We start from the raw sequence: 57,671 nt of genomic DNA, 5'->3' as shown, positions 1-57,671 counted from the left end.
GGTTGACCATTTCGCTCTTCGGCGAGTTCTCTTCCACACCCTTGGTGAAGAGCTTGCCCAGTTCGTTGGCGTCGATGTCGCGCAGCATCGTGATCGCCACGCGCTTGGGGCCGGGGGCGGCCAGCGCCTCTTCGGGAGTGGACACCTTCTTGCCGACATACAGGCCGGCCGTGTAGACCTTGAAGATCGCCTTGAAGCGAACGCCCGCGCCGTTGAGCTGCAGCGGGGTGCCGCGCAGGTCGAGGTGGTCTTCCAGCTTGACGCCGGCGACATCCACTTGCGCAGCCGAGGCGCCGAGCGCCGACGCCAGGCAGGCCAGCAGGGCGAGACGCGAGAACACCTTGGGGATCGAGAGTGCGGGCAAGTGGAGCCTCCTTGAATTTGCGAACGGTCGTGCGAATGTATCTTTTCGTGTTAACGCCAAGGCTTCGGGGGAACCCTGAAACCGGCTTTATTGCTCAATCGGCCGTTTTCGTGGGCTAAACTCCCGCTTCCATGTTCGTTCATCACATCAATCAAACAGGTGAAGGCAGCCGGGGAGCCTGGCCCTGGCGTAGCCATACTTCGCTGACTGTTTGATTGCACGGCGCACGCCGTGCGCCCGCGGCGCCGGATCGATCCCCTCGACTCCGGGCCACCAGTGAATGACCTTGCCACCGACCGAAGAAGCGTCGGCCGGCAATTGGAGAACGAATCCGTGATCACCGAACTTGAATTCAAGAGCCTCAGCGCCCAGGGCTACAACCGTATCCCGCTGATGGCCGAGGCCTTTGCCGACCTCGAAACGCCTCTTTCCCTTTACCTCAAGCTCGCCCACTCGCAGGGCGGCGGCAAGCACAGCTTCCTGCTCGAATCGGTCGTGGGCGGCGAGCGCTTCGGGCGCTACAGCTTCATCGGCCTGCCCGCACGTACCTTGCTGCGCGCCAGCGGTTTCGGCGCCGATGCCGTGACCGAAGTGGTGACCGACGGGCAGGTGGTCGAAACCGCCGCCGGCAATCCACTCGACTTCATCGCCGACTACCAGAAGCGCTTCAAGGTGGCGCTCAGGCCGGGCCTGCCGCGCTTCTGCGGCGGCCTCGCCGGCTACTTCGGCTACGACACGGTGCGCCACATCGAGCGCAAGCTCGAGAAGAGCTGCCCGCCCGACACGCTCGGCTGCCCCGACATCCTGCTGCTGCAGTGCGAAGAGCTCGCCGTCATCGACAACCTCTCGGGCAAGCTCTATCTCATCGTCTACGCCGACCCGAAGCAGCCCGAGGCCTATGCCAATGGCAAGCGGCGCCTGCGCGAACTCAAGGAGAAGCTCAAGTACTCGGTCAGCGCGCCCATCGTGAAGCCCACGCAGGCGCATCCGCCCGAGCGCAGCTTCGCCAAGGCCGACTATCTCGCGGCCGTGGAGCGCGCCAAGGAAATGATCGCCGCCGGCGACTTCATGCAGGTGCAGGTCGGCCAGCGCATCAGCAAGCGCTACACCGAGTCGCCGCTGTCGCTGTACCGCGCGCTGCGGTCGCTGAACCCGTCGCCCTACATGTACTACTACCACCTGGGTGACTTCCATGTGGTGGGGGCGTCGCCAGAGATCCTGGTGCGCCAGGAGAACACGGGCGATGGCGAGCAGAAGATCACCATTCGCCCGCTGGCCGGCACGCGCCCGCGCGGCGCCTCGCTCGAACTCGACAAGGCGGCCGAGGAAGAACTGATCAACGACCCGAAGGAGCGCGCCGAGCATGTGATGCTGATCGATCTCGCGCGCAACGACATCGGCCGCATCGCCAAGACCGGCACCGTGAAGGTGACCGAGGCCTTCGCGGTGGAGCGCTACAGCCATGTGATGCACATCGTGAGCAACGTCGAAGGCACGCTGAAGGACGGCATGACCGCCATCGACGTGCTCAAGGCCACCTTCCCGGCCGGCACGCTGACCGGCGCGCCCAAAGGTGCATGCGATGGAACTCATCGACCAGCTCGAGCCCACCAAGCGCGGCCTCTACGGCGGCGCCTGCGGCTACATCAGCTATGCGGGCGACATGGACGTGGCGATCGCGATCCGTACCGGCATCGTGAAGGACCAGATGCTGCACGTGCAGGCCGCGGCCGGCGTGGTCGCCGACTCGGTGCCCGAGCTGGAATGGAAAGAAACAGAGGCCAAGGCGCGCGCACTCCTGCGTGCCGCCGAACTGGTCGAGGAAGGTTTGGAATGAGCGCAGCGCCGGGCCGCCCCAAGCAAGCTCGCACCGCAGTGCGCAGCACGGAGGTAATACGATGAATTCCGCACCCGATATTCAGAACGACTTCTCGCACGAGATCATTGGTGCGGCCGTCGAAGTACAGCGCGTGCTCGGTACGGGGCTCGATGAAGGCGCCTACGCCGCGGCGCTGGCCATCGAACTGGCCGAACGCGAGATTGGCTTCACGCGCGACGTGGCGCTGTCGGCCGCTTACAAGGGCCGCTCGCTCGGCGAGGTGTACCGCGCGGGTTTCGTGATCGAGCAGTCGGTCATCGTCGAGCTCAAGGCGGTCGATGTGCTGACCGACCTGCACCGCGCCCAAGTGCTCGCGGCACTGCGTCTCTCGGGCCTCAAGCTGGGCCTTCTCATCAACTTCAACGTGTTCCCCGTCGTCAAGGGCGTGCACCGGATTGTGAGCAAGCCATGAAACTGCTGATGATCGACAACTACGACAGCTTCACCTACAACATCGTCCAGTACTTCGGCGAGCTGGGTGCGGATGTGCAGGTGCATCGCAACGACGAGATCACCGTCGCGCAGATCGGCGAACTGATCGCCTCCGGCGTGACGCGGCTCGTGGTGTCGCCGGGGCCGTGTTCTCCGGCGGAAGCGGGCGTCTCGGTGGCGGCCATCGAAGCCTTCGCGGGCAAGCTGCCGATTCTTGGCGTGTGCCTCGGCCACCAGGCCATCGGCGCGGCGTTCGGCGGCAAGATCATTCGGGCGCAGCAACTGATGCATGGCAAGACCAGCGAGATCACGACGACGCAAGAGGGCGTGTTCGCGGGGCTGCCCGAGAAGTTCATCGTCAACCGCTACCACTCGCTCTCGATCGAGCGCGAAAGCTGCCCGAAGGAATTGGCTGTCACCGCGTGGACCGAAGACGGCGAGATCATGGGCGTGCGGCACACCGGATTTGCGCATGACGTGCGCATCGAAGGCGTGCAGTTCCACCCCGAATCGATCCTCACCGAGCACGGCCACGCCATGCTCAAGAACTTCCTGGACTGACCCACCATGACCGAACGCACTTCCGTCGTCGACCTGCGCAGCGACACCGTCACCCAACCCACCGCTGTCATGCGCGAAGCCATGATGGCCGCGCCGCTCGGCGATGACGTCTTCGGCACCGACCCGACTGTCAACGCGCTGCAGGAAAAGATCGCCGCGCTGCTGGGTTTCGAGGCGGCGCTGTTCGTGCCGACCGGCACGCAGAGCAATCTCTGCGCGATCCTGTCGCACTGCGGCCGCGGCGATGAGTACATCGTCGGCCAGCAGGCGCACTGCTATCGCTGGGAAGGCGGCGGCGCCGCGGTGTTCGGCAGCGTGCAGCCGCAGCCTCTCGACCACGCACCCGACGGCACGCTGCCGCTCGCGCAGATCGAGGCGGCGATCAAGCCTGACGACGCGCACTTTGCGCGCACGAAGCTGCTGGCGCTGGAGAACACGCTGGGCGGCAAGTTGCTGCCGTTCGAGTATGTGCAGGCCGCAACGGATCTCGCCAAGAGCAAGGGCCTGCAGCGGCACCTCGACGGCGCACGCCTCTTCAACGCGGCGACAGCGCAGGCCGCGCTGAACAAGCGCAGCGACATCCGCGCCGAAGCCCGGCGCATCGCGCAGTGCTTCGACAGCGTGTCGGTCTGCTTCAGCAAGGGACTGGGCGCGCCCGTCGGCTCGGCGCTGGTCGGTTCGCGCGAGTTCATCGCGCGGGCGCACCGCATCCGCAAGATGGCGGGCGGCGGCATGCGTCAGGCGGGGCTGCTGGCTGCGGCTGCGTCGCATGCGCTCGATCATCATGTCGATCGGCTCGCTGACGACCACGCGCTGGCCCAGCGCCTCGCGCAGGGGCTCGAAGGCATTGAAGGCCTGACTGTCGAAGCGCCGCACACGAACATCGTGTTCGTCGATCTCACGGGCGCCGCGCAGGCGCGTTCGTCGGAACTGCTCGCGAGCCTCAACGGCCAGGGCATCCTCGCGACGGGCCTCTATCGCCTGCGCTTCGTGACGCACCTGGATGTCGACGCGGCGGGTGTGGACCGGGCGGTTGCCGCGATCCGCGCGTTCTTCAAGTCCTGAAGCCTGCGAGGACGCGATGCCTGATCTTCCCCATCTGCTCGCCTTCATCGCCGCCGGCTGGCTGCTGAACCTCACGCCCGGGCCCGACGTGCTCTACGTCGTGACGAACTCGCTGCGCTCCGGCGTGCGCGCCGGCATCGTGGCGGGACTGGGCATCACCGCCGGCTGCTTCGTCCACATCTTCGCGGCGGCGGTCGGCGTCGGCACGCTGATGGCGACATCGGCGGCGGCCTTCACGGTGCTCAAGTACATCGGTGCGGCCTACCTGCTGTACCTCGGCGTGCGCATGGTGCTGTCGCGACCAGCGCCGCCTGCAGATCTCGGCAGGGCCGCAGCAGGCGGGGAACGCGGCCTCAAGGCGATCTTCCTCGGCGGCTTCTGGACGAATGTGCTCAACCCCAAGGTGGCGTTGTTCTTCCTGGCCTTCGTGCCGCAGTTCATTGCACCCGGCGCTGACGACAAGGCGCTGTACTTCGTGCTGCTGGGCGTGCTGTTCAATCTCAACGCCATCCCCGTCAACGTGGGATGGGCCGTGGCGGCCGGCTGGATGGCGCGCCGTGGCGCTGTGCAGAGGGGCATGCACTGGCTCGACCGCGCGGCCGGCGTTCTCTTCATCGGCTTCGGCCTCAAGCTCGCGTTCACCGACGCACCGGCCGTTCGTGTCGGCCACTGACCACAGACAGACACCAGGAGACTTCCCATGATCACCCCCCAGGAAGCGCTGCAGCGCACCATCGAGCACCGCGAGGTCTTCCACGACGAGATGCTGCACATCGTGCGGCTCATCATGAGCGGCGAATGCTCGCCCGTGATGATGGCCGCGCTGATCACCGGCCTGCGCGTGAAGAAGGAAACCATCGGCGAGATCACCGCCGCCGCGCAGGTGATGCGCGAAGTGTCGACCAAGGTGCCCGTGATCGACACCACGAACCTCGTGGACATCGTGGGCACCGGCGGCGACGGCTCGCACACCTTCAACATCTCGACCTGCTCGATGTTCGTCGCGGCCGCGGGCGGCGCGAAGGTGAGCAAGCACGGCGGGCGCAGCGTGTCGAGCAAGTCGGGCAGTGCCGACGTGCTGGAGTCGCTGGGCATCAACATCAACCTGAAGCCCGAGCAGATCGCGCGCTCCATCGAGCAGTGCGGCATCGGTTTCATGTTCGCGCCCAACCACCATCCGGCGATGAAGAACGTCGCTCCGGTGCGCAAGGAATTGGGCATCAAGACCATCTTCAACATCCTCGGGCCGCTGACCAATCCCGCGGGCGCGCCGAACATCCTGATGGGCGTGTTCCACCCCGACCTCGTGGGCATCCAGGTGCGCGCGCTGCAGCGCCTGGGCACCGAGCACGCGCTCGTGGTCTACGGGCGCGACGGCATGGACGAAATTTCGCTGGGCGCCGCCACGCTGGTGGGTGAGCTCAAGAACGGCGAGATCCGCGAGTACGAGCTGCACCCCGAGGACTTCGGCTTCGCGATGTCGAGCAACCGCGCGCTGCGTGTGGAAACGCCCGAGCAGTCGAAGGCGATGCTGCTGGGGGTGCTCGACAATCAGGCCGGCCCGGCGCTCGACATCGTGCTGCTGAATGCCGGCGCGGCGCTGTATGCGGCCAACGTGGTCGACTCGGTGGCCGCGGGCGTCCAACGCTCGCGCGAAGCCATCGTGTCGGGCGCGGCGAAAGCCAAGCTCGCCGAGCTGGTCAAGGCCTCCGCGACCGTCTGAGCCTCTGAAAAAAGAAAGCATCACAAGCCATGTCCGACATCCTCGACAAGATCGTTGCCGTCAAGCGCCAGGAAGTGGCGGCGGCGCTGAAGCGCGCGCCGCTCGAAGCCGTTCGCTTCGACGCCGAAAGCCGCGTACTCACGCGCGATTTCGAAGCCGCCCTGCGCGCCAAGATCGCTGCGGGCCAGGCCGCCGTGATCGCCGAAGTCAAGAAAGCCAGCCCGAGCAAGGGCGTGCTGCGCGAAGACTTCATTCCAGCGGACATCGCGCAGAGCTACGCCGAGGGCGATGGCAAGGTCAGCGCGGCGTGCCTCTCGGTGCTGACGGACAAGCAGTTCTTCCAGGGCGGCGTGGACTATCTCAAGCAGGCCCGCGCCTCGTGCGACCTGCCGGTGCTGCGCAAGGACTTCATCATCGACGCATACCAGGTGTACGAGTCGCGTGCGATGGGCGCCGATGCCATCCTGCTGATCGCCGCGTGCCTCGACGACGCGCAGATGAAGGACTACGAAGCCATCGCGCGCGGGCTCGGCATGGCGGTGCTGGTGGAGGTGCACGATGCGGCCGAACTCGATCGCGCGCTGAAGCTCAAGACGCCGCTCATCGGGGTCAATAACCGCAATCTGCGCAACTTCGAGGTGTCGATCCAGGCCACGATCGATCTGCTGCCGCGGCTTCCGACCGATCGGTTGCCGGTGACCGAATCGGGCATCGGCACGCGTGAAGACGTTGCCACGCTGCGTGCGGCGGGCGTCAACGCGTTCCTGGTCGGCGAAGCGTTCATGCGCGCCAAGGAACCCGGCGAGGCCCTCGCTGCGTTGTTCGAATGAACCGGCCGGATCAGCTGTCGAGCAGCGATCCTGCCGACTGGCCTGTGGCGCCGGGCTGGCAGCCGTTGGTCGGCGATTTTTTTGCGGGCGTCGTGGGACAGAAACTGCTCGGCTTCCTGCGTGAGCGTCTCGATGCGCATGCCGTGATCTTTCCGCCGCAACCGCTGCGGGCACTGGAATTGACGCCGCCTGAAGACGTGCGAGTCGTGATCCTGGGCCAGGACCCGTACCACGGGCGCGGACAGGCCGAAGGACTCGCGTTCTCGGTGGCGCCCGGCGTCGCGCTGCCGCCGTCACTGCGCAACATCTTCAAGGAGCTTCAGCGCGACCTTGGCACGGCGCCGCCGCAGTTTCCGAATCCAGGTGGCAGCCTGGTGAAGTGGGCGACGCATGGCGTGCTGCTGCTCAACACCTGCCTCACGGTGGAAGAAGCCCAGCCGGCGAGCCATTCAGGGCGGGGGTGGGAAGTGCTGACCGATGCTGTCATCCGACATGTATCGGACGGCGCAAAACCTGTTGTTTTTATGCTGTGGGGTTCGCATGCGCAAAGTAAGCGCGCGTTGATCGACGTTGGGCGCCACAAGGTGCTGATGTCGAATCATCCGTCGCCACTTTCTGCCTTGCGCCCGCCGGTGCCGTTCATCGGATGTGGTCATTTCGGCGAAGCGCGTGCTTGGCGGGAGGCGCATCAGGGAGGCGGCTGAATTCGCGGATAATCCGCGCAGTTCATGCCTCGGGCAGTTCTCTCGCTTCTTCTTGGTGCTGGGAGTTCTGTGTAGTCACAAAACCGTGCTATATTTCGAGGTTCGCCGGAGAGGTGGCCGAGTGGTTAATGGCAGCAGACTGTAAATCTGCCCTCTTACGAGTACGCTGGTTCGAATCCAGCCCTCTCCACCAGCGATGAATTTGGTTTCTAAGAGCGATTGGATCTAGCGCTTTGGGTGCCTTGAAGTGCCCCCGATGCGGGAGTAGTTCAATGGTAGAACCCCAGCCTTCCAAGCTGATGACGCGGGTTCGATTCCCGTCTCCCGCTCCAGAGACCCGGTTCGACGCCGGAAGCGATTGGTTAGACAAAAGCCCTTTTGGCTCAGTGGTAGAGCACTCCCTTGGTAAGGGAGAGGTCGCGGGTCCGATTCCCGCAAAGGGCACCAGTTTCTGGGGGTTGCAACGGCAGGTTTGCAACCCATCTGCATACGTTGAAATCGTTTTTTTCGGAGTCGAAAAATGGCAAAAGGTAAATTCACCCGCACCAAGCCGCACGTGAACGTGGGCACGATCGGTCACGTTGACCACGGCAAGACGACGCTGACGGCTGCGATTGCAACCGTTCTGTCGGCCAAGTTCGGTGGCGAAGCCAAGGCTTACGACCAGATCGACGCAGCGCCCGAAGAAAAGGCTCGCGGCATCACGATCAACACCGCGCACGTCGAGTACGAAACGGCCAACCGCCATTACGCACACGTCGACTGCCCCGGCCACGCCGACTATGTGAAGAACATGATCACCGGCGCCGCTCAGATGGACGGCGCCATCCTGGTGTGCTCGGCCGCTGACGGCCCGATGCCCCAGACCCGTGAACACATCCTGCTGGCTCGCCAGGTGGGCGTGGGCTACATCATCGTTTTCCTGAACAAGTGCGACATGGTCGACGACGCCGAGCTGCTCGAGCTGGTCGAAATGGAAGTGCGCGAGCTGCTGGACAAGTACGAATTCCCTGGCGACGACACCCCCATCATCCACGGCTCGGCCAAGCTCGCCCTGGAAGGCGACAAGGGCAAGCTGGGCGAAGAAGCCATCATGAAGCTGGCTGAAGCGCTGGACACGTACATCCCGACGCCCGAGCGCGCCGTGGACGGCACGTTCCTGATGCCCGTGGAAGACGTGTTCTCGATCTCGGGTCGCGGCACTGTGGTGACCGGCGCTGTCGAGCGCGGCGTGATCAAGGTCGGTGAAGAAATCGAGATCGTCGGCATCCGCCCGACCGTCAAGACCACCTGCACCGGCGTGGAAATGTTCCGCAAGCTGCTGGACCAGGGCCAAGCTGGCGACAACGTCGGCGTGCTGCTGCGCGGCACCAAGCGCGAAGAAGTCGAGCGCGGCCAAGTGCTGTGCAAGCCCGGCTCGATCAAGCCGCACGTGCACTTCACCGCCGAGGTGTATGTGCTGTCCAAGGACGAAGGTGGCCGTCACACGCCGTTCTTCAACAATTACCGCCCGCAGTTCTACTTCCGCACGACGGACGTGACCGGCGCGATCGAGTTGCCCAAGGACAAGGAAATGGTCATGCCTGGCGACAACGTCAGCATCACCGTCAAGCTGATCAACCCGATCGCGATGGAAGAAGGCCTGCGCTTCGCCATCCGTGAAGGCGGCCGTACCGTGGGTTCGGGCGTCGTGGCAAAGATCCTCGACATCTAAGCCGAGCGAAAAGAGTACCGGAGGGGTATAGCTCAATTGGCAGAGCGTCGGTCTCCAAAACCGAAGGTTGTAGGTTCGATTCCTACTGCCCCTGCCACCTAGGTGGCACTCCGAAAAAGCCCATCGTGACCCGATGGGCTTCGGCGTCTCAAGAGGCGCATTGAATTGAAGGTCGAAAGACCACAGGAAATCAGCCGAACATGGCCACTTCTCAAATCGAAACCGTGAGCACGGGCGCCGACAAGGCCAAATTGGCCGCGGCCGTGGTGCTGGCAGTGGGCGCCATCGTGGCGTTCTACCTGCTGTCGCGCCAAGGCTCGCTGGTGCAATGGGCTGCGCTGCTGGTCGGCTTGGCCGCGGCCGTGGGCGCCTTCGGCAGTTCGGAGAATGGCCGTCAGTTGTGGGCCTTCGGCCGCGACTCGTGGCGCGAGGTCAAGAAGGTCGTCTGGCCGACCCGCAAGGAAGCGATGCAGATGACGGCCTATGTGTTCGCCTTCGTGGCGATCATGTCCGTCTTCCTCTGGCTCACCGACAAGACGCTCGAATGGGTGTTTTTCGACCTCATTCTGGGCTGGAGAAAATAAATGACCGACGACGTAGTTGAAACCACGCCGAGCGCACCCGAGGAAGAAAACACCTCCGTGCTGGCTCCCGCCGCCAACCCCGATCTGCGTTGGTACGTGGTGCATGCCTATTCGGGCATGGAGAAGGCCGTCGAGCGCAACATCACCGAGCGCATCAACCGCGCCGGCATGCAAGACAAGTTCGGCCGCATCCTGGTCCCAACCGAAGAAGTGGTCGAGATCAAGAACGGCCAGAAGCGCACCACCGAGCGCCGCTTCTTCCCGGGTTACGTGCTGGTCGAAATGATCATGGACGACGAGAGCTGGCACCTGGTGAAACACACCAACAAGGTGACCGGCTTCGTGGGCGGCGCCAAGAACCGTCCCGCCCCGATCTCGCAGAAAGAGGTCGAGGACATCGTCAGCCAGATGCAGCAGGGCACCGAGAAGCCGCGCCACAAGGTCGAGTTCACCGTCGGCGAATTCGTGCGCGTCAAGGAAGGCCCATTCACCGACTTCAATGGCACGGTGGAAGACGTCAATTACGAGAAGAGCAAGGTCAGCGTGTCGGTCATGATTTTCGGCCGCTCCACGCCCGTTGAACTCGAATTCAGCCAGGTCGAGAAGACCTGAGCCTTGGGCCGAGAGGCCTGAACCATTTCCGGCTGCGCGCTATCCGACTCGGCGCGCGGCCTTGAGCAGAAGAGTCGTTAAACCCCGGGGAGCCACGGCGAAAGCCAAGGCGATATCACCCGCAAGGAGCAAAAAATGGCGAAAAAAATCGTCGGCTTCGTCAAGCTGCAAGTGCCAGCTGGCAAGGCCAACCCATCACCACCGATCGGTCCCGCACTGGGCCAGCGTGGTTTGAACATCATGGAGTTCTGCAAGGCGTTCAATGCGCAGACGCAGAGCTACGAGCCGGGTCTGGCGCTGCCGGTGGTCATCACCGCGTTCGCCGACAAGAGCTTCACCTTCATCATCAAGTCGCCGCCCGCTGGCGTGCTGATCAAGAAGGCGATCAAGCTGGACAAGGGTTCGGCCCGCCCGCACCTGGACAAGGTCGGCAAGATCACGCGCGCTCAGCTCGAAGAAATCGCCAAGACCAAGATGAAGGATCTGACGGCCGCCGACATGGACGCCGCGGTTCGCACCATCGCCGGTACTGCCCGCTCGATGGGCGTGAATGTGGAGGGCGTGTAAATGTCCAAGATCACCAAGAAGCAAAAAGCGCTCGAAGGCAAGGTCGACAGCAACAAGCTGTACCCGCTGGCTGACGCGATCGTCATCGTCAAGGACGCCGCCACCGCCAAGTTCGACGAATCGATCGACGTGGCCGTGCAACTGGGCATCGACGCGAAGAAGTCGGACCAGGTCGTTCGTGGCGCCGTCGTGCTGCCCAACGGTACCGGCAAGACCAAGCGCGTGGCTGTGTTCGCCCAAGGCGCCAAGGCTGAAGAAGCCAAGGCTGCCGGCGCCGACATCGTCGGCATGGACGACCTTGCTGCGATGGTCAAGGCTGGCGACATGCCTTTCGACGTCGTGATCGCTGCCCCCGATGCCATGCGCGTCGTCGGTACGCTCGGCCAGATCCTCGGCCCGCGCGGCCTGATGCCCAACCCCAAGGTTGGCACCGTGACCCCTGACGTCGCCACGGCAGTGAAGAACGCCAAGGCTGGCCAGGTTCAGTTCCGCGTCGACAAGGCCGGCATCGTGCACGGCACGATCGGCCGTCGCTCGTTCGACAACGACAAGCTGCAGGGCAACCTCGCCGCGCTGATCGACGCTCTGGTCAAGGCCAAGCCGGCGACCAGCAAGGGCGTGTACCTGCGCAAGGTGGCTGTGTCGTCGACCATGGGTCTGGGTGTCCGCGTGGACACGCAAACCATCTCGGCGAGCTAAAGAGATTGGCCCGGCTCCGAAAGGAGCAGGGCGAATGTGGTGGGTCGCGGCAGCTTCGGTTGCCGTGAGCCATCCAAGACCGCTGGTGTGCAGGGCGCTGCACTTAATGGCCGGATCGATCCTTCCGGTACCCAGCGCAGATGGCGATCCCGCTGCGAGGAATTTGATTTTTGTTCCGAACAGTTGGTCGCTGCATGAAGCGCGATCCGAGGCCCCGGCCGAAGGTCGCATTAAAAGGAGTAGACCTTGAGTCTGAATCGCAGTGAGAAAGAAGCGGTCATCAGTGATGTGACCAGCCTCGCCGCTAAAGCTCAAACGCTCGTGATGGCGGAATACCGTGGCATCACGGTTGCCGATATGACCAAACTGCGCAGCGAAGCTCGCAGCAAGGGTGTGACCCTCAGCGTGTTGAAGAACACGCTGGCACGCCGTGCTGTCGCTGGTAGCGCATTCGAAGTCGTCGGTGACCAGATGACCGGTCCGCTGATCTACGGCTTTTCCGAAGACGCAGTGGCCGCCGCCAAGGTGGTGGCCGACTTCGCGAAGACCAACGACAAGTTGGTGATTCGCGGTGGCGCGTTTGGCGGCAAGGCCCTGGACGTCAACGGCGTGAAGCAGCTGGCCAGCATCCCTTCCAAGGAAGTGCTGCTGTCCCAATTGCTGGGCTTGATGCAATCCCCCGTTTCCCGCACGGCACGCGTTCTCGCGGCGCTGGCTGCGAAGCGTGGCGAAGGCGAAGCTGCACCCGTCGCCGAAGCACCGGCAGAAGCGCAGGCTGCTTGAGCCTTGCGTTTGAAGTATTCAACCCAATTGTTAGGAAACAAAAATGGCATTCGATAAAGACGCATTTCTGACCGCGCTCGACAGCATGACGGTCCTGGAACTCAACGACCTGGTCAAGGCCATCGAAGAGAAGTTCGGCGTGAGCGCCGCAGCAATGGCCGCTCCGGCCGGCGCTGGTGGTGGTGCCGCTGCTGCAGCAGTGGAAGAGCAGACCGAATTCAACGTCGTGCTGGCCGATGTCGGCGCGAACAAGGTGTCGGTCATCAAGGCCGTGCGCGAAATCACCGGCCTGGGCCTCAAGGAAGCCAAGGACCTGGTGGAAGCCGCTCCCAAGGCTGTCAAGGAAGCCCTGTCCAAGGCTGACGCTGAAGCCGCCAAGAAGAAGCTGGAAGAAGCCGGCGCCAAGGTGGAACTGAAGTAATTCAGACCCCCTAGAGGGCTGGAGGCGCCTGAAAAGGCCCTCCAGCCTTTGCCGCTTTCAGAGCGCACCCAAAAGCCGGCTTGATGCCGGCTTTCCCGGAGACCATCAAGGTCGACGGAAAAGCCGGCATCAAGACGATTTTTGAGTGTCTTCTGACCCCGACTGCAGAAGACCCCTTGGTTCGGGCGATGTGCAACGCATCGCTGTCCGCCAACGGCTGGTAGTGGCCAGCCGCCAAGCAGTGGTGCCGTTCGTCCCGGCATTGCTGACAAGTCGCTGAAGATCTCAAGCTCCGGAGCTCTCATGGCCCAATCGTCCGCGTACAGTTACACCGAACGCAAGCGCATCCGAAAAAGTTTCGGTAACCGCGACAGCGTCGTCGAAATCCCCTACCTGCTGCAGATGCAGAAAGACGCGTACACCGCGTTCCTGCAAGCCGGCATCGCCCCCAAACAACGCACCGTCGAAGGCCTGCAGGCCGCGTTCGACGCCGCGTTCCCGATCGTCTCGCACAACGGTTTTGTCGAGATGAAGTTCCTCGAGTACAACCTCGCGAAGCCGGCTTTCGACGTGCGTGAGTGCCAGACCCGCGGTCTGACCTTCGCCTCGGCCGTGCGCGCCAAGGTCCAGCTCATCATCTATGACCGCGAGTCGTCGACGTCGCAGTCCAAGGTGGTCAAGGAAGTGAAGGAACAAGAGGTCTACATGGGCGAAGTGCCGCTCATGACCGAAAAGGGTTCGTTCATCATCAACGGCACCGAGCGCGTGATCGTGTCGCAGCTGCACCGTTCGCCCGGCGTGTTCTTCGAGCACGACAAGGGCAAGACGCACAGCTCGGGCAAGCTCCTGTTCTCGGCCCGCGTGATTCCTTACCGCGGCTCGTGGCTCGACTTCGAATTCGATCCGAAGGACATGCTGTACTTCCGCGTGGACCGTCGCCGCAAGATGCCGGTCACGATCCTGCTGAAGGCCATCGGCCTGAACCCGGAATCGATCCTCGCGAACTTCTTCGTGAACGACAACTTCCGCCTGATGGACAGCGGCGCGCAGATGGAGTTTGTCTCCGAGCGCCTGCGCGGCGAAGTCGCGCGCTTCGACATCACCGACAAGTCGGGCAAGGTCGTGGTCGCCAAGGACAAGCGCGTCACCGCGCGCCACACGCGCGAGCTGGAGCAGTCGGGCACCACGCACATCAGCGTGCCGGAAGACTTCCTGGTCGGCCGTGTCATCGCCCGCAACATCGTGGACGCCGACTCGGGTGAAATCCTGGCCAAGGCCAACGATGAACTGACCGAAGCACTGCTGAAAAAGCTGCGCACGGCCGGCGTGCAGGACATCCAGGTCATCTACACGAACGAACTGGACCAGGGCGCGTACATCTCGCAGACCCTGCGCATCGACGAAACCGTCGACGAGTTCGCAGCCCGCGTGGCCATCTACCGCATGATGCGCCCCGGCGAGCCGCCGACGGAAGACGCGGTGCAGGCCCTCTTCCAGCGCCTCTTCTACAACCCGGACACGTACGACCTGTCGCGCGTGGGTCGCATGAAGTTCAACGCCAAGGTCGGCCGCGACGAATCGACCGGTCCGATGGTGCTGACCAACGAAGACATCCTGGCCGTGGTCAAGATCCTCGTTGACCTGCGCAACGGCAACGGCGAAGTCGACGATATCGACCACCTGGGCAACCGCCGCGTGCGTTGCGTCGGCGAACTGGCCGAAAACCAGTACCGCACCGGCCTGGCACGTATCGAGAAGGCCGTGAAGGAACGTCTGGGTCAAGCGGAGCAAGAGCCGCTGATGCCGCACGACCTGATCAACAGCAAGCCGATCTCGGCCGCGCTGAAGGAATTCTTCGGTGCCTCGCAGCTGTCGCAGTTCATGGACCAGACGAACCCGCTGTCCGAAATCACCCACAAGCGCCGCGTGTCGGCCCTTGGCCCGGGTGGTCTGACGCGTGAGCGTGCAGGCTTCGAAGTGCGCGACGTGCACGTGACCCACTACGGCCGCGTCTGCCCGATCGAAACGCCCGAAGGCCCGAACATCGGCCTGATCAACTCGCTGGCCCTGTACGCCCGCCTGAACGAATACGGCTTCATCGAGACGCCGTACCGCCGCGTGATCGACAGCAAGGTCACCAACGAGATCGACTACCTGTCGGCCATCGAAGAAGGCAAGTACGTCATCGCCCAGGCCAATGCGGCCCTGGACAAGGACGGCGTGCTGACCGGCGACCTGGTCTCCGCGCGTGAAGCCGGCGAATCGATCCTGGTCGGTGCCGAGCGCATCCAGTACATGGACGTGTCGCCCGCGCAGATCGTGTCGGTGGCTGCCTCGCTCGTGCCGTTCCTGGAGCACGACGATGCGAACCGCGCGCTGATGGGCGCCAACATGCAGCGTCAGGCCGTGCCCGTGCTGCGCCCCGAAAAGCCGATGGTCGGTACCGGTATCGAGCGCGTTTCCGCGGTCGACTCGGGCACCGTGGTCACGGCTTCGCGCGGCGGTATCGTCGACTACGTCGATGCGACCCGCGTGGTGGTGCGCGTGAACGACGCCGAAGCGGCAGCCGGTGAAGTCGGTGTGGACATCTACAACCTGATCAAGTATCAGCGTTCGAACCAGAACACCAACATCCACCAGCGTCCGATCGTCAAGCGCGGCGACAAGATCGCCAAGGGCGACGTGATCGCCGACGGCGCATCGACCGATCTGGGTGAGCTGGCCCTCGGCCAGAACATGCTGATCGCGTTCATGCCCTGGAACGGCTACAACTTCGAAGACTCGATCCTGATCTCCGAACGCGTCGTCGCCGAAGACCGCTACACCTCGATCCACATCGAGGAACTGGTGGTGATGGCTCGCGACACGAAGCTGGGCGCGGAAGAAATCACGCGCGACATCCCGAACCTGGCCGAGCAGCAGCTCAACCGCCTCGACGAATCCGGCATCATTTATGTCGGCGCCGAAGTGCAGCCGGGCGACACGCTGGTGGGCAAGGTCACGCCGAAGGGCGAGACCACGCTGACGCCGGAAGAGAAGCTGCTTCGCGCCATCTTCGGCGAGAAGGCTTCCGACGTGAAGGACACCTCGCTGCGTGTGGATCAGGGCTCGCAAGGCACCGTGATCGACGTGCAGGTGTTCACCCGCGAAGGCATCACGCGCGACAAGCGCGCCCAGCAGATCATCGATGACGAACTCAAGCGCTTCCGCCTTGATTTGAACGACCAGCTTCGCATCGTCGAAGCCGACGCGTTCGACCGTATCGAGAAGCTCCTGACCGGCAAGGTCGCCAACGGCGGCCCGAACAAGCTGGCCAAGGGCACCAAGCTCGACAAGGCCTACCTGTCGTCGGTCGAGAAGTTCCACTGGTTCGACATCCGCCCGGCGGAAGACGAAGTGGCGACCCAGCTCGAATCGATCAAGAACTCGCTCGAGCAAACGCGCCACAGCTTCGACCTCGCGTTCGAAGAAAAGCGCAAGAAGCTCACGCAGGGCGACGAGCTGCCCGCGGGCGTGCTCAAGATGGTCAAGGTCTACCTGGCCGTCAAGCGCCGCCTGCAACCCGGCGACAAGATGGCCGGCCGCCACGGCAACAAGGGTGTGGTGTCCAAGATCGTTCCGGTCGAAGACATGCCCCACATGGCCGACGGCACGCCGTGCGACATCTGCCTGAACCCGCTGGGCGTGCCTTCGCGGATGAACGTGGGCCAGGTGCTCGAAGTGCATCTGGGCTGGGCCGGCAAGGGCATCGGCCAACGTATCGGCGACATGCTGCAGCAGGAGGCCAAGGTGGCTGAAGTGCGCAAGTTCATGGAGCAGCTGTACAACGGCTCGGGCCGTCCGGAAGACCTGAGCCAGCTCAGCGATACCGACGTGCTCGCCATGGCGGCCAACCTGCAAAGCGGCGCGACCTTCGCCACGCCGGTGTTCGACGGCGCCTCGGAAGAAGAAATCCGCGGCATGCTGAAGCTCGCCTACCCGGACGACATCGCCAAGCTCAAGGGCCTGACCGATACGCGCACGCAGGCCTACCTGTACGACGGCCGCTCCGGCGACCAGTTCGAGCGTCCCGTCACCGTGGGCTACATGCACTTCTTGAAGCTGCACCACTTGGTGGACGACAAGATGCACGCCCGCTCGACCGGCCCGTACTCGCTCGTCACGCAGCAACCGCTGGGCGGCAAGGCGCAGTTCGGCGGCCAGCGTTTCGGGGAAATGGAAGTGTGGGCGCTGGAAGCTTACGGCGCCGCCTACGTCCTGCAGGAAATGCTGACCGTGAAGTCCGACGACGTGCAAGGCCGTACCAAGGTGTACGAAAGCATCGTCAAGGGCGAGCACTCGATCGAAGCCGGCATGCCGGAATCGTTCAACGTGCTGGTCAAGGAAATTCGTTCGCTGGGGCTCGACATCGAGCTCGAGCGTTCTTAAGTTGAAAAGGGAAAGAGTCTTATGAAATCGCTACTCGACCTGTTCAAGCAATTCACGCCCGATGAGCATTTCGATGCCATCAAGATCGGCATGGCTTCGCCCGAGAAGATCCGTTCGTGGTCTTTCGGTGAAGTGAAGAAGCCAGAGACGATCAACTACCGCACGTTCAAGCCCGAGCGCGACGGTCTCTTCTGCGCCAAGATCTTCGGCCCCATCAAGGACTACGAGTGCCTGTGCGGCAAGTACAAGCGCCTGAAGCACCGCGGCGTGATCTGTGAGAAGTGCGGCGTTGAAGTCACGCAGACCAAGGTGCGTCGCGAGCGCATGGGTCACATCGACCTGGCCGCGCCCTGCGCCCACATCTGGTTCCTGAAGTCGCTGCCGTCGCGTCTGGGCCTCGTGCTCGACATGACACTGCGCGACATCGAACGCGTGCTGTACTTCGAAGCCTATGTGATCACCGATCCCGGCATGACCCCGCTGAAGAAGTTCGGCATCATGTCCGAGGACGATTACGACGCCAAGCGCAAGGAATTCGGCGATGAATTCGTTGCCAAGATGGGCGCCGAAGGCATCAGGGATCTGCTCGAAGGCATCGAACTCGACAGCGAGATCGAGCGCCTCCGCGGTGACCTGACCGGCTCCGAAGTCAAGGTCAAGAAGAACTCCAAGCGCCTGAAGGTGCTGGAAGCCTTCCGCAAGTCGGGCATCAAGCCCCAGTGGATGGTGCTCGAAGTGCTGCCCGTGCTGCCGCCGGACCTGCGTCCGCTGGTGCCGCTGGACGGCGGCCGCTTCGCGACCTCCGACCTGAACGACCTGTATCGCCGCGTCATCAACCGCAATTCGCGTCTGCGCCGCCTCTTGGAGCTCAAGGCTCCGGAAATCATCGCGCGCAACGAAAAGCGGATGCTGCAGGAGGCTGTCGACTCGCTGCTGGACAACGGCCGCCGCGGCAAGGCCATGACGGGCGCGAACAAGCGCGCACTCAAGTCGCTGGCCGACATGATCAAGGGCAAGAGCGGTCGTTTCCGCCAGAACTTGCTGGGCAAGCGCGTGGACTACTCGGGCCGTTCGGTCATCGTGGTGGGCCCGACGCTCAAGCTGCACCAGTGCGGCTTGCCCAAGCTGATGGCGCTCGAGCTGTTCAAGCCCTTCATCTTCTCGCGCCTGGAAGCCATGGGCATCGCGACGACGATCAAGGCTGCCAAGAAGGAAGTCGAATCGGGCACGCCGGTGGTCTGGGACATTCTGGAAGAAGTGATCAAGGAACACCCGGTCATGCTGAACCGTGCGCCTACGCTGCACCGTTTGGGCATCCAGGCGTTCGAGCCGATCCTGATCGAAGGCAAGGCGATCCAGCTGCACCCGCTGGTTTGCGCCGCCTTCAACGCCGACTTCGACGGCGACCAGATGGCCGTTCACGTGCCGCTGTCGGTGGAAGCGCAGATGGAAGCCCGCACGCTGATGCTGGCCTCCAACAACGTGCTGTTCCCGGCTTCGGGCGAACCGTCGATCGTTCCTTCGCAGGACGTGGTGCTGGGTCTGTACTACACGACCCGCGACCGCATCAACGGCAAGGGCGAGGGCCTGATCTTCTCCGACATCGGTGAAGTGCAGCGCGCGCTGGACGCCAACGAAGTCGAACTCACCGCCAAGGTGGCAGTGCGCATCACGGAGTACACCAAGGACAAGGAAACCGGCGTCTTCACGCCGTCGACCTCGCTCGTGGACACCACCGTGGGCCGTGCCCTGCTGTCCGAGATCCTGCCCAAGGGCCTGCCGTTCTCGAACATCAACAAGGCGCTGAAGAAGAAGGAAATCTCCAAGCTCATCAACGTCTCGTTCCGCAAGTGCGGCCTGAAAGAGACCGTCGTGTTCGCCGACAAGCTGCTGCAAAACGGCTTCCGCCTGGCGACCAAGGCCGGTATCTCGATCGCGATCGACGACATGCTGGTGCCCGCCGAGAAGCACGGCATCATCGAGCGCTCCGCCAAGGAAGTGAAGGAGATCGAACAGCAGTATGTCTCCGGTCTCGTGACCTCCGGCGAGCGCTACAACAAGGTGGTGGACATCTGGGGCAAGGCCGGCGACGAAGTGTCGAAGGTCATGATGGCCAAGCTCTCGAAGCAGAAGGTCATCGACCGCCACGGCAAGGAAGTCGAGCAGGAGTCGTTCAACTCCATCTACATGATGGCCGACTCCGGCGCCCGCGGTTCCGCAGCGCAGATTCGCCAGGTGGCCGGCATGCGTGGCCTGATGGCCAAGCCGGACGGCTCGATCATCGAGACGCCCATTACCGCGAACTTCCGCGAAGGCCTGAACGTGCTGGAGTACTTCATCTCCACCCACGGTGCCCGTAAGGGTCTGGCCGACACGGCGCTGAAGACGGCGAACTCGGGTTACCTGACCCGTCGTCTGGTCGACGTGACGCAAGACTTGGTCGTGACCGAGCAGGACTGCGGCACGCACGGCGGCTACCTGATGCGCGCGATCGTCGAAGGCGGTGAAGTGATCGAGTCGCTGCGCGACCGAATCCTCGGCCGCTCGGCTGCGGACGACGTGCTGCACCCGGAAAACCGCTCGGTGCTGCTGAAGGCCGGCGAGATGTTCGACGAAGACAACATCGAAGTCCTGGAAGCCCAGGGCGTCGACGAAGTCAAGGTCCGCACCGCGCTGACCTGCGAAACCCGCTTCGGCATCTGCGCGACCTGCTATGGCCGCGACCTGGGTCGCGGCGGCCTGATCAACATCGGCGAAGCCGTGGGTGTGATCGCGGCGCAGTCGATCGGCGAACCCGGCACGCAGCTGACGATGCGTACGTTCCACATCGGTGGTGCGGCATCGCGTGCGGCCATCGCTTCGAGCGTGGAAGCCAAGTCGAACGGTTCGATCGGCTTCAACGCCACGATGCGCTACGTGACCAACAGCAAGGGCGAGCTGGTCGTGATTTCGCGTTCGGGCGAGATCGTCATTCATGACGAGCACGGCCGTGAGCGCGAGCGCCACAAGGTGCCGTACGGCGCGACCCTGGCCGTCAAGGCCGACCAGCAGATCAAGGCCGGCCACGTGCTCGCCAACTGGGATCCGCTGACGCGCCCGATCATCACCGAGTTCGCCGGAAAGACGCAGTTCGAGAACGTCGAGGAAGGCCTCACGGTTGCCAAGCAGGTGGACGAAGTGACCGGCCTGTCGACCCTGGTCGTGATCGATCCGAAGCGCCGCGGCGCTGCCAAGGTCGTGCGCCCGCAGGTGAAGCTCATCGACGCCTCCGGCGCCGAAGTGAAGATCCCGGGCACCGACCACTCGGTGACGATCGGCTTCCCGATCGGCTCGCTGGTGCAGATCCGCGACGGCCAGGACGTGGGCCCCGGCGAAGTGCTGGCGCGTATTCCGGTCGAAGGCCAGAAGACCCGCGACATCACCGGCGGTCTGCCGCGCGTTGCCGAGCTGTTCGAAGCGCGCTCGCCGAAGGACAAGGGCATGCTGGCCGAGATGACCGGTACCGTGTCGTTCGGTAAGGAAACGAAGGGCAAGATTCGCCTGCAGATCACCGATCCCGAAGGCGGCGTCTACGAAGACCTCGTGCCGAAGGAAAAGAACATCCTGGTGCACGAAGGCCAGGTGGTGAACAAGGGCGAGTCGGTGGTCGACGGTCCGGCGGACCCGCAGGACATCCTGCGCCTCTTGGGTTCGGAAGAACTGGCGCGCTACATCGTGGACGAAGTGCAGGACGTGTACCGCTTGCAGGGTGTGAAGATCAACGACAAGCACATCGAGGTGATCGTTCGCCAGATGCTGCGCCGCGTCGTGGTCGACAACATCGGCGAGACCGGCTACATCTCCGGCGAACAGGTCGAACGCAGCGAAATGCTCAACACCAACGACGCCCTGCGCGCCGAAGGCAAGATCCCCGCGACATTCACGAACCTGCTGCTGGGTATCACGAAGGCATCGCTGTCGACCGACTCGTTCATCTCGGCTGCTTCGTTCCAGGAAACGACGCGCGTGCTGACCGAAGCCGCGATCATGGGCAAGCGCGACGAGCTGCGCGGCCTGAAGGAAAACGTCATCGTCGGCCGCCTGATTCCCGCAGGCACCGGCATGGCTTACCACCAGGCTCGCCGGGCCAAGGACGCGATGGACGACGCCGAGCGCCGCGCCATCGCCGAATCGGAAGCTGCCGAACTGGCGGGTTCCTCGAGCGATGCGACGAGCACGGCCGACGCCAGCGAAGGCGCTGCGACCGAATAAGCGGCTAGCATCACCGGCCATGACCGGTACCCCACGCCCCCCGACCGCCTCCGGTTGGGGGGCGTTTTTCTTTGTGCTTTCCTGATGATGAGGTGTCGTTTCCGATGAGCGTGTTGCCCGAATCGCTGGCCAGCTGGATCGTCATCGCGGTGCTGTTGTTCTGGTTTGTCGGCGCCTACAACCGGCTGGTGCGCCTGCGCGCGGCGGTGCTGCAGTCCTATGCGACGCTCGACGCGGCGTTGGGCAGGCAGCTCGATTTCGTCCAGGCCAGCATCAGCGCCGCCCCACAGACGGGGGAACCGTCGCAGGAGCTCCTGTCGTCGATCGCGCCGCTGCAGGCGGCCACCACCCAGCTGGCCACCTTGCTGGGAGCGACGCGGCTTCATCCGCTCGATGCCGGCGGCATGGCCGCGCTGGGCACGGCGCTGCAGGTGCTGATTTCCGCCTGGCAGCGCCAGCATCCGGATGCGGTGACGGTCTTCGATGCCGACGGGACGCTGTCGCGGCCCGTGCCGGCGCAGCCCGGCGCTGTCGCTGTCGCCGCGCCGAATACGGCCGAGCCGATCGCCTGGCCCGAACCCTCGGCCGCCGCGGAAATCGCACGCAGCCAGTTCAACCTGGCGGTGCGGAACTACAACGAGGCGATCGTCCAGTTTCCGGCGCTGCTGGTGGCATGGGCCGTGCGTCTGCGTCCGGCCGCACCCTTGCGCTGAGAGGCTGACAGGCCGTCGTTTCCTTTTTTACATTGCATGGCGTAGTGCCTTTGGCCCGCCCCTTACCATCCGCCCCAACTTGTCCGAACTACCTTCCGATTCCCCCGGCAACGCAGCGCCCTCGCTGCAGCCACCGCTCTGGCGCCAACTGCAATTGACGGCAGGGGCGCTGGCGTCGATTCGCGCCGGCACCTCGGGCTCCGTCGCGTTCGAGGCCGTCGAGCCCGCGCTGCGCCCCGGCGTGCAGGCGCTCGGCTTCCAGGTGCTGCGCTGGCTCGGCCGCGCCGAGGCACTGCGCCGCCACCTGGCCAAGCGCACGCCGCCGCCGCTGCCCGACGCCTTGCTCTGCACCGCGCTGGGCCTCGCCTGGGACCCCGAACGCGCGCCCTACGAGCCCTTCACGCTGGTCGACCAGGCCGTCGAAGCGGCCAAGCGCAACCCGGCCACCCGGGCGCAGGCCAGCTTCATCAACGCATGCCTGCGCCGGTTTCTCCGGGAGCGCGACGAACTCGTCGCCATCACCGACCAGGAACCCGTCGCGCAATGGAACCATCCGCGCTGGTGGATCGAGAAGCTCAAGCGCGATCACCCCCGCGACTGGCAGCGGATATTGAATGCGGACAATGCCCAGGCGCCGATGACTTTGCGCATCAACGCCCTGAAGTCCACGGCCGCTGCTTATTTATCAGAGCTGGGGGCCGCAGGCCTTGCGGCCACGCGCGTCGGCGCCAGCGGTCTTCAGCTGGGACGCGCGCGGCCGGTGCAGCAGCTGCCCGGTTTCGCCGACGGTGCCTGCTCGGTGCAAGACGCGGCCGCGCAGATGGCGGCGCCGCTGTTGCTCGAGGGACTGCTGCCGGCGAAGCCCGGCGTCGCGCCCCTGCGTGTGCTCGACGCCTGCGCCGCCCCGGGCGGCAAGACCGCGCACCTGCTCGAACTGGCCGGCCCGGGCGCCGCTGAAGTGATCGCCCTCGAGGTCGACCCCGTCCGCAGCCGACGGATCGACGAGACCCTGGCCCGCCTCGGCCTGCAGGCCAAGGTGGTGGTGGCCGACGCGGCGCGTCCTGCCGACTGGTGGGACGGCACGCCTTTCGACGCCATCCTGCTCGACGCCCCGTGCACCGCCTCGGGGATCGTGCGGCGTCATCCGGACGTCCGGTGGCTGCGCCGCGAGAGCGACACCGCCCAGTTGGCGGGACAGCAAGCCGCGCTCCTTGCCGCGCTTTGGCCGCTTGTAAGACCTGGCGGCCGGCTCCTTTACTGCACCTGTTCCGTCTTCCGGGAAGAGGGCTCGCAACAAATTGATGCGTTCCTTGCACACAACACTGACGCACGATTGCAACCGTCCCCGGGCCATTTGCTGCCCCAAAGCGGGGGGAATGTCCGTGGCGTCCCGGACAATCCCTCAGGTGACCACGACGGCTTCTTCTACGCCCTGCTTGAAAAACGCTGAGTCCGCTCGGCCGCGCCGAGCGGTCCTGCTGGCCGTGTTCCTGCTGGTCTGGGCGCTGATGCTGGCCTTCCTGCCGGCCCCGGCGGCCGCGCAGAACCGGCCGGGCGCGGCGATCACTCAGATGCGGCTGGAGCAGTCCGACGACGGCGTCTATCTCAGCGCTGCCGTGCAGTTCGAACTGCCCTCGCTGGTCGAGGAGGTGCTCGACAAGGGCATTGCCATCTACTTCGTGGCCGAGGCCGAGATGTACCAGGAGCGCTGGTACTGGACCGACCGCAAGGTCGCCCAGGTCACGCGCCACATGCGGCTGGCCTACCAGCCGCTCACCCGCCGCTGGCGGCTCAATGTGTCGCCGGTGCCGATCACCGGTACCGCCGGTTTCGGCATTTCGCTGAACCAGAATTTCGACAGCCTGGGAGATGCACTGGAAGCCATCAAGCGCATCGGCCGGCTGCGGATGGGCGATGCGGCCGAGATCGGCGACGACCCGCTGCACCAGGTGACGTTCCGTTTTCGCCTCGACACCTCGCAGCTGCCGCGGCCGTTCCAGATCGGCGTGGTCGGGCAGGCCGACTGGAACATTTCGGCCGAACGCACCGCGCGTCTCGCGCTGGAGAAGCAGCGGTGAGCAGCAAACCGCGCAGCGGCGCAGCGGCCACACCCGCCGCGCGCCGCTCGCGCGCGATGCGCTGGGCTGTGAGCGTCGGCGCAGCCATGGTCACGGCCATCGGCCTGGTGCTGATGTTCCTCTTGGCCCAGGCCACCAACAACCGGGAGCTGTACGAGCGCTACTACGTGCGCCTGTTCGGCATCAACGTCGTGGTGGCGGTGCTGCTGGTGCTGGTGATCGGCTGGGTCGCCTTCCGGTTGTTGCGGCGCTTGCGCCAGGGCAAGTTCGGCAGCCGGCTGCTGATCAAGCTGGCGGCGATCTTCGCGCTCGTGGGCGTGGTTCCGGGGGCGCTGGTGTACGTCGTCTCGTATCAGTTCGTCGAGCGCTCGATCGAGAGCTGGTTCGACGTCAAGGTCGAAGGCGCGCTCGATGCCGGCCTGAACCTCGGGCGCGCCACGCTCGATTCGCTCTCCGACGACCTCGCGGCCAAGACGCGCACCGCCAGCGCCCAACTCTCGCAGGTGTCCGATGCGAGCGCCGGCCTCGCGCTGGAGCGCATCCGCGACCAGCTCGAGGCGAGCGACGTGGTGCTGTGGACCGGGACCGGCCAGCTCATCGCCGGCGCGGGCACCTCGCGCTTTCAGCTCAACCCCGAGCGGCCGACCGCGCAGCAGTTTCGCCAGGTGCGCCCCGACCGCCCGCTTGCGCATATCGAGGGTCTGGACGAAGCCGCCGCGCCCGGCGCCACCCAGCCCGTCGCGAGCGTGCGTGCGCTCGCCATGGTGCAGCGGCCCGGTTTCGATTTCGACACCGCCCCGCGATACCTGCAGGTCACGCGGCCGCTGCCGCCGGCCGTGGTCAAGAACGCGCTCGACGTGCAGGAAGCCAATCGTGAATACCAGGAGCGGGCGCTCGCGCGCGGGGGCCTGCGCCGCATGTACATCGGCACGCTCACGCTGAGCCTGTTCCTCGCGGTGTTCGGCGCGGTGCTGCTGGCCGTGCTGTTCGGCAATCAGCTCGCGCGTCCGCTGCTCGTGCTGGCCGACGGCGTGCGGCAGGTGGCGGCCGGCGACCTGCGGCCCACCGCCGTGCTGCAGGGCAAGGACGAACTGGGCGGCCTCACGCGCTCGTTCGCCGTCATGACGCAGCAACTGGCCGACGCCCGCGGCGCGGTCGAAAAGACCATGGGCCAGCTCGATGCGGCCCGCGCCAACCTGCAGACCATCCTGGACAACCTGACCTCGGGCGTGATCGTGCTCGATGCCAAGGGCACCGTGCTCTCGACCAATCCCGGCGCCACCCGCGTGCTGCGTGCGCCGCTTGCGGCCTACGAAGGCCAGGCGCTGGTCGACGTGCCCGGCCTGGCCGACTTCGGCGCCAAGGTGCAGCAGCAGTTCGACGACTTCCTGGTCGAGCGCATGCAGCACGGCCTCGACCACTGGCAGCACGCCTTCGAACTGCACGCCACCGGCATGGACCTGCCGCAGCAGGACAGCGCGATCAACATCGTCGCGCGCGGCGCGGAGCTGCCCGGCGCCGCGCGGCTCTTGGTGTTCGACGACATCTCCGAGATCGTCTCGGCCCAGCGCGCGCAGGCCTGGGGCGAGGTGGCGCGGCGCCTGGCGCACGAAATCAAGAACCCACTCACGCCGATCCAGCTTTCGGCCGAGCGGCTCGAGATGAAGCTCTCGGGCAAGGTCGCGGCGCCCGAGCAGGCGATTTTGGTGAAATCGGTGAAGACCATCGTCGACCAGGTCGATGCGATGAAGCGGCTGGTGAACGAATTCCGCGATTACGCGCGACTGCCCGCGGCCGACCTGAAGCCGGTCGATCTCAATGCGCTGCTGGCCGACGTGCTGCAGCTCTATCACGCCGAGAACCTGCCGATCGTGCTGCGCTCGGAACTCGATGTGCGCTGCCCGCCGATCCGCGGCGACGAGCAGCAGATCCGCCAGGTCATTCACAACCTGCTGCAGAACGCGCAGGACGCCGCGGAGGCAGCAGCCAGCAGCACGGGGCGCGCGGGCGAGGTCGTCATTCGCACCCGGCTGGGCGATTCGGGCCAGCGCGTGCGCCTCACGGTGCAGGACAGCGGCCCGGGCTTTGCAGAAAACATCTTGAAGCGCGCCTTCGAACCCTACGTCACGACGAAAACAAAAGGTACCGGTTTGGGGCTCGCGGTGGTCAAGAAGATCGCCGACGAGCACGGCGCGCGCATCGAGCTTTCCAACCGCGTTGTCGACGGGGCTGTGGCAGGGGCGCAAGTCTCGCTATCATTCGCGCTGGCAGGCGAGCCGCGGGCAGCGGCCGCTCACACCGAAGACTCGAAGTCTTCCACCGCCTGAGCGCCAACGAATCCAGCGCGAGGGCGCTGGACAGGCCAGCGGACAAACACATACCAGCGCACACAACAAGCAGCACTCATGGCAAACATTCTCGTGGTCGATGACGAGCTGGGCATCCGGGACCTGCTCTTCGAAATTCTCAATGACGAAGGCCACAACGTGGAGCTCGCGGAGAACGCAGCCGAGGCACGCGCCGCACGTCAGCGCGCGCGGCCCGATCTCGTCCTGCTCGACATCTGGATGCCCGACACCGACGGCGTCACGCTGCTCAAGGAATGGTCCACCGCCGGCCTCCTGAGCATGCCCGTCATCATGATGAGCGGCCACGCCACCATCGACACCGCGGTCGACGCGACGCGCATCGGCGCCTTCGCCTTCCTCGAAAAACCCATCACGCTGCAGAAGCTGCTCAAGGCCGTGGAGCAGGGGCTCGCGCGCGAGAGCGCACGGCGCGCCGCGGCAGGCGTGGTGCCCGCGCCGGTCGGTGGCCATCAGGCGGCAGCGATCACGACGACGGGCGACAGCATGCTGATGGCATCGCTGGCTTCGGTGCCGGTTCCGGATGCAGGTCCGCAATCGACCCAGAGCTTCGACCTCGACCGCCCGCTGCGCGATGCGCGCGATGGATTCGAGAAGGCGTACTTCGAATTCCACTTGGCGATGGAGAACGGTTCGATGACCCGCGTCGCCGAGAAAACCGGCCTGGAACGCACCCATCTTTATCGCAAGCTCAAACAATTGGGCGTTGATCTTTCAAGAGGGCGCAGAAGCGCTGTATAATCTAGGGCTGCACACAAAGGCCCGGTAGCTCAGTTGGTAGAGCAGCGGATTGAAAATCCGCGTGTCGGTGGTTCGATTCCGCCCCAGGCCACCATTTTTCTTTCTCGGTAGATCCCAAGACAGCTCAAAAGCCCTTGTACATCAAGGACTTAGCCTCAAAAAGGCGGCTCAAGCGGCATCACCGAATCTCACAAAGTCCCGTTCTTGCGCGTACCCCACGGTGTACCCCAGACTGCTTTTCAATCGCAGTCGATTTTGGGTACACCATGGGGCAACTCAACGAGCTTCAGATCAAGGCGGCAGCGCCGCGGGACAAGGAATATTTGCTGGCGGACGGCGACGGTCTCTACCTTCGCGTGCGCCCGACCGGCAAGGCGTGGGTTTATCGCTACAAGCGGCATGGCAAGGAGGCCAAGCTAAGCATCGGGCACTACCCGGTCGTGACGCTTGCGGCTGCGCGCAGGAAGGCGCGTGCCGAGGCCGAGAAGCGCGCCGAGGGTGTCGACCCACGCGAGGCACGGCGGGTGGAGGGAGAGCGTGTTCGCGTCGCCCGCCTCAATACCTTTGAACGGACTGCCCGTGCATGGCACGCGCAGGCGTGGAAAGACCGCACATGGTCCGCCGGCTATGCCGAGAAGGTGATGCGCCATCTCGAATTGCACATCTTCCCGTGGATCGGTGCGCTGGCCATGGAGGCCATCTTGCCGACCGAGGTCGTCCGATGCCTTCACCGCATCAAGGAGCGCGGCAACCTGGAGACGGCGCAGCGCGTTCGTGAGGCGGTGCAGCACGTGTTCCAGTACGCCGTCGATGTGGGCGCGCTTGAGCCGGCAAAGAACTTCGTCAACAGCCGTACGGCTGGCTTGCCGCCACCTCGAACGCGCCACTACGCAGCCATCACGGACCCGCAGAAGCTCGGCCAGTTGCTTCGTGACATACGTGCCTACAACGGCAACGTCATCACCCGCGCGGCGCTGCAGCTCTCGCCCTTGTTGTTCCAGCGGCCAGGTCAGTTGCGGCTGGCGCACTGGGAAGATGTGGCTCTCGACCAGGCGCTGTGGCGTTGCCCGCCCGAGAAGATGAAGCTGCGGGAGTGGAAGAAGCGCGACGTACGCACGCCAGCTCACCTCGTGCCGCTGCCGAAGCAGGCGGTCGAGATCCTGCGTGATATCCATCCGCTGACCGGTCCCAGTGGGCCGATTTTCCGCAGCATGTCGAAGCGTTCCGAGAAGACGCGCTACATGAGCGACAACACCATCAACAGTGCGTTGCGCACGTTGGGCTATGACACGAAGGAACAGATCACAGGCCACGGGTTCCGCGCCACCGCCCGGACCCTGATTCGTGAACTGCTGGGATGCGATCGTGAGGTGATCGAGCGGCATCTGGCACATGGCTCCGATGAGGAACTGGGTAGCGCCTATGACCGCGCCACTTTCCTGAATCAGCGGCGCAAGATGATCCAGTTGTGGGCGGATCTGCTGGACGACCTAGCTGCGGGGAAGACGTTGGAAATGCTCTCAGATACGGAGTTCGTGACAGCAAGACGAAGCGAGATGCGCGTGGTGCAGGCGAGCTCTTTTGCCGGAACGTTGCCGATCTTGATTCCCGATTCCGGGAGCAGTGTGGGCACGTTGCAATCGCACACCCTCACCGGATATCGATCGGAGGACATCAAGTCATGAGGAAAGAAATTTCTTCCTCCAAGGCGAGCGCTGCGACCTTGCCGAGCGGGTATGCCGGTATCCGAGGTGGCATCGTCGAGTTGCTCGATGCCGCAAGGCACGTAGCTGCTCGGAGCGTCAATTCATTGATGACGGCGAGCTATTGGGAGGTCGGTCGCCGCATCGTCGAGGCCGAACAGAAAGGCAGGCGGCGAGCGGGCTATGGCGAGCAACTGATCGAGCGGCTTTCATTGGACCTGACGGAGCAATTCGGTCGAGGGTTCAGCCGCCAGAACTTGCAGCAGATGCGCTCATTCGTCCTTGCTTGGCCAATTCGCCAGACAGTGTCTGGCGAATCTCCCCAGCTGCTTACGCAAGAAGGTGTTTCGCAGGCGCGAGCATCCGATGCACCTCTGTCAGCGGGCACCGGCGCTGTCGAGCCTTTTCGATCATGGCGGCTTGAGGAGTTGGCGCCGCTTTTCACGCTACCTTGGTCGGCCTACGTCCGCTTGCTCGCAGTCAAGGACAGTAGTGCCCTCCGGTTCTACGAAGCAGAGGCGCTGCGCGGAGGCTGGAGTGTGCGCCAGCTTAATCGCCAGATCAGCCGGGCGCGCACTTGAGTACTGCTGATCGGCGCCGATTGGCTCGGGCAGTTCTCGGCGGCGAATAGCGATTCAGGGCTTCAGCAAGCTACTTTTCTAGCTGGTAAGCTTCGTCTTTGAGAGGCGACCATGACAGCAAAACCATTCGCGAACCCGGAAGTTATTGTGGAGAGAGTGGGGAGCGCTTTCATCCATCGAGGAGATTCGCTCAAGCTCTATGAGCATTGGCCTCAACCGACCTGCATCATCGCGGATGGGCCCTACGGCCTAGGAAAATTTCCTGGCGAGCCTTCAATAGTCGGTGCTCTTCCTGCTTGGTATGCGCCGCACGTGGCGGCTTGGACCAAGCATGCAGCTACCGACTGCACCTTGTGGTTCTGGGGCTCGGAGTTAAGTTGGGCGACGGTACATTCGGTGTTGGATCTCAATGGCTGGCAGTATGAAGAGACGGTCATCTGGGATAAGGGGCTGGCTCATATCGCCGGCAACGTCAACAGCAAGACGATTCGAGGGCTGCCTATCGCAACTGAAGTGGCGGTCCGCTACACGCGCAAGAATCTTCTCCCGGATGCAGATGGAAATCTGCTGACGCTCAAGGAATGGGTCCGTGCAGAATGGCAGCGCAGCGGTCTGCCCATGAACCGTTCCAACGAGGCATGCAACGTAGCGAACGCGGCTACGCGCAAGTATCTGACCCAATGTCATCTTTGGTACTTTCCACCTGCCGAAGCCATGGAGAAGATGGCTGCTTACTGTGCGAAGCATGGTGCCAAGGCATCGCGCCCTTATTTCTCCCTTGATGGCAAGTCTTCATTCGACGGTAAGCGCTGGGAGCGCATGAGGGCCAAGTGGAACCATGTCCACGGGCTGACCAACGTATGGCAGGAGCCGCCGGTACATGGTCGAGAACGAGTCAAAGATGACAAGGGCTATCTTCACGCCAACCAAAAGCCGCTCGGGCTCATGGAACGGCAGGTCCAAGCTTGCACGGACGAAGGCGACGTCGTATGGGAGCCTTTTGGCGGCCTATGCAGTGCCACCTTAGCAGCCAGTAGGCTGGGCCGTCGCGCGTTCGCTGCGGAGGTCAATCGCCCATTTTTCGACGCAGCGCTTTCTCGTCTACAGTCTGCCTATTCCGGTCAGACCAAGTTGAAGAAAGCTGCGTAGATGCCCACTCCCACCCAGATCCCGTCAGCACCTGCCAAACCGGCACCTACTGGCGGGCCCGCGGGATGGGAGCATCGTGCTCTTTATGAAGCCGTCAAGAAGACGCTGTTCGCACTTCCGGAAGAGTTCACGTCCTCGCTCGTTATCCGAGACTTCCGAGCGACTGACATCTTCACCTTGAACTCTGCGCTCGGCGCTTCCATCGAGGATTCTGTAGTTACCAGCCTCAACCGCCTTCGTGAGGTTTGGGATCCGGACGGCAAGTACTCGGTCTACAAGTTTGAACGTCAGGCTCAGGCTTTTCCTGACGTCCGCCTAGTCACCGATGCTGAGGGGCTGCCTTCTCCGCTTATGGGCATCGAGCTCAAGGGGTGGTTCGCAATGGCAAAGGAGGGTGAGCCGACGTTTCGCTACACGGTTACCGCCGATGCGTGCGCGCCGCAGGATCTTCTTGTCGTGTTCCCGTGGGTTCTGAGCGACGTGGTTGCTGGTAGCCCGAAGCTGCTGACCCCGTTTGTTGGCGAAGCGAAGTATGCGGCCCAGTTACGCAACTATCACTGGCAAACCGTTCGCTTGGCAAAAGGCGGGAACGCTGGCATTACGGTGGCAACGCACCGGACGCCCTATCCCGCCCAAAAGGCGGATCAGTCGAGCGACCGGGCTGATGGCGACGGGAGCGGGAATTTCGGTCGCATCGCACGCTACGGCCTGCTGGATACCTTTGTCGTTGCGACGGTCAAGCATCTCGTCTCGGGCATTCCAGTTAAGGCGTGGCTGAAATTCTTCACCGTATTCAGCGACAACAACCGGGAGACCGAGCAGGTGTCGATCGATGTGGAACGAGCATTCCGGATCGAATTGCTGGAGTCGCAGGAGCAGAAGGACACCATCGTGCGTGTCTTGGAAATGCTTGCTAGCAAGCTGCAAGACACACCCGTTAAGCAGTCTGCCGCCGCAGTGGCGAGCGTCGCTTCAGGAAAAGTAGCAAAGTAGCCTCCGGCGAACTGAGCTTCATTTGTTCGGAACAGAGGTGGTGAGGCCTCTATTGCGCTTTGCCGCTGAGAGGTTGTGCTCATGCTTCCGTTTCAACAAAATTTGCCAGTCCCTCATCAGATGCGCTCGCTTCTCGAGCAGGTCGCCGGGCCGGTAGGCTGCCTCGACCTTGTTCCCCACTGCGTGAGCGAGCGCCATCTCGGCGACTTCGTCCGGGTAGTCCGTCTGCTCCGCGCACCAGTCCCTGATGGTCGAGCCGAACCCGTGCGGCACTGCGTCCACCTCCATCCGGCGCAGCACGGCCGTCAAAGTCATGTCGCTGAGCATCCCACCCCTCGGAGCGGGGAACGCGAAGTCGCTATGGCTGATCTTCAGTTGGACTCGCAGCAGTTCCACCGCCCGCTCCGACAGCGGCACTCGATGCTCCTTCTTCGCCTTCATCCGTTCGGCCGGTACCACCCACAGCGCGCCATCCAGGTCGAACTCGCCCCACGTCGCCCCGCGCACTTCGCCCGAGCGCGCCGCAGTCAGGATCGCGAACTCCAGCGCTCGGGCGCCCACCCCTTCCGCCTCCCGCAGGCGGGCCATGAACTCGCCGATCTGCCGGTACGGCAGGGCGCGGTGGTGATCAGTCTTCGCGATCTTCCCAGGTGCTGGCAGCAGCTTGTCCAGGTGCCCCTTCCAGCGGGCCGGGTTGGGCCCCGTGCGGTAGCCCCTTGCCGTCGCCCAGTCCAGCACCGACTCGATCCGCCCGCGCAGCCGGGAGGCCGTCTCCGTCTTCACTCGCCAGATTGGTTCCAGCACCTTGAGCACCTGCGGCAGTTTACGTCGCGCACCAGCAGCGACCCGATCTCAGGCTTCGCGTAGGTCTCCAGAGTCTTCTCCCACTGCTGCCGGTGCTTCGCGTTATTCCACGAGGCTTCGTGCGCCTCGATGTAGAGGGTCGCAGCCTTGGAGAAGGTGATGGCCGCGGCGGGCGACGCGATGAGCGCGCTGCGCAGCTTCTTGCTCTCCTCGATGGGGTCCAGCCCCAGTCGCATCTGCGCCCGAGCCTCACGGGCAAGCTCGCGCGCCTGCGCCAGCAGTACGTCGGGGTAGCCGCCCGGCCCCCATATCCCGGCGGATGCCCCCGACCCGGGCCCGCAGGACCCAGCTGCGCGAGCCGCCGGCGTTCACGTTCATGCCGAGGCCAGCAACGCGCCCACGAAATCCATCCCGCGCCCGGTGATCCGAGACACCTCCAGCGCACCCATGTCCTTTGCCTTACCCATCTATATCCCCATCAGTGAAAACCGGATTCGATCCAGCGAGTTTCACGAGGTTTCCGGGCTGAGTACACAGGCAGTCACGCGCGTGACTTGGTATGAGGCAGGCGTGAGACTGTCCGTCGAACTTTTCTAATTCACTTGTGGCACTAGAACGACGTTGTGAAGGGGTGTTCGGGGTACTGAGCGTGGTGGCGCTAACTGAGGCATCGGGCAGAATCCGCTCCACATGGCTGAAGAATTTCACTATCCACCCCACGTCCTTGAATTGCTTGTCGAGACAATCGCCCGCCTCAATCGAGGAAAGAAGGGCGTAGTTCTGTTTCTGCAGGGCGCAGGGGTGGCTGCCGAAGATCTCGCAGAGGTTGCCGCCATTGTTCGCACCAATCCTGGATCGATCAATAAGTTTGAGATTGTGCGCAAAGTGCTCGCCAACGTGAACGCGCGGGGCGATAGTGGGCTGCGTCCGCGACGCGAAATCATCAAGCGGGTCACCGAGGTCGAGAACTTCGACACTTGCTGGGAGGAGGATCGCCTTAAGGCCAAGGGCCTTGTTGCGAGTGTGAGGGAGGCCGTGAACGCGAAAGACTCGTTCACGAAGATGAAGCAGCAGCGGGACGAAGATCGCGAGGCGGCTTTGGCGCCAGCGCGCGCCGCGAAGGCTGCTGCTGCCGAAAAGCAAGTAAAGGTTGAGGATGTTGGCCGCCGGCTCGCTGCCCTATTCGGGATGGATGACAAACCCCAGGAACGCGGAAAACTTCTGGAAGGGGTGCTCAACGACCTTTTCAGGGCGTACGGGATCTTGGTTCGAGAGGACTTTCGACGGCAGGATCCAGACACGTCGACTACAGTCGAGCAAATTGATGGGGTGATCGAGATCGACGGTATCGTTCATCTCGTAGAAATGAAGTGGCTCAAGGGGCCTGTCGGGACGGGGGATTTCTTTCCTCATCTAGGGCGCCTCTTCCTCAGAGCGAATGCCCATGGCATCTTGATTTCTTCATCCGGCTTTACCGAGCCGGTTATCAAAGAGTGCACCACCGCGCTGGCCCAGAAAACTATGACGCTGTGCTCGCTAGAGGAGATCGTGATGCTGCTGCATCGACAGGGCGATCTCGTCGACTTTCTTAAGGCCAAGCACCGGGCCGCCATCGTCGAGAAAAATCCGTACCTGCGAATCCTCGGATGAACCGTAAGGCGATGCTGTAGCTGCGGCAGACGGGTCGTTTGTCGTTGACCCATCCTGCCTGCTTCCGCCTGATGGTCACGTGGAGCGCATTAAGAAGATGGGCATCATCGAAGGGCGAGGAGTTCGCCAAGGGATGCCGCGATCACCCGCACGCGAATGTCGCCGGTGTCGAGCAGCCGAACGTAGACGCCGTCGCCCGGTTGAAGGCCCGCGGCCTCCATCCCGGATGCGGGCAGCCGCAGGCCCGTCGAATTGCCCCGCCGCGTCAGTCTTTGCATGATCTTGATCCCTTCCACCAAATGTGGGCGTCACGCTTGCTGTGCGTCATCGGTGGCTGCGCGACTTCTCCGAGAAAGCGCCGAGAACCGCCTGGTTTGAGCGTCGCAGCTCGCCGCCCTTCCACGAAGGCGCCAGCGTTTCCTTTATGCCTTCGAACAAAGTGGGGAGCGTGATTTTCAGGCAATAGCACAGCGTGGCCAGCGTCAACAGCGAAGGGTTGATGTGTCCTCGTTCTATCTTGGAGATACGCGAGCGCTCCACCTCCGCATCGAAGGCCAGTTCGACTTGCGTGAGCCCTGCCTGCTCGCGGAAATACCGCAGGTTGCGCCCGAGGGCCAGGGTCACTGCGTTGGGCAATGTGCCCCGCGCAATGCCAGATGGCGTCTCGGTTCGTGTGCCTGCAATCATGTGGACGCAGGCTCGCCGAATGTGCTTGTGGAGGAAACGTCTTAAAAGACACATAATCTAGCTGTGCATGTTTTTAAGAACACGGTGCAGCAACTATGTGGAATCAGAACTGCAATCTTCCGATTCGCCACCTCAGTCATCTCGGCGGTGGCGTCCGCATGATCGGCGGAATCGAATGACGCGAAGACACGCCGCCTCGCCCCTGCCAACGGCACGACCTCTGCGGCTGCCGGTCTCGGTGACGCGTGTCCGCCCGAGGCAATCTGCACCTGTCGTGCGCAGCCTGTCTGCGGCTCGCATCGGTGCGCAGGTCAGGGCGCTGCGCATGGCGGCAGAGGTGTCTGGCGGCGAATTGGCCAAGACCTCGGGGATTTCTGCCTCAATGCTTTCGCGCATCGAGCGCGGTTTGGTCTCGCCTTCGGTGGAGACCTTGGAGCGCCTCGCGCAGGGCCTGCATGTGCCGACATCACGCTTCTTCGGTGATCAGGCGCGGCGCACTGACTTTTGCCATGTGCGTGCAGGGCATGGTGTCTTGGTCGATCGCATCGGCGCCGTGGCGGATTACCGCTATGAGTTGCTGGGACACTTGCTGTCAGGCAATCTGTTTGTTGAGCCCTATTTGGTCACGCTGTTGCCCGGTGCCGATCCTTATGTGACCTTCCAGCATCCGGGCCTCAAGTTCCTGTACTTCCTGTCCGGCGAGATCAGCTACCGCTACTGCGGCAAGGTGGTCGAGGTGAGAGCAGGGGACTCGTTGCTGTTCGATGCGACGGCGCTCCACGGCATTGAGGCGATCCAAGTCCAGCCGGTGTCCTACCTGTCGGTGGTGTTCACACTGCGCGAGTAGGCCGCTCGCGGCGGCGGGACGCCCTCGGGGAACTTCGAAGCGTAGGCGTCTTTGCGTTTCCGATGTTCGGCATGCCGAACGTGGGAGGCGAATCCACCACTGCACCGTACCGCGGCGCACGAAGCCCTTCGGGAGGCAGTGCGGCGCGCGTCCGTCGGTCCCCACGACGTTGTTGCCCCGAACGATCCCGAATGTTCGGCATGCCGAACATTCGGGACTGCGTGGGCGCCTGCGCCGTCGGCCCTAGCGGTGGAGGAAGGTGGAAACGAAGAGAGAGCAAAGCCCTTGTACGGCTAGAAGGGCAGGATAGACTGGCGTCAGACATTGTTTACTGCAACGGCGTTGCAATGACCAAGACCTCTCAACCCAGCCGCGTGATAGGTACACGGGTGCCGCCCGAAACGAGGGCACGCTTCGCCGCGCTGGCGGCGCGGCATCATCTCAGTGCGTCGACTCTGCTCGCGAAGATGGTCGACGAAGTGCTCAAGACCAACGGCGACATCTCGCCGGACTCGGTTGGACAGCGCTCCTCACGCGAAACGGAAAGCGGCAATGGCGAGGCGGATCGCATCACGCTGCGGCTTCGCAAGGGCGATAGAGCTCTCGCGGCCGCACGAGCCCGTGCCCGCGGAATGAAGGCCGGCAGCTACCTGGCCCTGCTGATCCACAACCATGCGCGTGACGCGGCCGTGCTGCCACCGAACGAACTGGACCAGGTCAAAGTGACCGTCGCCCGACTGGCCGCGTTGCAACGGCAGCTTCGAACGTTCGGCATGCCGAACATTCAGGCCGAGCCGGGGGCATCGGACCTCAGCGAAGCGATCGCGTTGGTCCGGCGGGAAGTCGAGGCGGCACGCGAAGCCACGGCAGCCATCGTGCGCCGCAACCTCATCAGCTGGGAGACCGGCGAAGGGAACCGCCATGCCTAAGCAGATCGTGCGCGTGGACAGAAGCGGCCACGGCTCGGCCGGAGGGTCGCGCGACATGACCCTGGACATCGTGAGCTACGGTCGGCGAGGGCCGGGTGCCACGCTGCGCCTCGGCGCCGACCAGATTGCGCAAATTCAGCGCACTGTGGGGCGCACACCCGAGGTGATGGTGAAGGTCTCGGGCGGCGGACGGGACGTCGGCGGCGTCGAGGCCCATCTGCGCTACATCGGCCGGCACGGCAAGCTGCCGATCGAAACCGACGAGGAACTGACGCAGCAGGGGCGAGGTGCAGCCAAGGAGATTACGGCCGACTGGCAGCTTGAGCTTTGTAGAAGCCAGTACAAGCCGAGACCCGCGCCGGGGCAAAAAGATACGCGTGCGAAGTTGGTCCACAACATCGTCTTGTCCATGCCTGCCGGCACGCCACCGGAAAAGGTACTGGCTGCGGCGCGTGTCTTCGCACGCGAGAACTTCGCGCTGCAATATCGCTACGCCATGGTGCTGCACACTGATCAGCCGCACCCGCATGTGCATCTGGTGGTCAAGTGCGAGCACGAGTTCGAGCCCGGCAAGCGTCTCTACATCCGTAAGGACACGTTGCGCCAGTGGCGCGAGCAGTTCGCCGCGCTGATGCGTGAGCAGGGCGTGGCGGCCAATGCCACACCGCGCCAAGTGCGAGGGCAGACTCGCAAGCCGTACAGGGGTGCAATCCATCATCGTCTTCGCGCGCTGCGGGCATTTGGGCAACTGCCCCCCAGCGACCGGGCCAAGCATCGGCCGCCGAAGACCTCGACCTTCATCCGGGCCAAGCTGGACAGCGTGCTCAAGGCCTTACAGACACAGCGAGGCACCCTGGACGCCGGCAAAGAGACCATGCAGCGCACGCGGCAGGAGATGGTGGCGGGCTGGCACGCAGTTACGGATGCGCTTCGAAGTCAGGGCCAGGCTGAGTTGGCCGACCGGGTGGAACGCTTCGTCGCACGCATGCCGGCCGTGCAGACTGATGCGCAGCGATTGGCGGATCGATGGAGGGAGACAGAGAGAAGTCGAGCGCCGGAGCGCGCGGATGCCAACTCGTCTAGGCCACGTGTCCGATGATGGTGGAGTCGTCGAGCCATAGCGGGTGGCGATTCAATGGTGTGTATTCCGTAGCGAACGGGCAATCAACTTCAATGCATATCGAACGGGAATCATGCGGAACGCATGCGCGCAATGCGTTGCCCGACCTACTGAGCTCCTCCCGAGTCAAGAACGTCTTGTATCGAGGGACGCTGAACGTTCTCGAAGCATTTACGTGCACAAGATGGTGAGCTTGGTTAGGTGCTTCTCGTCCGCGTACCGCTGCGATGAGCCCGGCGGGGTGATGCAGTAAAAACTGGGATGTATGTGGTTTTAGCCGCTCGACTGAGAACGCCAACGGGTTCGTGTGCGCTATCGGCGGGCCGTAGTCGGTGTCCTTCGCGAGCACGACAAAGCGGCACTCGGGATGTTTGGCCGCCAAGTAGCCAAGATAAAAGACCAGATGAAAGTCCAGCGAGTTCGCTCCCGGGCGCGCGATCGGTACGAGCGTGGAGCGGGGGCTGTCGGCCTCGAAAGCTGCCTTCCGCTTGAGCTGGTGTGGGCCGTAGAACGCCCATGCCTCACCGGCTTCGCCTAGCCATGCCTCCACCTCCAGCGGGGACGGCTGGACGTTTTCCAGATCGATCAGCAAGTGAACGCCGGTCTCCATGTTCAGGCCGTGCCGCGGCAGCGCGGGTAGTCCGAACATCCCCAGAACTCTTGGCCGGCGTTGGTGCCCTTTCGCGCTGTGCGTCGCACCATGGATTGGGCGCACCTGGGGCAGCTCGGCGCGGTTGTCTTCGCAGCTTGGAGTGCTGCGCTGCGGGCCTCCCTCGCTTGGTTGCGATCATCAGGCTTTGCAGAAGAGCTGCCTCGGGCCTGCTTCAACAGTCGGTGCAACTGCTGGCCATCGAGCAACCGAAGGTTTCGCCCGCTGGCGAACGCTTCGGCTTCCGGCGTAAATCGACCGGACGTGACAACGAATCCACCAGCGGCTCCCTTGGCCGCCATGGCGCCGTAGAGTTCGCGCACCACGGGCACACCAACCTTGAAGGCCCGCCATTGCTTGCACTGCACCAGGTATTTCTCTCCGTCCTTGCGAAGCATGAGATCGATGCCGTCGTCCGGGCCCGGCTCGAAGTTTTCCACGACCTGATAGCCCTGCAGGCGGAAGCCTTCGCCGACGAGCACTTCGAACTCCCGCCAACTCATGCCTTGAAGAACGTCTGACGCGTCCGAGTCGGTCACGTTGTCCACGAGCACTCGACGTGCGCGGCGGCGCCAAGCGGAAATCGCTGCGCCGGCGAGGCAGAGGATCGGCACGACATACTGCCCGGCAGTCGCGAGGCCACGGCCGACGGCTCTAACCATCGCATTCCCAACCTCGCCAGGGCCCATGGTGCTGGCAAGGGGTGCTGCCGCAATACGGTGGAGCAGCAAATAGCCGGCAACGGCCAGGATGACCCCGACATACCAAGGCAAGAGTGCGATCAGGTCGATCAAGTCTTCCGCGGGGCTGGTTCTTTTTCGGCGGGCCATCGTGAACTCCTCCTTCGGGCAGATTCTGCCCAAAAGCGATCAAACTCGATACAGTCGGTTACGTGATGCTGGCGGCCTGCGGACGGGCTGCAGCCTAGAACGCTGCCGCTTGCATTTCCTACGACGCATCACAGCAACCATCGTCAAGACGCATGCCTCTTTTTCAACTCTCCGAAAACAACCTCACCGCCGTCGCGCAAGACGACTTTGTGGACGAACGAACGCTCCAGCACCTGATCGAGAGAAACCTCAAGGTGGTTTTCAACTCGCGATTCATTGCAACCGAATTTCGCACGGGCCAGGTGCACGCGGGGCGGATCGACACGCTGGCTCTTTCGGAGGACGGCAATCCCGTCATCATCGAATACAAGAACGTTCCCTCCTCGGAGCTGATCAACCAGTCGCTTTACTACCTTGCCTGGCTGAGAGACCATCATGGCGATTTCGAGATTGCCGTGCAGAAAGCTCTGGGGTCTGGTGTCGAAGTCGATTGGTCCGAGATACGGGTGATCTGCCTCGCGCCCAGCTACAAGAAGTACGACCTGCACGCCGTTCAAGTGATGGGTGCAAACATCGAGCTGTGGACCTTTCGACGTTTCGCAAACGGTGCCATTTATTTGGAAGAGGTCTTTCAACGGTCCGTGTCCGAGACCACTGCGACTCTCGAAGGCAAAGACCCGGTGATGGTGGCGGCCGGCAAGAAGGCGGCCCTGACAAGAGCACGGGGCGGTTGGACTTTCGAGCAGCACCTGGAATCCAAACCACAGCAAATCGCCGATCTGGCCGTCGAGATTCAGGAGTTCATGCTGGCACTCGATCCTACGATCGAGGAGGCGCCCAAGAAGCTCTACATCGCATACCGCTCTTCACAAAACATCGCGTGCGTAGAAGTTCAGCAGAAGAAGATTCTCGTCTTCCTGAAATTGGATCCTAAACAGCATGCAGGCCCACCGGGAATATTCAGAGACGTGTCCGACATTGGGCACTTTGGAACTGGTGATCTTGAGGTGTCTATAAAGACGCAAGCGGACTTTGAACTCGCCAAGCCCTTTGTCAAACTTGCATATGACAAGGTTGGCGGTTGATCAAAAGTCAAGCGGATCACTTCAAGATGGAAATCAACAGAGGCGCGTCGAAACACAGCCTCGAACAAGAGCGGCCGTTGAAACTGTCTTACCAATAGTCCGCCTTAGACTGGTTGCAGTCTTTGAAGTTTTTGTGGCCACGGTGCCAGAGAGTTAGATCGCGGGACTATGCAAGCCGTTTTGGCCTAGGACATTCGGGGACCGAGCTTTAAAGAGCTTCAACGTTTCGGACAATCCTATCGAGCGACACGAAAGACATTGAGTTTGCGTCGGCAGCCCGCACTACCTCTGACGCAACGCCGTACGGTTTAAGCTTGCGGACCATGTCGCTGATGATGGCAATCGCCTCAGCTCTGCCGTACAGCTTTTTCCGGCGCTTTGCGACGTCTTTGGCAAAGTTGGAGATCAACTGTTCGGATTCTGATTCCCCAGCCTTATTGTTCTTTTTTAGGATTGTCAATAATGAATTGCAAGCAGATTCGGCCTCGGTGAATATCCGTTCGGCAAACGCAATATGAAGGTTGTCGCAGCACCTTGAAAGACCGCTAAGGTAAACCCGCGCATTCTCAACCATCAGAGAATTGGTCTCAGACTGATCGCTCAACGCATGCGCGGCGAGGAGTGCATTCTCCGTTCTGTGTCGTAGCATCCCTTCGCAAACGCCCCATTCAAAATAAAAACCGCGATGAGTTGGTTTTGTATCGAAATTTCGGAAGAGCCTGACCGCCTCATCGGCATTCCCCTGTCGGCGATAGAGAGATGCGAGCTTGGTGAGTTGGTGAAAGGATGCATCAGTTTCGTAGATTCTCCGGGCGATGTCGATCGCAAGTCGTGTCTTGCCGGACACGAATAGCTTCTCTGTCATTTCAAATCGCCAAAAAGTCAAGTCAATAACTTGCTCTCTTCTAGAGCGCATGACTTCGGAAATTGCGAGATTGATGTAGTACTGGGAAATGTCCTCGTTAAACCTTGTTTCAAGCACTTCAACTAGAGCGGCAGCAATATATTTGTGCCGGGTGAAAATGCTTGTCGCCGTGCTAGTGGCAGCAGCCTCCTTACCGAGCTGCCGAAGGACCTCGCTCTGCAATTTAGGGATCGACAGTTCCAAAAGCCCAGCGAGCGTAGCGAAGCTGAGCTTGTCGAATCCCTCGACGTGCATTGCAGCGATATAGCCGAGCACGTCCTTCAACGTTTGTCCGGTCGGCAACTCAACCACTGCCAGCTTCTCAAGCATTGATTGTGCATGTTCAATCAAGTCGTTACCGTGCCGGGACATTAAGAGCGCACCAAAAAAAGCGTCGGAATTTCCCTTTGACTCCTTCCTAGCATAAAAGCGTAGTTTCTCTGCGCGCTGATCTTCCGGCAGCAGTGCGAGCTCTTCGCCTAGTCCTTTGCTTCCAAACGCTCCCCAGGACTTGACGATGAGATCTGCGTCTCTGAGGCTGAGATCTTTCAGGATCTCTTCCTTGAACTTCGCCTTGAACGTCCAAGCTAGGCTCTTCGCGCCGGACGCTTGCCAATCTGAATCCCTGCTCGCCAGCAGGAAATCAATGCGCCCGGTGTAACCGTCGAATCCGACGTCGATGAAGCGCAAGACGTCTTTCGCGACCTGATCTGCTTCATCGATCACGAGCAGCCAGTCGTCGTGACTGCGGAAGGTCTCCAACAACTCCGCACCGTTGAATGGGCGAGTGTGATTTGTTCGGAAAAGTATTTTTTTCGATTTATTCGCGCGCAGTATTTCTAGGCCACACTGCAGGAGTGCTGTTGTCTTGCCTTCGCAGCCCGCACCCAACAGGACGCAAATAAATGGCGTCGTTGTATCGTGTCGATAATTGTTCGACACCTTGCCGACAATTTCTCTTCGAGGAATCGAATCCGACAGCGCGATAGACCAACTGGGAGTCGCGCCATCGAAATATGCGATCGACTCGTCTTCATGGAGCTTCTCGGTGCAGCGCTCGAGGGTGGTCAGGTCCTTGATCTCCCACCCCACAAGGCGTTGGTTCTTCTGCTTTGGCGCGTAGTCTGGCTTCGTTCGCGCACGCGGCGCCTCAATTTCCCACCAGTCGCCATTCCTATAATTTTCATGGAATCGGGCGCCGTCCAGCGCCCAGCACTGATTGGGGAAGCTCCAGGTGAAAGGTTGAAACCGCATCAGACCGGACTCAAGATCAGCTGCTCCCCACATAAATCCGTTCTTCCACTTCCCGCCCTCTGGGCATTGCCAGCCGGCTCCGGACTGGACGGCAAGAAACTCCCCTGCGCCATTCAGAGTGTTCGAAAACGACTCTGCGTGCATGTGGCCATGCAAATAGAGAGCCTGTTTGGCTGCCAAGAGTGAGTGGACGGTTTGCCTATGGGGCGGGTAGATCCAGTCGAGCGGATGGTGCCCAAGCACAAACGTGAGGGCACAATTCGGAATTCCTTCAAGCGCGTCTCGCAGAATGGCGAAGCCCGGGGTGAGTGCTTCCTTGTCCTTTTCCCCATCGCACAGCCAAGCAGTGTTCAGTCCGATGATTCCGATCTTCGCCGAATTGATAGTTCTCTCGACCACGAAAGCGCCACGGTCAGATTTGATTTCCGTCGAGTTTACGCATAAATTGTGTTCGAAAAAATCTTCGAATCGCTTGGTGAGCATTTCGCGCCGCAGCGCTGATCCTTGGTCGGTATTAAATGCGCGAGATTCCGATCTGACGAACTTCTCTTTGCTGAATTCCTCGTTGACGTGACGATTCAAATCGTGGTTACCTGGAACGGTAAAGATATTGTCCAAAAACTCGCTTCCAAAGAGCTCGATGATCGGCGCAATGAGGTGCTGAACAAATTGCTCGTACTCAGACTTCTTCCCAGAATTAGCGACGTCGCCCGTGATGAAGATGAAGTCAGGAGTAACTCCCTTGGCCTGAGCTTCCTTCAGGTGCTCGATGATTTTCTTTGCAGAAAAGGCCTGATCGTAAAGGTGGATGCCGAAGTGAAAATCGGAAAGATGAAGCCATTTAACCGAGTCGGACATCGTCTTGTTCTTTCTTAGTTTTGTGGTGCTTCATCAGGCACCCGCGAAAAGCGCTCATCTGCATCGTTGAGCCTTACGCCTCCACCCGATCAAGTTGACCTGAATAAAGCTACCCACTTGTGCGCCGATTGTGCCAAACCATGAATAGGAGCAATCGGGCGCCAAGTTCGACGATGCGAAAGCCGCAACCACGGCGTTGCGGCGCCGTTGGCGGCGCGACGCCTACCGCTGCGTAGCCGCCCCTTCAGGTATGCCCGCTCCAGACTGAGAGCCGCCGATCACCTTTTCAACATTGAACGACTGCTGCTCGCATGAGCGGGCATTCGGAATCTGCCGCGGACAGGCTTTGAACATCAGTGCATGACACAGCTAGCGTCCTCTGCGAGGGAAAAGCTTAGGCGTGAAGAGACGCAGGTGCGCGCGACCGGCGCCTAAGTTCGTCGAGTAAAGGCAGTTTCGCTCCTTTTGTTTGGCAACGCAGAGCACTCATCGGCGGCGTCCTGTAGGTCCGCCTTGTCTAAACGATGGATAGTTGCCGTGGTCGCAGCGCGGTACCAGACGTGCATGCGCCTGTGCGAGGCCAGGGGGCCCGTCAGGCTCAAATGCCGTTGAGAAACTCCGATGGGCCGTTGTAGAACCTCTTGCCATTCGTCAGGTTTTCATCGAACCCGCTATAGAGCAGATGTACTTCGTCGCGGGCCCGGGTCACACCGACATAAAACAGCCTGCGGGCTTCTGCCATTTGCTCCGGTGTCCTGTCGAAGAATTTAGGAGATGGCAAGTGGCCTTGGTCCAAACCCAACATGATGACCACGTCGTACTCGGTGCCCTTTGCGGAGTGCAGGGTGAGCAGATTTAGCTGCTTGGGCGCGCCGTCGCGCCGACCGAGTTCCGCCTTAGCGGTGCCCTCAAGCACGCCACCCTTTCCAAGCGCTCCGTGCATGGCGTCGAGCTGTGCCACTTGGTCGGCAAGCTCCGGGCGGGTCGCTTCCAACTCCGTGAACAGCTCCTCCCGTAGCTTCTGAACGAACTCCAGCGCAGTGCCCTTGCCGCGGTTGGACCACAGGAAGCGAGTGAGCCTTGCGCGAGCGTCTCGGGCGCGGGCATCGCTCAGGCTGCCGTGGAAAGAGCGCCAACGCCCTTGCAGGTCGCGCAGCGGTGGAGACGCTATTTCCCAGCCGTCAGCACACCAGCTTGCGCAATCCTCAATCCACCCGGTCAGCGGTACCTTCTTGTATGGAGCCGCATTGTCAATGCGGACAAACGGACGACCGGCTCTGGTTGCCTCGATGGCAGCGATGTCGCCGACGTTTTTGTTTCGGTAGAGAACCGCGATGTCACCAAGCTGACGACCCCGGCGAGCCTTCAGAGCCGCCGGCACAAGTACCTTCATCGCGTAAGCGGCTTGGTCTCGCAAGCCTTCGTCGCACTTATGCGTCTTGACGAACGCCTGGTGGCTCGGGTCCGAGGACTCGTAGCCGCGGTCCTTCCCAAGCGCCTTCTGAGCGACCTCGATGATGCCGGTGCCGCTTCGGTAATTCACCTTTAGGGGGATGGTTGCGATACCGTTTAGCTTGGAGAGGTCCTCCAGAAGCTCACTGTTGGCACCTGTGAAGCCGTAGACCGACTGGTCAACGTCTCCTACGGCGATGAGCCGCACGCCTCCGTCGAAGGTAAGCCGCCGCACGATGCGGTCAAGCGCACCGCCAAGGTCTTGGTACTCGTCGACGGCGATGACTGGGAACTTAGCCCGGATGACATGGAGCACCCAGTCCTGCTCGTAGACCAGGCGCTGGCCGTAATGCACGATGTCGTCGAAGTCAATGAGACTGTGCTTTCTGAGCGCAGCTTCGTACGCTTCGGCCAAGCCCGTGAGTTCCTCGTTCTGCTTCCAGGCTTTGGCTTGCCGGTCTAGATGGACTCTGCGGTGCAGGTCGACTTCGTCCTTGCGCGTGGGCTGGCCGATGCCGCGCAGCTTCTCGGCCGCGTTCTTAAAGATTTCGCGCGCTTGTGACTCGGTTGCAACCTTCAACGGATGCGGCAGCTGCAACCCCGCCAACCGGGCCAAGGGCAGCAGCAGCTGCATGAGGCAGAACGAGTGCACCGTTCCCACAAACAGGCGCGGGGACTGCTCCAGTCCGAGTTGCCGCAGCCGGCGCACAAGCTCTCGCGCCGCCTCGTTGCTGAAGGTGATGCAGGCAACACCACGCGGCGCCCGCACGTCCTCGGCCATGACGCGCGCCAGCTTGGTGACAAGCGTCTTGGTCTTGCCGCTACCCGGGCCCGCGAGGACGCAGACGTTTCCGGTCGACTCATAGGCCGCCCACTGGCCGGCGTTGGCGCGCAGCTGCTCGGCAGCTTCGAGGTACTTAGGACTCGACTGGGGAGAAGCCATTCTGGATGAAGGTGAAGGCCTTCTTCATGTACTCGGGGCAGTGCGCCGCCTTGACGTGACCTGCAAGTGCTTGCGCGAAGCGCCCCTTGCCGACATTTTCGACCAGGCCGAGGAACTTGTCTTCATCCAGGCTGGCCGGGTCGTCGAGCCACTGCTTGACCATGGCCTGACGTTTGGGCCCATACGTCGAAGCAGCCTTCGCGAAGACCGCGGCCATCGCTGCGCCCATGCCTGCCTCGAACAGGTCGACCTCCAACGTGGTGGAGTTGACGAAGATTCCGTCGTTCTCCGCGTACTCGAACAAGCCGTCGGCGTCGTACTCGTCCAAGTCCTCGTCGTCCATGCCAAGGTGCTTGAGCAGTTTGCTCACCCTTCCGTACGCCAAAGGCGAACCATCGCCCACGGGGTCGCGGTCGGTCAAAACGATGAACGGGATGTCAAGACTATCCGGGCCGACCAGCTTCACATACGGCAGGAAGTTGGTGCCGGCGACGGAGCACACCGTAACGCCCAGCGAGTCCAAGTCCAGACCGCGGGCGGTGGCAAACGCCGGCACGAGGAACCGCTCGGCGTCACCTTCAACGAAGATAATGCCGCGCGCGAAGAACAGCTCACCGCGCGTCACGTCGATGTAGCGCTGCAGGTCGTCTTCGTCGTCGACAGTGAGCTCCACTTTCGCCGCAGAGGTGATGACGGTTGCTTCGTCGCCCGGGTCTTCGCGCAGCAGCACGATTGAACGCAGCGGCGCGACGCTTGCGATGTGCGGCGAGTGCGTCGTGAGGATGGTGGTGACATTCTCAGGTGCGTCGCCGTCCGCACCCAGGTAGTGCCGGTAAACCAGGCGCTGCACATGGGGGTGCAGGTGAGCCTCAGGCTCTTCGATGGCCAGGAAGGTGTGGCTGCGTTCACCAGCTTTCACTGCCCGTTCGAGTTCCAGCGCTTTGAGCGTCAGGAACAGGAGGTTCGCGGTTCCGAGACTCGCGTCACCGATGCCGCGGGCGCCGCCGTCGATTAGCAGGCGCAGGCTTCGGAGCAGGACGTCGACATTGGTGGGGGCGACGCCTAGAGCGAGCGACACTGCGTGCTCATCGCCAACCATCTTCTCCAGACGCTGGGCCACCTTCTGCGCGGCCGCAGCCACCTCAGGACGGGCGGCCAAGCCTTCGCTCGCATCGTTCACGAGCTTCTGCAGCTCCGCGCGCGCCTTGTCGTCCAGGTTAGCCGTGAGCTCCTCGATGATGGGTCGAAGCGGCGAGCGCCGCCAGTTCAGCAGGTCGCCTTCGGCATCACGCAAGGCGAACAGGTAGTCCATCGGCAGCTCGCGCCTTTGGAGGGCCGTGAAGACGTTGTCCTCATCCGTCCCGCCGAATACCAAGAACTCGTAGTCCGCCAGACTCTCGGGCTCTTTACCTTTCAGGTCAGCTTTGGGCCGGTAGAGATAGGTGAGCCGAGCCACGGGCGGCTCCTTCTCAACCAGGCATCCCGCCAGTACCGCCAGCAGGTTGTCGTTGTCCTCAAAGTCGGTTAGTTCGACCACGACCTCCACCTCGTAGCCCAGCTTTTCGTCGCCCAAGCCGTCCCAAAAGTCCTCGAGACCAAGTTGCCGCTCGCGGTCGGGCAGACTTGGGTCCAGCACCAGCCGCAGTGCCTTGAGAAGGTTGCTCTTGCCGACCTTGTTCTCGCCAACGACGACTAAGCTGTCATCGGTAGCGAAGTCTACCGAGTCAAAGTTCGCGAAGTTCTCGATTGCGATGCGACAGATCCGCATGACCTTCTCCTGGTGGTATCTCTTTAGTTCGTGTCAGTCTATCGCTTGCCCCGCTCGGCGAGCAGTTCGGTGACCCGCTTGATTCGTTCCAGTGCCTCCTTGAGGACCGTGGGCGTCACACGCTTTGGTCCTGCAGTTCTGACAATTGGTCCTCGGCGCGGAGGATCCGGTCTTCCCGCAGCAGGTTGAGTGCAGCCGCTTAGTGCTAGAGAGCGGTAAATCATCCGCTGGCTGCCAGCGACAGCAACCGCTGCAAAGCAGACGCCACCATCGAAAAAATGCGAACGAGCCTGGCACCCTCGCCGCCGAATCGCGCAATAATCCATCAAGACCAGCCAAGTGCACCACCTGCAATTTGCATTGCACAGGTCTTAGATGGTCTGGTGTACCCGAAGTTGTACCCATAGAACCGGAACAGAGACTGAAAGCAAGTATTGGCGCAGGTCGCGAACGATTTTTCGATTCCGCCCCAGCTTGAGCGGGGCTCGAACTGCTTACGAGTTTTCGAAGAATCAATAACTTACCGCTGCGATTCACGGTTTGTGATTCGATTCCATGTTTCGTTGAGGCTGGCTTTCATTGGTCTTTTCAAAAGAGCCTTTCTTGCAAGCAGTACCCCTGGCGTTCCACTCAAGCAAGCCGAATGAGCAACTTGGCCAAGCGATCCGGGGACGTGATCATGGCATCGTGTCCCGTTTGCAATCCTGATAGATCCATGATGCGTCCGCGCGGATCCGTGCCTTGGCCGAATCAAAGACAGGGAGTCGCGGCGACTGACACGCCACATAGCTACGCCTGATGCCGACGCCCAATCTGTTGTCGAGCCGAATGGGTTGGAAGTAGTTCGCCGCCGGTTGCGCGGTGAGTCTGGCCTGCACCCACGCAACATCTTCGGGTTGTTCGAGGCCGAAGAACTCCGCCCGTATCGGCGGATAAGCGGGATCACCCATCGCGAGCGTTGCGGCGAGTTTTGTGCGCGCCTCCTCTGGCATGTAGTCGGAAGCCTTCTCGCCTTCGGACGGTACGAATGCATCCACGTAGATCAGCGAGCGAAGCTTGCCAGAAGCAGCAAGGCGGTCTGCGGCGCCGCGAAGAACAACGCGAGCAGCGGCTTGCCGGCAGCCACCCGGCACGGTGAGCTGGCGGCCCGCGAACTGCGCGATGAGCAATTCGCTCCAGTCGCCCGAGAAGATCCAGGCTTGAACAGATGCCGTTCGAAGTGCCCTTGCTGAGATTCTTGGGAACGTTGTTGCTGACGAGCAGCGGCCAAGAGTTCCGAGGCTCGTCTTGGACCTTGCCATCAAGAATGAAGTCCATATCCGGGCCGCGCTGCGTCTTGCGCAGCCAGGCGCGAGTCGCAGCGTTAGGCTAACGTTCTCATCGTTGCTGCAATGCAGCGATCGTGAGTGATGTAGTGCTCGAGAGCCCTCCTTCTGCGCCTGCGAGTACTTGGGGACCAGCCCGCATGGCCGCAGGCAAATCGAGCCGCTGCTCGTATTCGCGGTGCCAGCCCTTCAAGGCATTCTTGGTCGGATAAACCCAGCTGAAGAATGTTCGCCCTGACGCGTTTGCCGAGCTTGCATCCCCACCACCATGCGAAGCTGGGGTGGCTACAGAATCAAGGCGTGCTGCCTTAGCCTGAAGGCCGCAGAAGTTAAGGCGCTCGTGCCATTGCTGCTATGGAGCTAAGTCGCTGGCAAGTGACCGCTGTCCCGAGACGATCCTATGTTGCCAACTTGATGAACTCGGGTATCGACTCAAGTTCGACGGCCGGAACGAGCCAAATACTTTTGTCTGTAAGCACCAAAGCTAATTCAAACAAGCGAAGGAAGTCGATGCCAATGAGGCACTGACAATCCATGTTTGAAATCGTGGCTACACCTTCTCGACTCCGGCCCCCGAAACCGACGGTCGTAAGTGCCATGATCATGGCCGTCTGGCTTCCGTTTGCCAGCGTGGCCAACGTCGTGCCGATGGGCTGGAGTCCGTGGGGCTCGGCTTGCGGCTGAGAGATTAGGAGGAAGCCACTGAACCCCGTATCCACCGTGACCGTAAGCTGCTCAGGATGCCCGCGTGTTCCCGCGACAAGAAGGTCAACGCAAGGCTTCTTGCCTTTATAGAATCCGCGCCGCGCCGGCATCATCAGAGGCAAAGAAAAAGCTCATTCGGTAAGCGCTAGCTGATCCGATGCGCACCAAGTGCACAACACATTCAGGAATGGACGCTCTTGCCTGTTCGATGGCTTCTTCTGGGTACTCTGCGACGAAGGCCTGTTGAGAATGAATGTCGATCGCAGCAAACTGTGCTGGATGTTCGGCTTCAAACCGTTGTTTGTACTTTTCCGCGTAAATCTGTTCTCCAAGCAAGGCGATAGCACGCGGATCGTCCAGTTCAGCGAGTGCGCTCATACGCGCCGCGCTGCGGTGAGTTTCATCTTCATGATGGGCCTTTTTCGCAGAGTTAAACCGATGCGCAAGCGCGCCATTTACGGCATTTGAAATCAAGTTCACGCAGTTGCAAAGGTATTTATCCCTAGGAAGTCCACAGAGTTATCCACAAAGTTTGTGGATAACTTTGTGGATACGGCCAAAATTGCAAGCCCCGACCGGCATTTGGGGAGGTGTGGTGCAGTGGATACTTGCTGAAAGAGCGCAGCGCGCTGTATCGACGTAGCCACGAAAGCATCAGAAATGACGCAGCCAGAACCGCGAATCGGGTGTGGGCTAGCAATCGTGCAGACGTCTGCACGCCATCTTCGAAGCCGTTGATCGAGAGGCGCTATGTGCCCAGGGTTGTCTTGCTGCCATATGTGACAACGGGCTAGGCCCGTAGAGACCAATGATGGCGTCCAGCCCTGTTCAGTGAGAGTTGCAGCTGCGCCGCTGCATTTTGCAACAGGCGGGACATTTTGGGATTTGCCGGTACTTTTGTCGGTACTTTTCCGAGTCGAAGTTGGAAAATCTAGTACTCATGCGGCTTGAAGCCTGTTTTGTCGTTCCTGGCGGCGGACCACATGCACAAAGCAAAAGGCCGGGAGCTTCCCAAAGCTCCCGGCCTTTCTTTTTTCCCTCATTAAGAATGATTCTCACGCGCAACTTTAGAATGGGCGCCTCCGAATCGCTCTGAATGCTGTGCGCGTCCTGCGCACGCGCTGCTCCATGCACAAGTTTCCATTGGCCAGGCCACTCGCGCTCGCGGGGACCTTCTCTCTTGCTTCTCTCATCTCGCCCGTTTCTCACGCGCAGACGGCCGATGCCGCCGCCGATGTGCCTGGACAGCTCAGCACCGTCACAGTCGAATCCAGCGCGACCAACGGCTTTGTTGCCAACAGCGTGGAGGCCGGCACATTCAGGGGCGCCGGCATCCTGGATGTCCCTGCAACGGTCAACACCGTCACGCGCGACGTGTTCGAGCTCCAGGGCGCGGCGGGCATCTACGACGTGCTGCGCAACACCGCCGGCGTCACGCGCCAGCAGAACGGCGGCGACACCTTCGACCAGCTCGTGATCCGCGGCATCGCCGTCGAGAACCGGACGAACTACCGGCTCAACGGTTCACTGGCGATTCCCAACATTTCCGAGATTCCCATGGAGAACAAGGAGCGGGTCGAGGTGCTGAAGGGGGCCTCGGCGCTCTACTACGGCTTCACCACGCCGGCCGGCATCGTCAATCTTGTGACCAAGCGAGCCGGCAGCACGCCGGTGAGCTCCGTCGGCCTCACCGTCGACGACAAGGGCACGTTGCAGGCCTCCACCGACATCGGGCGCCGGTTCGGCGACGAGAACCAGTACGGCCTGCGAATCAACGCGGCCGGCGGCCGCATCGGCTCCAACATCGACGGGGTGGACGGCAACCGCCGGTTCGTGTCGGCCGCCTTCGACTGGCGCGTCAACAACCGCCTCACGCTCAAGGCCGACGTCGAGAACTACCGCAAGCGCATCACCGAGCAGGCCGGCATCGCGAGGCCGGCGGCCGCCAACGGCGTGATCACCTTGCCCGCGCTGCCGGACCCGGACAAGCTCTTGGGCCCGGCCTGGGCGGTCTTCGACGCCGAAGTCACCAACACCCAGCTGCGCGCCGACTATTCGCTCGGCGGCAACTGGGCGTTGATGGTGGAGGCCGGCCACTCCGAAGCCGAGCGCGACCGCAGGCTCGCCAGCTTCAGCAACTACAACGTGCGCACCGGCGCAGGCCGCATCACCGGCAACGACCAGAGCCTGAAGCAGACGTCCGACCTGTTGCGCACCGAGCTGTTCGGCACCTTCTCGACCGGTAGCGTGCAGCACGAGCTCACGATCGGCGCCGCGCAGAGCAAGAAGACCCAGGACCCGATCTTCCAGCGCAACTACGGTGGCGCGAGCACCGTGCAAAACCTCTACAACCCGGTCGTCATCGGCTACCTGCCGCTGACCGCGTTGCCGACCCGGCCCACCACCGGCGCGCAGGACAGCCAGGAGCTGGGCCTCTACGCGCTCGACCGCATCACCTTCTCGCCGCAGTGGCAACTGGTGGTCGGTGCGCGCCATACGCACTTCGAGAGCACGCAGGGTGCCAGCGCCACGATCCCCTCGATCGCCTTCGACGTGCGCAAGACCACGCCGCTCGCAGCGCTCAGCTACAAGTTCACGCCCGACCTCGTGGGCTACGTGTCGTATGCGCAGGGTGTCGAGGAGGGCGAGATCGCACCCGCGGGCACCGCCAACCAGAACGCCCACATGCCGCCCGGCATCAGCAAGCAGAAGGAGATCGGCCTGCGCTGGCTCACCGGCGGCGGCATGCTGCTGTCCGGCGCGGTGTTCGACATCGAGCGCCCGGGCGCCTACACCAACAGCGCCAACACCTTCGTGGCCGACGGGCGGCAGCGCTACCGCGGTCTTGAAATCTCGGCGCAGGGTCGCCTGACCCGCGCCCTGGCGTGGCAACTCTCGGCCCAGTCGCTCGATGCCGAGTTCCGCGACATCAACGCGCAGTACAACGGCAAGCTGCCCGAGAACACCGCCCGGCAGACGGCCAGCGCTTTCCTCTCGTACGACATCGCGGCGGTTCCCGGCCTGTCGGTCAACGGCGGGGCGTACTACACGGGGCGGCGCCCGGTCGACGACCTGAACCAGGCGTTCATCGGCGGAAACACCATCTTCGGCCTGGGCGCGCGCTACGTGACGCAGCTGTTCGGCAAGCGCACGCTGTGGCAGGTCAACATCGACAACGTCGGCGACAAGCGCTACTGGGCGGCGGCCGGCACGCGGCTGGCCGTCGGCGCGCCGCGTTCGATCAAGGCCACGCTCAAGATCGATCTCTGACATGGCACTGCTGCGGCGCGTCTGGTTCCAGATCCACTGGTTCATCGGTATCACGGCCGGGTCCGTGCTCGTGGTGATCGGGCTGACCGGCGCCATGCTTTCCTTTCGCGCCGAAATCGTCGACGCGATCAATCCCGAACTGCGCCATGTGTCCAACCTGGCTGGCGCGGCGGCGCTGCCGCCCGCGGCCCTGGTGGAACTTGTGCAGGCGGCTCATTCCGAGCACCGGATCGCCGCGCTCACGGTATTCGCCGAGCCCGGACGACCGGCGCGCGTCAATTTCGCGCCACCGCCAGGCCAGCGCCAGGGGGAGGTGCGGTTGGTCGACCCCTTCACGGCCGAGTTGCTGCCCGAGCCGAAGGGCGATGCCTTCTTCGAGTTCGTCGAGAGCCTGCACCGCTGGCTGCTGCTGCCTCGGGATACGGGCAAGCCCGTCACCGGCACCCTGGCCGTGGGCCTGTTGATCCTGGCGTTGTCGGGTCTCTATTTGCGCTGGCCGCGCCGCCCGCTCGCCTGGCGGGCCTGGTTGAAGCTGGACTTCGCGCTCACCGGCCGCGCCTTTCTTTGGAACCTGCATGCGGTGGCAGGCACCATTGCGCTGCTGGCGTACCTGGCGTCCAGCCTCACGGGCATGTACTGGGGCTTCGATGCGCTGCGCACGGTGGTGGACAACGCGGCGGGCGAGGGGCGCATGGTCCGCTCGCAACGCATGCAGGCCGACAGCACCGCAGCCAAGTTGGCCAAGGCGACCGCAGTGCCCAAGCCCGACCTGCAGCGCGCGTGGCAATCCTTCCTGCAGGAAACCCAAGGCGACTGGAGCCAGGCCACGTTGCGCCTGCCGACGCGCAATGCAACGCAGATCGAGGCAACCTACCTGCGTGCCAATCCCGAGCACGAGCGCGCACGCAATCGCCTCTATCTCGATGCGGCCACCGGTGAAGCCACGCGGCATGACCGCTATGCCGACAAACCGCTGGCAGGCCGGCTGGTCAACAGCATCTATCCGCTGCACATGGGAACCTACTGGGGCATGCCGGGCCGCATCGTGATGATGCTCGCCAGCCTGGGCCTGGCGTTGTTCGCGATCACCGGGTGGATGCTCTATCTCGGACGTCGGCGCACGAAGCGGGCGGTGCGCGACGAGCGCGCACGGCTGAGCCCGGCCCTGCCGCCTATCGGCCGCGGCGCCGAACCCGTGCTGCTCACCTTCGCGACCCAGACCGGCCACGCGGAGCGCATCGCGCTGCAGACGGCGGCGGCGCTGCAATCGGCCGGCGTTGCGGTGGTGCTGCAGCCGCTGGTCCGCTTGAGCGTGGATGCGCTGCAGCGCTATCGCAAGGTGCTGCTGGTGGCCAGCACCTTCGGCGATGGCGATCCGCCGGACAGCCTGCGCGCCTTTGCGCGCCAGTTCGCGCGGCAGACCGGCTCCGGCCTGCAGCACGTGCACTACGGGCTGCTCGCGCTGGGCGACCGGCACTACGCCAACTTCTGCGGTTTCGGCAAGGCGCTGGACCAGGATCTGCGCGGCCATGGCGCGCAGGCGCTGTTCCCGATGATCGAGGTGAGCAATGGCGATGCCGGCGCCCTCGAGCGCTGGCGGCAGTCGCTGGCCGACGCCTTCGCGGTGCGGGTCGATACCTTGCAAGCGCACCAGCAAACGCATCAGCCGACGGCGGCCCCCTTCGAGCCGTGGCGCCTTGTGCGCCGCACACTGCTCAATGCAGGCAGCCAGGGCGATCCTCTCTTCGAGATCGAACTGGCCCGCCCCGGTGCCGCCGCGTGGGAGCCCGGCGCGCTCGTCGAACTGCTGCCGCGCCAGTCGGGCCCCGCGATCGAGCGCTTCCTGCGCGACGCCGGGCTCGACGGACGAACGCTCGTTCGTTGCGATGGACTCGAGCGCACGCTCGAAGACGCCCTGGCCCGCAGCGCGTTTCCTGTTGCGTCCGCTGCCACAGCGCAGGCGTTGGCAGACACGCTGCTGCCGCTGGCGCCGCGCAGCTACTCGGTGGCATCGATCACCGCCGACGGCTATGTGCAATTGCTGGTCCGCCAGGCCCGCCGCAATGGCGAACTGGGACTGGCATCGGGCTGGCTGACCGAGTGGGCACCCGTGGATGCCGCTGTCGAATTGCGCCTGCTGCCCAATCCCGCGTTTGCATTGGTCGACGACGACGCGCCCTGCATCTTCATCGGCAACGGCTCCGGTTTTGCCGGCCTGCGCGCACATCTTCGCGAGCGTGCGCGGCGAGGACACGGGCGAAACTGGCTGGTGTTCGGCGAGCGCAACGCCGCACACGATGCCTTCTGCGCCGCGGAAATCGCGCAATGGCAAGCGGCCGGCGCGCTGGAGCGCGTCGACCTGGTGTTCTCCCGCGATCAGCCGCAACGCCTTTACGTGCAGGACAGGTTGCGCGAGGCGGCCGACGCGCTGCGGCAATGGATGGTCGATGGCGCTGTGATCCATGTCTGCGGCAGCCTCGAAGGCATGGCCCCGGGCGTCGATTCGGCGTTGCGCGAAGTGCTGGGGGCATCGGCCTTCGACGACCTGATCGCACAGGGGCGCTATCGGCGCGACGTCTATTGACGTGTCAAGGCACGGGGCCGGCCGCGAACTATCATTGCCCCTGTCTTTGAGCCGTCCCCGAGGCAGGCTTTTTCTTTCCCCCGCGACGATTCACCACGCGCCGGCATCGCCGGCGTGCACATGCAAGATTTCCACCCATGACGGAGTTGACTGATCTGGACGAGGCCAGCCTGGCAGAACATGCCGCGGAGTGGCGCAAGCGCGCCCTGCGCGGCGAGAAGCAGGCGCGCGGCATTGCGCACGCTCTTGAAACCGAAATGCGCCGCCGCTCCGGCGACACGGTCACCCAGAACATCGACCTGGACACCCGCCCGCAGGCGCTGCGTCTCGCGCCACGGCCCTGGTGGAAATTCTGGTGAGCCGTCTCTTCTTCAGCGCCGCGGCGCGTGAAGGACCGCGGCGGTTGCAGGGCTGCACAGACCCTGACACCATGGCCGCATGCCTTACCAACTCCATTACTGGCCCACGATCCAGGGCCGCGGTGAATTCGTGCGGCTCGCGCTCGAAGCAGCGGGTGCCGACTATGTCGATGTGGCGCGGCTGCCCGAATCCAAAGGCGGTGGCGAATCGGCACTCGGCGAGCGGCTCGGCGATCCCAACAACGCCCGCGCCGCCTTTGCGCCGCCCTTCCTCGTCGACGGCGACATCGTGGTGGGCCAGACCGCCGCGATCCTGCTGTACCTCGGGCCGCGGCTGGGGCTCTCGGGCGTCGGCGAGTCCGACGGCCTCTGGGCGCATCAACTGCAGCTCACCATCGCCGACGCGGTGGCCGAGGCGCACGACACGCACCATCCGATCTCGACCGGTGCGTACTACGAAGACCAGCGCGATGCGGCCGTGCAGCGCGCACGGGCCTTTCGCGAAGAGCGCATTCCCAAATTCCTGAACTGGTTCGAGCAGGTGCTCCAGCGCAATCCCGCGGGTGATCTGCATCTGGTCGGCGACATGCTGACCTATGCGGATCTCTCGCTGTTCCAACTGGTCGATGGCTTGCATTACGCGTTCCCGAAAGCCACCGCGCGGGCGCTGGCCCGCACGCCGGCCGTCGAGAAACTGCACGCCAACGTCAAGCGCCGCCAGCGCGTGCACGACTACCTGCAGAGCGCGCGCCGCATCGCGTTCAACGAGGATGGGATCTTCAGGCGGTATGCGGAGCTGGACGGTTAGCCGCCCGGCTCGTCATTGCCGTCATTGCGAATACGCAACGCCGTCTCATACAGCGCATTGCGCGGCGCTCCGCTGATCTCTGCTGCCAACCTCACCGCGGTCTTCACCGGCAGTTCGGCCAGCAGCAGACGAAGCACGCGCTCGCCTTCAGCGCCGCCGTCGCCGCTCACCGCGACCGGATGCAGCACCAGCGCGAACTCGCCACGCACGCGATCGCGATCGGCGGCAAACCAGTCGGGCAGGGTGCTGGCCGCCACCGTCGCGATGTCCTCGAACTGCTTGGTGAGCTCGCGGCCCACGGTGATGCGGCGCTCGCCCAGCACGGCCAGGGCGCGCGCGAGGCTTTCGATGCGGTGCGGCGCTTCCAGCAGCACCACCGCGCGCGGCTCCTGCGAGAGCGCCTGCACGGCGGTGTCGCGCTCGCCGGCCTTGCTCGGGAGGAAGCCCGCGAAGACGAAGGCGCTGCTCGCGTTGCCGTCCGCACCATCCGCCACCAGTCCGGCGGCGCCGATCAGTGTCGTGACGCTGCTCGCGCCCGGCAGCGGCAGCACGCGCTGGCCCGCCGCGCGCACGGCCGCGACGAGCCGCGCACCGGGGTCGCTCACGCCGGGCGTGCCGGCGTCGCTCACATAGGCGATGCGCTCGCCTTGCGCGAGCCGCGCGACCACGGCCTGTGCGGCCTCGGCTTCGTTGTGCTGGTGCACGGCCAGCAGCCGGGCGCCGGGGCGGTCGATGCCGTAGGCGCGCAAGAGGCTCTGTGTGTGGCGCGTGTCCTCGCAGGCGATCACGTCGACCAGCTGCAGCACATGCAGCGCACGCAGCGTGATGTCGGCCAGGTTGCCGATCGGCGTGGCGACCACGTAGAGCGTGGCCTGCGGATAATGCTGCGCACCCGCGGC

44 protein-coding genes, 5 tRNA genes and 4 pseudogenes (2 of these 53 running past the window's edge) are annotated in these 57,671 nt (G+C 63.0%); 40 read left to right on the top strand and 13 right to left on the bottom strand.

Annotation, left to right across the window (positions count from 1 at the left end):
* On the bottom strand, positions 1-364 hold the 5' portion of the coding sequence (locus tag QF040_RS21545) for a chalcone isomerase family protein (RefSeq protein WP_429612732.1). It extends 239 nt beyond the left edge of the window; the window shows 364 of its 603 coding nt (coding positions 1-364); its start codon is at positions 362-364; its stop codon lies off the left edge, out of view.
* A 333-nt stretch (positions 365-697) separates the two neighbouring features.
* Between QF040_RS21545 and trpE the strand changes: the two are divergent.
* The 31 genes and pseudogenes from trpE to QF040_RS21390 all read left to right on the top strand — a co-directional run bounded on the left by trpE (position 698) and on the right by QF040_RS21390 (position 31,941).
* Positions 698-2,201 (top strand): annotated as a pseudogene (gene trpE, locus QF040_RS21540) (anthranilate synthase component I).
* A gap of 61 nt (positions 2,202-2,262) precedes the next feature.
* Positions 2,263-2,655: a GxxExxY protein gene (locus tag QF040_RS21535; protein WP_429612731.1), complete on the top strand. Its 393-nt coding sequence runs from the start codon at positions 2,263-2,265 to the stop codon at positions 2,653-2,655.
* On the top strand, positions 2,652-3,236 hold the full coding sequence (locus QF040_RS21530; RefSeq protein ID WP_429612730.1) for an aminodeoxychorismate/anthranilate synthase component II: 585 nt from the start codon (positions 2,652-2,654) through the stop codon (positions 3,234-3,236). Before QF040_RS21535 ends, QF040_RS21530 begins: the two co-directional genes overlap by 4 nt.
* A 6-nt stretch (positions 3,237-3,242) precedes the next feature.
* The gene (gene ltaE, locus QF040_RS21525; protein ID WP_429612729.1) at positions 3,243-4,301 is read left to right on the top strand and encodes a low-specificity L-threonine aldolase; all 1,059 of its coding nucleotides are present in this window, start codon (positions 3,243-3,245) and stop codon (positions 4,299-4,301) included.
* 16 nt (positions 4,302-4,317) lie between these two features.
* Positions 4,318-4,974, top strand: a complete 657-nt coding sequence (locus QF040_RS21520) for a LysE family translocator (RefSeq protein ID WP_429612728.1) — start codon at positions 4,318-4,320, stop codon at positions 4,972-4,974.
* 27 nt (positions 4,975-5,001) lie between these two features.
* On the top strand, positions 5,002-6,024 hold the full coding sequence (gene trpD / locus QF040_RS21515; RefSeq protein WP_429612727.1) for an anthranilate phosphoribosyltransferase: 1,023 nt from the start codon (positions 5,002-5,004) through the stop codon (positions 6,022-6,024).
* Positions 6,025-6,053: 29 nt separating this feature from the next.
* On the top strand, positions 6,054-6,854 hold the full coding sequence (trpC, locus tag QF040_RS21510; protein ID WP_429612726.1) for an indole-3-glycerol phosphate synthase TrpC: 801 nt from the start codon (positions 6,054-6,056) through the stop codon (positions 6,852-6,854).
* Positions 6,851-7,558, top strand: coding sequence for a uracil-DNA glycosylase (locus QF040_RS21505; RefSeq protein ID WP_429612725.1), 708 nt, complete (start codon positions 6,851-6,853; stop codon positions 7,556-7,558). The genes trpC and QF040_RS21505 overlap by 4 nt, the downstream gene beginning before the upstream one ends.
* A gap of 107 nt (positions 7,559-7,665) precedes the next feature.
* Positions 7,666-7,751, top strand: a tRNA-Tyr gene (locus QF040_RS21500).
* A 65-nt stretch (positions 7,752-7,816) separates the two neighbouring features.
* Positions 7,817-7,890: transfer RNA gene (locus QF040_RS21495), tRNA-Gly, on the top strand.
* Positions 7,891-7,930: 40 nt separating this feature from the next.
* A tRNA-Thr gene (locus QF040_RS21490) sits at positions 7,931-8,005 on the top strand.
* Between the two features lie 73 nt (positions 8,006-8,078).
* A complete protein-coding gene (tuf, locus tag QF040_RS21485) occupies positions 8,079-9,272 on the top strand; it encodes an elongation factor Tu (RefSeq protein ID WP_013539103.1) in 1,194 nt (397 codons plus the stop codon).
* A 21-nt stretch (positions 9,273-9,293) separates the two neighbouring features.
* Positions 9,294-9,369 (top strand) — tRNA-Trp (locus QF040_RS21480).
* A gap of 103 nt (positions 9,370-9,472) precedes the next feature.
* Entirely contained in the window at positions 9,473-9,856 is a 384-nt protein-coding gene (gene secE, locus QF040_RS21475; RefSeq protein ID WP_007831049.1) for a preprotein translocase subunit SecE, read from the top strand.
* Entirely contained in the window at positions 9,857-10,468 is a 612-nt protein-coding gene (gene nusG / locus QF040_RS21470) for a transcription termination/antitermination protein NusG (protein ID WP_013539104.1), read from the top strand.
* 135 nt (positions 10,469-10,603) lie between these two features.
* Positions 10,604-11,035, top strand: a complete 432-nt coding sequence (rplK, locus tag QF040_RS21465; RefSeq protein WP_013539105.1) for a 50S ribosomal protein L11 — start codon at positions 10,604-10,606, stop codon at positions 11,033-11,035.
* The gene (gene rplA / locus QF040_RS21460; protein ID WP_013539106.1) at positions 11,036-11,734 is read left to right on the top strand and encodes a 50S ribosomal protein L1; all 699 of its coding nucleotides are present in this window, start codon (positions 11,036-11,038) and stop codon (positions 11,732-11,734) included. It begins immediately after the preceding gene.
* A 246-nt stretch (positions 11,735-11,980) separates the two neighbouring features.
* Positions 11,981-12,517, top strand: a complete 537-nt coding sequence (gene rplJ / locus QF040_RS21455) for a 50S ribosomal protein L10 (protein WP_013539107.1) — start codon at positions 11,981-11,983, stop codon at positions 12,515-12,517.
* Positions 12,518-12,560: 43 nt separating this feature from the next.
* Complete coding sequence (gene rplL / locus QF040_RS21450; protein WP_013539108.1) at positions 12,561-12,938, top strand: 50S ribosomal protein L7/L12; 378 nt, start codon at positions 12,561-12,563, stop codon at positions 12,936-12,938.
* Positions 12,939-13,241: 303 nt separating this feature from the next.
* On the top strand, positions 13,242-17,366 hold the full coding sequence (gene rpoB / locus QF040_RS21445) for a DNA-directed RNA polymerase subunit beta (protein WP_429612724.1): 4,125 nt from the start codon (positions 13,242-13,244) through the stop codon (positions 17,364-17,366).
* Between the two features lie 21 nt (positions 17,367-17,387).
* Positions 17,388-21,617, top strand: a complete 4,230-nt coding sequence (gene rpoC / locus QF040_RS21440) for a DNA-directed RNA polymerase subunit beta' (RefSeq protein ID WP_013539110.1) — start codon at positions 17,388-17,390, stop codon at positions 21,615-21,617.
* Between the two features lie 104 nt (positions 21,618-21,721).
* A complete protein-coding gene (locus QF040_RS21435) occupies positions 21,722-22,330 on the top strand; it encodes a lema family protein (protein WP_429612723.1) in 609 nt (202 codons plus the stop codon).
* Between the two features lie 79 nt (positions 22,331-22,409).
* Positions 22,410-23,780, top strand: a complete 1,371-nt coding sequence (gene rsmB, locus QF040_RS21430) for a 16S rRNA (cytosine(967)-C(5))-methyltransferase RsmB (protein ID WP_429612722.1) — start codon at positions 22,410-22,412, stop codon at positions 23,778-23,780.
* Complete coding sequence (locus tag QF040_RS21425; RefSeq protein WP_429612721.1) at positions 23,767-24,408, top strand: DUF4390 domain-containing protein; 642 nt, start codon at positions 23,767-23,769, stop codon at positions 24,406-24,408. Before rsmB ends, QF040_RS21425 begins: the two co-directional genes overlap by 14 nt.
* Positions 24,405-26,735, top strand: coding sequence for an ATP-binding protein (locus QF040_RS21420; protein WP_429612720.1), 2,331 nt, complete (start codon positions 24,405-24,407; stop codon positions 26,733-26,735). Before QF040_RS21425 ends, QF040_RS21420 begins: the two co-directional genes overlap by 4 nt.
* 78 nt (positions 26,736-26,813) lie before the next feature.
* Positions 26,814-27,515, top strand: coding sequence for a response regulator (locus tag QF040_RS21415; protein ID WP_013539115.1), 702 nt, complete (start codon positions 26,814-26,816; stop codon positions 27,513-27,515).
* 18 nt (positions 27,516-27,533) lie between these two features.
* Positions 27,534-27,609 (top strand) — tRNA-Phe (locus tag QF040_RS21410).
* Between the two features lie 172 nt (positions 27,610-27,781).
* Positions 27,782-29,200: a tyrosine-type recombinase/integrase gene (locus tag QF040_RS21405; RefSeq protein WP_429612719.1), complete on the top strand. Its 1,419-nt coding sequence runs from the start codon at positions 27,782-27,784 to the stop codon at positions 29,198-29,200.
* Positions 29,197-29,781 (top strand): annotated as a pseudogene (locus QF040_RS21400) (DUF1016 N-terminal domain-containing protein); the annotation flags it as partial. The gene QF040_RS21405 and the pseudogene QF040_RS21400, both read left to right, overlap by 4 nt.
* 129 nt (positions 29,782-29,910) lie before the next feature.
* Entirely contained in the window at positions 29,911-30,948 is a 1,038-nt protein-coding gene (locus tag QF040_RS21395) for a DNA methyltransferase (RefSeq protein WP_429612718.1), read from the top strand.
* A complete protein-coding gene (locus QF040_RS21390) occupies positions 30,949-31,941 on the top strand; it encodes a hypothetical protein (protein ID WP_429612717.1) in 993 nt (330 codons plus the stop codon).
* Between the two features lie 18 nt (positions 31,942-31,959).
* Here QF040_RS21390 and QF040_RS21385 read toward each other — a convergent pair.
* Positions 31,960-32,981: pseudogene (locus QF040_RS21385) on the bottom strand (tyrosine-type recombinase/integrase).
* 454 nt (positions 32,982-33,435) lie between these two features.
* Here QF040_RS21385 and QF040_RS21380 point away from each other — a divergent pair.
* Positions 33,436-34,395 carry a restriction endonuclease gene (locus tag QF040_RS21380; RefSeq protein ID WP_429612716.1) on the top strand — a complete coding sequence of 320 codons (960 nt, stop codon included), beginning with the start codon at positions 33,436-33,438 and terminating at the stop codon, positions 34,393-34,395.
* 104 nt (positions 34,396-34,499) lie between these two features.
* On the opposite strand, the gene QF040_RS21375 is transcribed toward QF040_RS21380, so the two are convergent.
* Positions 34,500-34,673, bottom strand: coding sequence for an AbrB/MazE/SpoVT family DNA-binding domain-containing protein (locus QF040_RS21375; RefSeq protein WP_429612715.1), 174 nt, complete (start codon positions 34,671-34,673; stop codon positions 34,500-34,502).
* Between the two features lie 46 nt (positions 34,674-34,719).
* Entirely contained in the window at positions 34,720-35,019 is a 300-nt protein-coding gene (locus QF040_RS21370; RefSeq protein ID WP_429612714.1) for a helix-turn-helix domain-containing protein, read from the bottom strand.
* A gap of 337 nt (positions 35,020-35,356) precedes the next feature.
* On the opposite strand from QF040_RS21370, the gene QF040_RS21365 reads away from it, so the two are divergent.
* The 3 genes from QF040_RS21365 (at position 35,357) to QF040_RS21355 (ending at position 37,957) form a co-directional block, all read left to right on the top strand.
* Positions 35,357-35,929, top strand: a complete 573-nt coding sequence (locus tag QF040_RS21365; RefSeq protein WP_429612713.1) for a helix-turn-helix domain-containing protein — start codon at positions 35,357-35,359, stop codon at positions 35,927-35,929.
* Positions 35,930-36,276: 347 nt separating this feature from the next.
* Positions 36,277-36,858, top strand: a complete 582-nt coding sequence (locus QF040_RS21360; protein WP_429612712.1) for a hypothetical protein — start codon at positions 36,277-36,279, stop codon at positions 36,856-36,858.
* A complete protein-coding gene (locus tag QF040_RS21355) occupies positions 36,851-37,957 on the top strand; it encodes a relaxase/mobilization nuclease domain-containing protein (protein ID WP_429612711.1) in 1,107 nt (368 codons plus the stop codon). Before QF040_RS21360 ends, QF040_RS21355 begins: the two co-directional genes overlap by 8 nt.
* Here the strand turns inward: QF040_RS21355 and QF040_RS21350 are convergent.
* Together QF040_RS21350 and QF040_RS21345 are read right to left on the bottom strand one after the other, a co-directional pair.
* Positions 37,938-38,627, bottom strand: coding sequence for a PIN domain-containing protein (locus QF040_RS21350; protein ID WP_429612710.1), 690 nt, complete (start codon positions 38,625-38,627; stop codon positions 37,938-37,940). The two genes, QF040_RS21355 and QF040_RS21350, sit on opposite strands and share 20 nt — an antisense overlap.
* Positions 38,591-39,457 carry a restriction endonuclease gene (locus QF040_RS21345; protein WP_429612709.1) on the bottom strand — a complete coding sequence of 289 codons (867 nt, stop codon included), beginning with the start codon at positions 39,455-39,457 and terminating at the stop codon, positions 38,591-38,593. Before QF040_RS21345 ends, QF040_RS21350 begins: the two co-directional genes overlap by 37 nt.
* 152 nt (positions 39,458-39,609) lie before the next feature.
* On the opposite strand from QF040_RS21345, the gene QF040_RS21340 reads away from it, so the two are divergent.
* Positions 39,610-40,542 (top strand): DUF5655 domain-containing protein, encoded by a 933-nt coding sequence (locus QF040_RS21340; protein WP_429612708.1) that lies wholly within the window; start codon positions 39,610-39,612, stop codon positions 40,540-40,542.
* Between the two features lie 208 nt (positions 40,543-40,750).
* Here the strand turns inward: QF040_RS21340 and QF040_RS21335 are convergent, their stop codons facing one another.
* From QF040_RS21335 to QF040_RS21310, 6 genes and pseudogenes are all read right to left on the bottom strand, one after another.
* Positions 40,751-43,558, bottom strand: coding sequence for a metallophosphoesterase family protein (locus QF040_RS21335; RefSeq protein ID WP_429612707.1), 2,808 nt, complete (start codon positions 43,556-43,558; stop codon positions 40,751-40,753).
* Between the two features lie 598 nt (positions 43,559-44,156).
* Positions 44,157-45,953, bottom strand: a complete 1,797-nt coding sequence (locus tag QF040_RS21330; protein ID WP_429612706.1) for an ATP-dependent helicase — start codon at positions 45,951-45,953, stop codon at positions 44,157-44,159.
* Positions 45,928-47,721, bottom strand: coding sequence for an ATP-dependent nuclease (locus tag QF040_RS21325; protein WP_429612705.1), 1,794 nt, complete (start codon positions 47,719-47,721; stop codon positions 45,928-45,930). Before QF040_RS21325 ends, QF040_RS21330 begins: the two co-directional genes overlap by 26 nt.
* A 677-nt stretch (positions 47,722-48,398) precedes the next feature.
* Positions 48,399-48,890, bottom strand: a complete 492-nt coding sequence (locus tag QF040_RS21320; protein WP_429612704.1) for a hypothetical protein — start codon at positions 48,888-48,890, stop codon at positions 48,399-48,401.
* A 200-nt stretch (positions 48,891-49,090) separates the two neighbouring features.
* Positions 49,091-49,300, bottom strand: a pseudogene (locus QF040_RS21315) (IS3 family transposase); the annotation flags it as partial.
* 535 nt (positions 49,301-49,835) lie between these two features.
* Positions 49,836-50,231, bottom strand: a complete 396-nt coding sequence (locus QF040_RS21310; RefSeq protein WP_429612703.1) for a hypothetical protein — start codon at positions 50,229-50,231, stop codon at positions 49,836-49,838.
* Positions 50,232-50,879: 648 nt separating this feature from the next.
* Between QF040_RS21310 and QF040_RS21305 the strand changes: the two genes are divergently transcribed.
* From QF040_RS21305 to QF040_RS21290, 4 genes are all read left to right on the top strand, one after another.
* Positions 50,880-53,021, top strand: a complete 2,142-nt coding sequence (locus QF040_RS21305; protein WP_429612702.1) for a TonB-dependent siderophore receptor — start codon at positions 50,880-50,882, stop codon at positions 53,019-53,021.
* A gap of 1 nt (position 53,022) precedes the next feature.
* Positions 53,023-55,605 carry a PepSY domain-containing protein gene (locus QF040_RS21300; RefSeq protein WP_429612701.1) on the top strand — a complete coding sequence of 861 codons (2,583 nt, stop codon included), beginning with the start codon at positions 53,023-53,025 and terminating at the stop codon, positions 55,603-55,605.
* A 137-nt stretch (positions 55,606-55,742) separates the two neighbouring features.
* Complete coding sequence (locus QF040_RS21295) at positions 55,743-55,964, top strand: hypothetical protein (protein WP_307647206.1); 222 nt, start codon at positions 55,743-55,745, stop codon at positions 55,962-55,964.
* A gap of 79 nt (positions 55,965-56,043) precedes the next feature.
* Complete coding sequence (locus QF040_RS21290) at positions 56,044-56,772, top strand: glutathione S-transferase (protein ID WP_429612700.1); 729 nt, start codon at positions 56,044-56,046, stop codon at positions 56,770-56,772.
* On the opposite strand, the gene rsmI is transcribed toward QF040_RS21290, so the two are convergent.
* On the bottom strand, positions 56,769-57,671 hold the 3' portion of the coding sequence (rsmI, locus tag QF040_RS21285) for a 16S rRNA (cytidine(1402)-2'-O)-methyltransferase (protein ID WP_429612699.1). Its footprint extends 54 nt past the window's final position; 903 of the gene's 957 nt are visible here — the last part of the coding sequence; its start codon lies beyond the right edge, outside the window; its stop codon occupies positions 56,769-56,771. The genes QF040_RS21290 and rsmI overlap by 4 nt on opposite strands.

Source organism: Variovorax sp. W2I14 (genome assembly GCF_050435205.1).
Lineage (GTDB): Bacteria > Pseudomonadota > Gammaproteobacteria > Burkholderiales > Burkholderiaceae_C > Variovorax > Variovorax paradoxus_C.
Note: the sequence above shows the minus strand (reverse complement) of the source record. Positions and strands in the feature narration are given on the sequence as shown.

Excerpts from the sequence above, each read along its gene's own strand:
- QF040_RS21535 (WP_429612731.1), top strand. The coding sequence starts at position 2,263 with ATGAATTCCGCACCCGATATTCAGAACGACTTCTCGCACGAGATCATT.
- QF040_RS21530 (WP_429612730.1), top strand. The coding sequence starts at position 2,652 with ATGAAACTGCTGATGATCGACAACTACGACAGCTTCACCTACAACATC.
- ltaE (WP_429612729.1), top strand. The coding sequence starts at position 3,243 with ATGACCGAACGCACTTCCGTCGTCGACCTGCGCAGCGACACCGTCACC.
- QF040_RS21520 (WP_429612728.1), top strand. The coding sequence starts at position 4,318 with ATGCCTGATCTTCCCCATCTGCTCGCCTTCATCGCCGCCGGCTGGCTG.
- trpD (WP_429612727.1), top strand. The coding sequence starts at position 5,002 with ATGATCACCCCCCAGGAAGCGCTGCAGCGCACCATCGAGCACCGCGAG.
- trpC (WP_429612726.1), top strand. The coding sequence starts at position 6,054 with ATGTCCGACATCCTCGACAAGATCGTTGCCGTCAAGCGCCAGGAAGTG.
- QF040_RS21505 (WP_429612725.1), top strand. The coding sequence starts at position 6,851 with ATGAACCGGCCGGATCAGCTGTCGAGCAGCGATCCTGCCGACTGGCCT.
- tuf (WP_013539103.1), top strand. The coding sequence starts at position 8,079 with ATGGCAAAAGGTAAATTCACCCGCACCAAGCCGCACGTGAACGTGGGC.
- secE (WP_007831049.1), top strand. The coding sequence starts at position 9,473 with ATGGCCACTTCTCAAATCGAAACCGTGAGCACGGGCGCCGACAAGGCC.
- nusG (WP_013539104.1), top strand. The coding sequence starts at position 9,857 with ATGACCGACGACGTAGTTGAAACCACGCCGAGCGCACCCGAGGAAGAA.
- rplK (WP_013539105.1), top strand. The coding sequence starts at position 10,604 with ATGGCGAAAAAAATCGTCGGCTTCGTCAAGCTGCAAGTGCCAGCTGGC.
- rplA (WP_013539106.1), top strand. The coding sequence starts at position 11,036 with ATGTCCAAGATCACCAAGAAGCAAAAAGCGCTCGAAGGCAAGGTCGAC.
- rplL (WP_013539108.1), top strand. The coding sequence starts at position 12,561 with ATGGCATTCGATAAAGACGCATTTCTGACCGCGCTCGACAGCATGACG.
- rpoB (WP_429612724.1), top strand. The coding sequence starts at position 13,242 with ATGGCCCAATCGTCCGCGTACAGTTACACCGAACGCAAGCGCATCCGA.
- rpoC (WP_013539110.1), top strand. The coding sequence starts at position 17,388 with ATGAAATCGCTACTCGACCTGTTCAAGCAATTCACGCCCGATGAGCAT.
- QF040_RS21435 (WP_429612723.1), top strand. The coding sequence starts at position 21,722 with ATGAGCGTGTTGCCCGAATCGCTGGCCAGCTGGATCGTCATCGCGGTG.
- QF040_RS21415 (WP_013539115.1), top strand. The coding sequence starts at position 26,814 with ATGGCAAACATTCTCGTGGTCGATGACGAGCTGGGCATCCGGGACCTG.
- QF040_RS21405 (WP_429612719.1), top strand. The coding sequence starts at position 27,782 with ATGGGGCAACTCAACGAGCTTCAGATCAAGGCGGCAGCGCCGCGGGAC.
- QF040_RS21395 (WP_429612718.1), top strand. The coding sequence starts at position 29,911 with ATGACAGCAAAACCATTCGCGAACCCGGAAGTTATTGTGGAGAGAGTG.
- QF040_RS21390 (WP_429612717.1), top strand. The coding sequence starts at position 30,949 with ATGCCCACTCCCACCCAGATCCCGTCAGCACCTGCCAAACCGGCACCT.
- QF040_RS21380 (WP_429612716.1), top strand. The coding sequence starts at position 33,436 with ATGGCTGAAGAATTTCACTATCCACCCCACGTCCTTGAATTGCTTGTC.
- QF040_RS21375 (WP_429612715.1), bottom strand. The coding sequence starts at position 34,673 with ATGCAAAGACTGACGCGGCGGGGCAATTCGACGGGCCTGCGGCTGCCC.
- QF040_RS21360 (WP_429612712.1), top strand. The coding sequence starts at position 36,277 with ATGACCAAGACCTCTCAACCCAGCCGCGTGATAGGTACACGGGTGCCG.
- QF040_RS21355 (WP_429612711.1), top strand. The coding sequence starts at position 36,851 with ATGCCTAAGCAGATCGTGCGCGTGGACAGAAGCGGCCACGGCTCGGCC.
- QF040_RS21350 (WP_429612710.1), bottom strand. The coding sequence starts at position 38,627 with ATGTTCGGACTACCCGCGCTGCCGCGGCACGGCCTGAACATGGAGACC.
- QF040_RS21345 (WP_429612709.1), bottom strand. The coding sequence starts at position 39,457 with ATGGCCCGCCGAAAAAGAACCAGCCCCGCGGAAGACTTGATCGACCTG.
- QF040_RS21340 (WP_429612708.1), top strand. The coding sequence starts at position 39,610 with ATGCCTCTTTTTCAACTCTCCGAAAACAACCTCACCGCCGTCGCGCAA.
- QF040_RS21335 (WP_429612707.1), bottom strand. The coding sequence starts at position 43,558 with ATGTCCGACTCGGTTAAATGGCTTCATCTTTCCGATTTTCACTTCGGC.
- QF040_RS21330 (WP_429612706.1), bottom strand. The coding sequence starts at position 45,953 with ATGGCTTCTCCCCAGTCGAGTCCTAAGTACCTCGAAGCTGCCGAGCAG.
- QF040_RS21325 (WP_429612705.1), bottom strand. The coding sequence starts at position 47,721 with ATGCGGATCTGTCGCATCGCAATCGAGAACTTCGCGAACTTTGACTCG.
- QF040_RS21305 (WP_429612702.1), top strand. The coding sequence starts at position 50,880 with ATGCACAAGTTTCCATTGGCCAGGCCACTCGCGCTCGCGGGGACCTTC.
- QF040_RS21300 (WP_429612701.1), top strand. The coding sequence starts at position 53,023 with ATGGCACTGCTGCGGCGCGTCTGGTTCCAGATCCACTGGTTCATCGGT.
- QF040_RS21295 (WP_307647206.1), top strand. The coding sequence starts at position 55,743 with ATGACGGAGTTGACTGATCTGGACGAGGCCAGCCTGGCAGAACATGCC.
- QF040_RS21290 (WP_429612700.1), top strand. The coding sequence starts at position 56,044 with ATGCCTTACCAACTCCATTACTGGCCCACGATCCAGGGCCGCGGTGAA.